At 63.3% G+C, this 55,189-nt stretch carries 54 protein-coding genes and 1 tRNA gene (2 of these 55 running past the window's edge); 21 read left to right on the top strand and 34 right to left on the bottom strand.

The features are described 5' to 3' along the window. Positions 1-255, bottom strand: partial view of a magnesium transporter gene (mgtE, locus tag IWY39_RS08140; protein ID WP_107124390.1) — the beginning only. It extends 1,179 nt beyond the left edge of the window; 255 of the gene's 1,434 nt are visible here — the first part of the coding sequence; the start codon lies at positions 253-255; its stop codon lies off the left edge, out of view. A 168-nt stretch (positions 256-423) separates the two neighbouring features. Here mgtE and IWY39_RS08145 point away from each other — a divergent pair, with 168 nt between their 5' ends. Then, positions 424-879 carry a peptidylprolyl isomerase gene (locus IWY39_RS08145; protein WP_017181962.1) on the top strand — a complete coding sequence of 152 codons (456 nt, stop codon included), beginning with the start codon at positions 424-426 and terminating at the stop codon, positions 877-879. Between the two features lie 107 nt (positions 880-986). On the opposite strand, the gene IWY39_RS08150 is transcribed toward IWY39_RS08145, so the two are convergent. Beyond that, positions 987-1,673, bottom strand: a complete 687-nt coding sequence (locus IWY39_RS08150; RefSeq protein WP_107124389.1) for a hypothetical protein — start codon at positions 1,671-1,673, stop codon at positions 987-989. Next, complete coding sequence (locus tag IWY39_RS08155; RefSeq protein ID WP_107124388.1) at positions 1,673-2,335, bottom strand: peptidase; 663 nt, start codon at positions 2,333-2,335, stop codon at positions 1,673-1,675. Before IWY39_RS08155 ends, IWY39_RS08150 begins: the two co-directional genes overlap by 1 nt. Before the next feature lie 312 nt (positions 2,336-2,647). Between IWY39_RS08155 and IWY39_RS08160 the strand changes: the two genes are divergently transcribed. After that, a complete protein-coding gene (locus tag IWY39_RS08160) occupies positions 2,648-3,199 on the top strand; it encodes an outer membrane protein (protein ID WP_107124387.1) in 552 nt (183 codons plus the stop codon). A gap of 117 nt (positions 3,200-3,316) precedes the next feature. Here the strand turns inward: IWY39_RS08160 and ppc are convergent, their stop codons facing one another. Both ppc and IWY39_RS08170 read right to left on the bottom strand, forming a co-directional pair. Continuing rightward, a complete protein-coding gene (gene ppc / locus IWY39_RS08165) occupies positions 3,317-6,019 on the bottom strand; it encodes a phosphoenolpyruvate carboxylase (protein WP_107124386.1) in 2,703 nt (900 codons plus the stop codon). A 64-nt stretch (positions 6,020-6,083) separates the two neighbouring features. After that, on the bottom strand, positions 6,084-7,952 hold the full coding sequence (locus IWY39_RS08170) for a methyl-accepting chemotaxis protein (protein WP_107124470.1): 1,869 nt from the start codon (positions 7,950-7,952) through the stop codon (positions 6,084-6,086). Positions 7,953-8,069: 117 nt separating this feature from the next. Here IWY39_RS08170 and IWY39_RS08175 point away from each other — a divergent pair, with 117 nt between their 5' ends. Further along, the gene (locus IWY39_RS08175; protein ID WP_107124469.1) at positions 8,070-9,521 is read left to right on the top strand and encodes an ATP-binding protein; all 1,452 of its coding nucleotides are present in this window, start codon (positions 8,070-8,072) and stop codon (positions 9,519-9,521) included. An 11-nt stretch (positions 9,522-9,532) separates the two neighbouring features. Beyond that, positions 9,533-9,994 (top strand): low molecular weight protein-tyrosine-phosphatase, encoded by a 462-nt coding sequence (locus IWY39_RS08180; RefSeq protein WP_107124468.1) that lies wholly within the window; start codon positions 9,533-9,535, stop codon positions 9,992-9,994. A 23-nt stretch (positions 9,995-10,017) separates the two neighbouring features. Here IWY39_RS08180 and ihfA read toward each other — a convergent pair whose 3' ends face one another. The 4 genes from ihfA to rpmF form a co-directional block, all read right to left on the bottom strand. Then, positions 10,018-10,314: an integration host factor subunit alpha gene (ihfA, locus tag IWY39_RS08185; RefSeq protein ID WP_026149922.1), complete on the bottom strand. Its 297-nt coding sequence runs from the start codon at positions 10,312-10,314 to the stop codon at positions 10,018-10,020. A gap of 102 nt (positions 10,315-10,416) precedes the next feature. Beyond that, positions 10,417-11,385 carry a beta-ketoacyl-ACP synthase III gene (locus tag IWY39_RS08190; protein ID WP_107124385.1) on the bottom strand — a complete coding sequence of 323 codons (969 nt, stop codon included), beginning with the start codon at positions 11,383-11,385 and terminating at the stop codon, positions 10,417-10,419. Next, positions 11,382-12,404, bottom strand: coding sequence for a phosphate acyltransferase PlsX (plsX, locus tag IWY39_RS08195; protein ID WP_017181972.1), 1,023 nt, complete (start codon positions 12,402-12,404; stop codon positions 11,382-11,384). Before plsX ends, IWY39_RS08190 begins: the two co-directional genes overlap by 4 nt. Positions 12,405-12,471: 67 nt before the next feature. Beyond that, entirely contained in the window at positions 12,472-12,651 is a 180-nt protein-coding gene (gene rpmF / locus IWY39_RS08200; protein WP_026002194.1) for a 50S ribosomal protein L32, read from the bottom strand. A 208-nt stretch (positions 12,652-12,859) separates the two neighbouring features. Between rpmF and IWY39_RS08205 the strand changes: the two genes are divergently transcribed. Then, positions 12,860-13,291 (top strand): MAPEG family protein, encoded by a 432-nt coding sequence (locus IWY39_RS08205; protein ID WP_026002195.1) that lies wholly within the window; start codon positions 12,860-12,862, stop codon positions 13,289-13,291. A gap of 50 nt (positions 13,292-13,341) precedes the next feature. Here IWY39_RS08205 and IWY39_RS08210 read toward each other — a convergent pair whose 3' ends face one another. From IWY39_RS08210 to IWY39_RS08230, 5 genes are read right to left on the bottom strand one after another with little or no spacing between them, the layout of a single operon-like run. Continuing rightward, a complete protein-coding gene (locus IWY39_RS08210; RefSeq protein ID WP_017181975.1) occupies positions 13,342-14,025 on the bottom strand; it encodes an MBL fold metallo-hydrolase in 684 nt (227 codons plus the stop codon). 38 nt (positions 14,026-14,063) lie between these two features. Then, complete coding sequence (locus IWY39_RS08215; protein WP_019054237.1) at positions 14,064-14,489, bottom strand: RrF2 family transcriptional regulator; 426 nt, start codon at positions 14,487-14,489, stop codon at positions 14,064-14,066. Positions 14,490-14,525: 36 nt separating this feature from the next. After that, positions 14,526-15,569: a glycerophosphodiester phosphodiesterase gene (locus tag IWY39_RS08220; RefSeq protein WP_107124384.1), complete on the bottom strand. Its 1,044-nt coding sequence runs from the start codon at positions 15,567-15,569 to the stop codon at positions 14,526-14,528. Further along, on the bottom strand, positions 15,566-15,922 hold the full coding sequence (locus IWY39_RS08225) for an ArsC family reductase (protein WP_017181978.1): 357 nt from the start codon (positions 15,920-15,922) through the stop codon (positions 15,566-15,568). Before IWY39_RS08225 ends, IWY39_RS08220 begins: the two co-directional genes overlap by 4 nt. Positions 15,923-15,928: 6 nt before the next feature. Further along, positions 15,929-16,309 carry a RidA family protein gene (locus tag IWY39_RS08230; RefSeq protein ID WP_017181979.1) on the bottom strand — a complete coding sequence of 127 codons (381 nt, stop codon included), beginning with the start codon at positions 16,307-16,309 and terminating at the stop codon, positions 15,929-15,931. Between the two features lie 147 nt (positions 16,310-16,456). Here IWY39_RS08230 and IWY39_RS08235 point away from each other — a divergent pair, with 147 nt between their 5' ends. Continuing rightward, entirely contained in the window at positions 16,457-16,744 is a 288-nt protein-coding gene (locus IWY39_RS08235) for a hypothetical protein (RefSeq protein ID WP_019054235.1), read from the top strand. Between the two features lie 9 nt (positions 16,745-16,753). On the opposite strand, the gene IWY39_RS08240 is transcribed toward IWY39_RS08235, so the two are convergent. Continuing rightward, positions 16,754-17,167: a globin domain-containing protein gene (locus IWY39_RS08240; protein WP_019054234.1), complete on the bottom strand. Its 414-nt coding sequence runs from the start codon at positions 17,165-17,167 to the stop codon at positions 16,754-16,756. A 151-nt stretch (positions 17,168-17,318) separates the two neighbouring features. On the opposite strand from IWY39_RS08240, the gene IWY39_RS24565 reads away from it, so the two are divergent. Both IWY39_RS24565 and IWY39_RS24570 read left to right on the top strand, forming a co-directional pair. Continuing rightward, complete coding sequence (locus IWY39_RS24565; RefSeq protein ID WP_409994362.1) at positions 17,319-17,564, top strand: hypothetical protein; 246 nt, start codon at positions 17,319-17,321, stop codon at positions 17,562-17,564. 30 nt (positions 17,565-17,594) lie between these two features. After that, complete coding sequence (locus IWY39_RS24570) at positions 17,595-17,840, top strand: thermonuclease family protein (protein ID WP_409994364.1); 246 nt, start codon at positions 17,595-17,597, stop codon at positions 17,838-17,840. A 37-nt stretch (positions 17,841-17,877) separates the two neighbouring features. Here the strand turns inward: IWY39_RS24570 and IWY39_RS08250 are convergent, their stop codons facing one another. From IWY39_RS08250 to IWY39_RS08280, 7 genes are all read right to left on the bottom strand, one after another. Then, positions 17,878-18,444, bottom strand: a complete 567-nt coding sequence (locus IWY39_RS08250; protein ID WP_026149921.1) for a glycine zipper 2TM domain-containing protein — start codon at positions 18,442-18,444, stop codon at positions 17,878-17,880. 180 nt (positions 18,445-18,624) lie between these two features. Further along, on the bottom strand, positions 18,625-19,986 hold the full coding sequence (locus IWY39_RS08255; protein ID WP_107124382.1) for a methyl-accepting chemotaxis protein: 1,362 nt from the start codon (positions 19,984-19,986) through the stop codon (positions 18,625-18,627). 88 nt (positions 19,987-20,074) lie between these two features. Then, a complete protein-coding gene (locus IWY39_RS08260) occupies positions 20,075-20,992 on the bottom strand; it encodes an EamA family transporter (protein ID WP_107124381.1) in 918 nt (305 codons plus the stop codon). A gap of 30 nt (positions 20,993-21,022) precedes the next feature. Then, on the bottom strand, positions 21,023-22,078 hold the full coding sequence (locus IWY39_RS08265) for a DUF3667 domain-containing protein (protein ID WP_107124380.1): 1,056 nt from the start codon (positions 22,076-22,078) through the stop codon (positions 21,023-21,025). Positions 22,079-22,129: 51 nt separating this feature from the next. Continuing rightward, positions 22,130-22,363: a hypothetical protein gene (locus tag IWY39_RS08270; RefSeq protein ID WP_107124379.1), complete on the bottom strand. Its 234-nt coding sequence runs from the start codon at positions 22,361-22,363 to the stop codon at positions 22,130-22,132. Between the two features lie 123 nt (positions 22,364-22,486). Then, positions 22,487-24,007, bottom strand: a complete 1,521-nt coding sequence (locus IWY39_RS08275) for a fumarate hydratase (RefSeq protein ID WP_107124378.1) — start codon at positions 24,005-24,007, stop codon at positions 22,487-22,489. A 101-nt stretch (positions 24,008-24,108) separates the two neighbouring features. Beyond that, entirely contained in the window at positions 24,109-24,753 is a 645-nt protein-coding gene (locus IWY39_RS08280; protein WP_107124377.1) for a glutathione S-transferase family protein, read from the bottom strand. A gap of 470 nt (positions 24,754-25,223) precedes the next feature. Between IWY39_RS08280 and IWY39_RS08285 the strand changes: the two genes are divergently transcribed. From IWY39_RS08285 to IWY39_RS08295, 3 genes are all read left to right on the top strand, one after another. Beyond that, positions 25,224-27,155 (top strand): ribonucleoside-diphosphate reductase subunit alpha, encoded by a 1,932-nt coding sequence (locus tag IWY39_RS08285; protein WP_037514163.1) that lies wholly within the window; start codon positions 25,224-25,226, stop codon positions 27,153-27,155. Between the two features lie 92 nt (positions 27,156-27,247). Further along, positions 27,248-28,297, top strand: coding sequence for a ribonucleotide-diphosphate reductase subunit beta (locus tag IWY39_RS08290; protein WP_017181992.1), 1,050 nt, complete (start codon positions 27,248-27,250; stop codon positions 28,295-28,297). A gap of 44 nt (positions 28,298-28,341) precedes the next feature. Continuing rightward, positions 28,342-29,520: an MBL fold metallo-hydrolase gene (locus IWY39_RS08295; protein ID WP_196871638.1), complete on the top strand. Its 1,179-nt coding sequence runs from the start codon at positions 28,342-28,344 to the stop codon at positions 29,518-29,520. 14 nt (positions 29,521-29,534) lie between these two features. Here IWY39_RS08295 and IWY39_RS08300 read toward each other — a convergent pair whose 3' ends face one another. Further along, on the bottom strand, positions 29,535-30,050 hold the full coding sequence (locus tag IWY39_RS08300; RefSeq protein ID WP_107124375.1) for a DUF3617 domain-containing protein: 516 nt from the start codon (positions 30,048-30,050) through the stop codon (positions 29,535-29,537). A gap of 83 nt (positions 30,051-30,133) precedes the next feature. Next, entirely contained in the window at positions 30,134-30,691 is a 558-nt protein-coding gene (locus IWY39_RS08305) for a DUF3617 domain-containing protein (protein WP_229380604.1), read from the bottom strand. Here IWY39_RS08305 and IWY39_RS08310 point away from each other — a divergent pair. The 4 genes from IWY39_RS08310 (at position 30,660) to IWY39_RS08325 (ending at position 36,520) form a co-directional block, all read left to right on the top strand. Beyond that, a complete protein-coding gene (locus tag IWY39_RS08310) occupies positions 30,660-31,880 on the top strand; it encodes a LysM peptidoglycan-binding domain-containing protein (protein ID WP_315897824.1) in 1,221 nt (406 codons plus the stop codon). The genes IWY39_RS08305 and IWY39_RS08310 overlap by 32 nt on opposite strands. Further along, positions 31,867-32,295, top strand: coding sequence for a hypothetical protein (locus tag IWY39_RS08315; RefSeq protein WP_107124373.1), 429 nt, complete (start codon positions 31,867-31,869; stop codon positions 32,293-32,295). Before IWY39_RS08310 ends, IWY39_RS08315 begins: the two co-directional genes overlap by 14 nt. A 40-nt stretch (positions 32,296-32,335) precedes the next feature. Continuing rightward, a complete protein-coding gene (gene uvrB / locus IWY39_RS08320; protein ID WP_017184280.1) occupies positions 32,336-34,519 on the top strand; it encodes an excinuclease ABC subunit UvrB in 2,184 nt (727 codons plus the stop codon). Between the two features lie 156 nt (positions 34,520-34,675). Beyond that, complete coding sequence (locus tag IWY39_RS08325) at positions 34,676-36,520, top strand: ABCB family ABC transporter ATP-binding protein/permease (RefSeq protein WP_107124372.1); 1,845 nt, start codon at positions 34,676-34,678, stop codon at positions 36,518-36,520. A gap of 96 nt (positions 36,521-36,616) precedes the next feature. On the opposite strand, the gene IWY39_RS08330 is transcribed toward IWY39_RS08325, so the two are convergent. Both IWY39_RS08330 and IWY39_RS08335 read right to left on the bottom strand, forming a co-directional pair. Beyond that, a complete protein-coding gene (locus IWY39_RS08330) occupies positions 36,617-37,012 on the bottom strand; it encodes an acyl-CoA thioesterase (RefSeq protein WP_019052298.1) in 396 nt (131 codons plus the stop codon). Between the two features lie 115 nt (positions 37,013-37,127). Then, positions 37,128-39,215 carry a S9 family peptidase gene (locus tag IWY39_RS08335; RefSeq protein WP_026002595.1) on the bottom strand — a complete coding sequence of 696 codons (2,088 nt, stop codon included), beginning with the start codon at positions 39,213-39,215 and terminating at the stop codon, positions 37,128-37,130. A gap of 109 nt (positions 39,216-39,324) precedes the next feature. On the opposite strand from IWY39_RS08335, the gene IWY39_RS08340 reads away from it, so the two are divergent. After that, positions 39,325-41,106 carry an aminopeptidase P family protein gene (locus IWY39_RS08340; protein WP_107124371.1) on the top strand — a complete coding sequence of 594 codons (1,782 nt, stop codon included), beginning with the start codon at positions 39,325-39,327 and terminating at the stop codon, positions 41,104-41,106. On the opposite strand, the gene IWY39_RS24320 is transcribed toward IWY39_RS08340, so the two are convergent. Then, positions 41,103-41,231, bottom strand: coding sequence for a hypothetical protein (locus tag IWY39_RS24320; protein WP_261375981.1), 129 nt, complete (start codon positions 41,229-41,231; stop codon positions 41,103-41,105). The genes IWY39_RS08340 and IWY39_RS24320 overlap by 4 nt on opposite strands. 113 nt (positions 41,232-41,344) lie before the next feature. On the opposite strand from IWY39_RS24320, the gene IWY39_RS08345 reads away from it, so the two are divergent. After that, positions 41,345-41,419: transfer RNA gene (locus IWY39_RS08345), tRNA-Thr, on the top strand. Between the two features lie 32 nt (positions 41,420-41,451). Here IWY39_RS08345 and IWY39_RS08350 read toward each other — a convergent pair. From IWY39_RS08350 to IWY39_RS08375, 6 genes are all read right to left on the bottom strand, one after another. After that, a complete protein-coding gene (locus IWY39_RS08350; protein WP_107124370.1) occupies positions 41,452-42,486 on the bottom strand; it encodes a LacI family DNA-binding transcriptional regulator in 1,035 nt (344 codons plus the stop codon). 65 nt (positions 42,487-42,551) lie between these two features. After that, positions 42,552-44,564, bottom strand: a complete 2,013-nt coding sequence (locus tag IWY39_RS08355) for a TonB-dependent receptor plug domain-containing protein (protein WP_107124369.1) — start codon at positions 44,562-44,564, stop codon at positions 42,552-42,554. Between the two features lie 121 nt (positions 44,565-44,685). Then, positions 44,686-46,071: a porin gene (locus IWY39_RS08360; RefSeq protein ID WP_107124368.1), complete on the bottom strand. Its 1,386-nt coding sequence runs from the start codon at positions 46,069-46,071 to the stop codon at positions 44,686-44,688. 130 nt (positions 46,072-46,201) lie between these two features. Then, the gene (locus tag IWY39_RS08365; protein ID WP_017184270.1) at positions 46,202-47,302 is read right to left on the bottom strand and encodes a helix-turn-helix transcriptional regulator; all 1,101 of its coding nucleotides are present in this window, start codon (positions 47,300-47,302) and stop codon (positions 46,202-46,204) included. Positions 47,303-47,419: 117 nt separating this feature from the next. Then, the gene (locus tag IWY39_RS08370) at positions 47,420-48,064 is read right to left on the bottom strand and encodes a class I SAM-dependent methyltransferase (protein WP_107124367.1); all 645 of its coding nucleotides are present in this window, start codon (positions 48,062-48,064) and stop codon (positions 47,420-47,422) included. A gap of 128 nt (positions 48,065-48,192) precedes the next feature. Continuing rightward, positions 48,193-50,478, bottom strand: coding sequence for a CDC48 family AAA ATPase (locus IWY39_RS08375; RefSeq protein WP_107124366.1), 2,286 nt, complete (start codon positions 50,476-50,478; stop codon positions 48,193-48,195). A gap of 150 nt (positions 50,479-50,628) precedes the next feature. Between IWY39_RS08375 and IWY39_RS08380 the strand changes: the two genes are divergently transcribed. The 3 genes from IWY39_RS08380 to IWY39_RS08390 all read left to right on the top strand — a co-directional run bounded on the left by IWY39_RS08380 (position 50,629) and on the right by IWY39_RS08390 (position 52,920). Further along, positions 50,629-50,802, top strand: a complete 174-nt coding sequence (locus IWY39_RS08380; protein WP_165418778.1) for a hypothetical protein — start codon at positions 50,629-50,631, stop codon at positions 50,800-50,802. Between the two features lie 9 nt (positions 50,803-50,811). Beyond that, a complete protein-coding gene (locus tag IWY39_RS08385) occupies positions 50,812-51,690 on the top strand; it encodes a LysR substrate-binding domain-containing protein (RefSeq protein ID WP_017184267.1) in 879 nt (292 codons plus the stop codon). 69 nt (positions 51,691-51,759) lie between these two features. Beyond that, positions 51,760-52,920: a GGDEF domain-containing protein gene (locus IWY39_RS08390; protein ID WP_107124365.1), complete on the top strand. Its 1,161-nt coding sequence runs from the start codon at positions 51,760-51,762 to the stop codon at positions 52,918-52,920. 23 nt (positions 52,921-52,943) lie between these two features. Here the strand turns inward: IWY39_RS08390 and IWY39_RS08395 are convergent, their stop codons facing one another. After that, positions 52,944-53,615, bottom strand: coding sequence for a glutathione S-transferase family protein (locus IWY39_RS08395; RefSeq protein ID WP_017184265.1), 672 nt, complete (start codon positions 53,613-53,615; stop codon positions 52,944-52,946). 185 nt (positions 53,616-53,800) lie between these two features. Here IWY39_RS08395 and acs point away from each other — a divergent pair, with 185 nt between their 5' ends. After that, positions 53,801-55,189 carry the 5' portion of an acetate--CoA ligase gene (gene acs / locus IWY39_RS08400; RefSeq protein ID WP_107124364.1) on the top strand. The gene runs 555 nt beyond the window's last position, so the window shows 1,389 of its 1,944 coding nt (coding positions 1-1,389); it begins with the start codon at positions 53,801-53,803; its stop codon lies off the right edge, out of view.

A 55,189-nucleotide genomic window follows, 5' to 3' on the forward strand; every position in this document is an offset into this window, starting at 1 on the left:
CGCCGTCGCCAGCTCACCGCGCCGGTCAGCCGGGGTGAGTTCGAGAAGGTCGGCAATGTCGGCGGGGTGGAGCGGCGAGACGAGGTCGCGCGCACGTTCGGCGTCGCCTTCCTCCACCGCGTCCAGCACGGCGGAGACGAATTCGGGCTTTAGCCGATCATCCTCATCATGGCGCGATTCCGCCGCAGCGGCGATCGCATCCTCTGCATCATCCCCGTCCAACAGGGGCTGGGCTATGTCGCCGCGCTCGCTCATGGCGCCCCCTACTGTCCGGTTCCTGTTGCATTCCGATCCTTTCGCCCATGCACAATATAATTGCAATGGCGCAGACGGGCCAGAAGCCCAAAACACGGGCTTCCATCGTGACTTACAGCCTCTATATGGGTGCCAGCACTACCCCATCCCCCAAAGAGAGGATTTTTCATGGCCGACGATACCCTGACCCTTAGCCTCGACAGTGGCGGCGACGTCGTCATCAAGCTGCGGCCCGACCTGGCGCCCGGCCATGTCGCCCGCATCGTGGAAAACGCCAAGGAAGGCTTTTACGACGGCGTCGTGTTTCACCGCGTCATCCCCGGCTTCATGGCGCAGGGCGGCGACCCGACCGGCACCGGCATGGGCGGCCACCCCGACAAGCCGGACCTGAAGGCCGAATTCAGCCGCGAAAAACATCTGCGCGGCGTCTGCTCGATGGCGCGTTCGTCCAACCCGAACAGCGCCAACAGCCAGTTCTTCATCTGCTTCGACGATGCGACCTTCCTGGACGGCCAATATACCGTCTGGGGCGAAGTGACGTCGGGCATGGAGCATGTCGACGCGCTGCCCAAGGGCGAGCCGCCGCGCACGCCCGGCAAAATCGTCAAGGCAAGCGTCGCCTGACTTTGCTGAATGAAAAGCCCGCCTCCAGACCTTGGAGGCGGGCTTTTTTATGAGCGCAATCACAGGCTTCGCCCCGTCGAGGAACGAGCTGCTCGCGCGAGCATGAATCAGCGCTTCGCCGCCATCCCGTCGGTTGGGGAGACGGACTGTGTCGCCTGCGCCGCATTATCGGCTGCGTCGACAGTTGGCGGCGTATACGGCCCGAAACTTTCGATATGCCAGCGGCGCTGTTCAGCGGTTGATCCGGGGACGTCATTCACCCGGCGCAATATGGCCTGCCGCAGCGCGTACCAGGGTTTGCCATTGGCCGCGAGCCTGCCGTAAATCTGCACTGGCACGCTGACATAGAGCGATCCTGCCGCACCCTCCGGCTCGGTCGGCGCGCCGATATTGGCGTGGATCTCGCTAAAGCCACGGAAGCGCGCGACGAAATGCGCGTCGTCCTGCTGGCCGATCGCACCGGTCGGGTTCCACAAATCCTGTGCGTCCTCGAACCGTTTCTCCTCCAGCAGCGCGAAATAGCCCTGCACCACCTGCGCCGCCCCCTGGCCACTGCCGGGGTCGATCGCCCCTTCTTCCAGCGGCGTACGGTCGTCGGGCAAGCCGCCCGGCGTGCCCGGCGCTGGCGGGTTGAGCGGTTCCATGACCGCCATCGCCTCAGCGCGGACATTATTTTCCACCTGGGTCGCATTGGCGCCATTGGCGAGATTGTCGATCGCACTCTCCTCCCGCCCGTCGCAGGCCGCGACGAACAGGAGGGGAAGCAGCATGATAGCCTTTACCGAACCCCGCATCAGTCAGGACGTTCCTGCCGCGAGGCGCCGGGCGCGCGCGAGCGCACGGCGCGTTCTGACGGCGCCGGACGGGTACCCCAATTGCGTTGCGGACGAGGCTGGTTCATTTGCGGGCGGCCCTGCGGCTGGCGCAGACCCGGCTGCGGGGTCGGGCGCACAGCATCATTGCCGCGCCAGTTACCGCGACCGCGCGGACTGTCCGTGCCCTGCGACGGGCGGGGACGATTGGTCCAGTTACCAGTGCCCGGCGTGCCCGGCTGGCCATCGCGGCCCTGCCAGCGGCCATCGCGCCCGTCACGATCCCGCCCACGCCACTGACCATAGCGTCGGTCGTCGCGCCGGTCATCGCGCCGCTCGGCACGGCGGCCTTCCCAGTAGCGGCGCTGGCGGTCGTTCCAGCGCTGGCGGCGGCCATTGCGGTCGTAGACATAATAGCCGGTGCCGGGATAATAGAAATTGTCATACCATCCATTGTAGAAGCCGGGCTGATAATAGCCAGTCGGGCCATAATAGCCATCGCCATAATAGCCGCCACCGCCATAATAGCCGGTGCCGACACTCACGCCGCCATAACCATAGCCATCATCATAGGCGCAGCCACCCAGTGCCAGCGCGCCTGCCAGTCCGATCACGGCCAGAATCCGATGTCGGAAGCCCGTCATCGTCTTTCTCCTCTTTCCCATCTGATGATGACGTAACGCCCGGCGGTTGAATTGGTTGTGAATGGATTTGGCAGGGCAACCGCGTGTTTATCGCAGGTTCAGATAAGTGGCATTTCGTTCATCGGGGTGACAGAAAGCGTGTTTTTTCCGCCACATAATCGCTTTTTGCGCGATATTTATAATCCGTTCAGGAAACCTTCGGGCAAGGCCGGCCATTTATCCCGCGTCGCCTGAGCCGCTTGTAGCGCTCATTCGTGCGACCCGGCGGGTCCACACCGTCGCACCAATCCACAACAGAAAAGGGTCATACCCATGAAGACACTGCTTTTGACGGCAGTTGCTGCCGCGTCCTTCGTTCCCGCCGCCATGGCGCAGGATCAGGCTGGTTCCCCCAGCCGCATCGAGCCCTATGTCGGCGTGATGGGCGGTGTGCATAATTTCGATAGCGAAACCGGCAAGGAAGGCATTCCTCCGGTCGGCTATAAGGGCCGGATGGTCGAAGGCGTCGCTGGCGTGAACTATAATGTCGCTGGCCCGCTGGTCGTCGGCGTCGAAGGGTCCGCGTCCAAGGGCGTTTCGGGCGACATCGACTGGGAATATGGCGCAGCTGGCCGGGTCGGCGTCAAGGCTGGCAAGGACAGCCTGATTTTCGGCAAGGTCGGTTACAAGTGGGTCAATTTCGACGCGCTTGGCCCCGATAGCCCGGATTGCCATGGCACCACCTATGGCGCGGGCGTCGAGCTGTCGGCGGCTGACATGGGCGGTTCGGCCGCCAGCAGCAACATCCGTTTCCGGGTGCAGGCAGACACGCTGGGCAATTTCCGGTCGATCCGTCCGATGGCGGGTGTCGTCGCGAAATTCTAAAGGATCGGGCGGGCTGTAACGGCCCGCCCCACCAGCCGATCCCCGCTCAGGCTTCGCCCTGATCAGGGACTGGGTCCGGAACGGCGCATTGGACTGCCGCCGTTCCGGATTTCCATTTCATCCGCTGTTGCGCAGGGCCGTCGCGATGGCGTTGATCGACAATTCGATGCCTTCCTTGATCCGCGGATCATCCTCGCCCGCGCGGTGGCGCTTCAACAATTCGACCTGAAGCAGGTTGAGCGGTTCGATATAAGGCAGGCGGAGCCGGATGGACGTTTCCAGCGTCGGATTCTTTTCCAGCAAACGGCTCTGCCCGGTCGCGGCCATCAGCCCGTCATGGGTCAATGCCCATCCTTCACGGATACGGCCAAACAGCCTTTCGGCCATCGCCTGGTCTTCGACCAGCGGCAGATAGCGCGCCGCGATGCCCAGGTCCGATTTGGCCAGCACCATTTCCAGATTGCCCATGGCCGACTTCAGGAAAGACCAGCTTTGCGCCATGTCGGCGAGCAGCGCCTTGTCCTCGAACGCTGCGATCGCATGGCCAACGCCATACCAGCCCGGCAGCATCACGCGCGCCTGCGCCCAACTGAACACCCAAGGGATGGCGCGCAAATCCTCGATACGGTCGCTTTTGGTGCGGCTGGCGGGGCGGGAGCCGATCTTGAGGCCCGCAATCTCCTGAATCGGGGTTAGCTGCCGGAAGAATTCCTTGAAGCCGTCCGTCCCGTAAACCAGATCGCGATAGGCATTGAAGGCGTTTTGCGACAATTCGTCCATGGCGCCTGCAAAACGCGCCGCGTCCTTGTCCGAAATGCCTTCGGGTTCCAGACTGGCGAGCAGGGTCGCGCTCGTCATCGCCTCCAAATTGGTCATGGCGACGTCGCGCGATCCGAATTTGGCGGCGATCATCTCCCCCTGTTCGGTGATGCGGATGCGCCCCTGCACGGTGCCGCGCGGCTGCGCCTGGATCGCGGCGAAGGCGGAACCGCCGCCGCGCCCGACCGCGCCGCCCCGCCCATGGAACAGCTGCATTGCCGCGCCGGCTTCGGCAAAGACCGGCTCCAGCGCCTTGCTTGCCTTGAACAGGCTCCAGGTCGATGTGATGTAGCCACCATCCTTGTTGCTGTCCGAATAGCCGATCATCACTTCCTGATGGCCGCGCTGCTTCACGACGCCAGCTATTTCGGGCAGGCCGAAATAGGCCGACATGATCTGCGGCGCAGCTTCCAGATCGGCGATGGTTTCAAACAGCGGGATCGACATGATCGACGCCTGGGGTGGCGAACCTTCTACGCCGGCGCGCCACAGGCCGGCTTCCTTGAGCAGGATGTTGACCTCCAACAGGTCCGACACGCTTTCCGCCTTGGAAATGATATAATGGGTGATGCAGGCGGGGCCATAGATGCGGTGCGCTTCGGCGGCGGCATGGACGATCGCGAGCTCAGACGCGGTTTCCTCCGAATAGTCGGAAAAGCGCGATCCCAGCGGGCGGTTATTGGCCAGTTCCCGGCGCAGCAGCGCGATACGGGCATATTCGTCGAGCGCGGCATAGTCCGGCTCGACCCCCGCGACCTTCAGCAGTTCAGCAACGACGCGCTGATGCACGTCGCTATTCTGGCGCATGTCGAGCGTGGCAAGATGGAAGCCGAAGGTTTCGACCGCGCGGATCAGACGGCCAAGCGCGCCCCCCGTCGCCAACGCGCCATTGCCCTCGCTCGCCAGCCCTTGGGCCACGGTGACGAGATCGCGGCGGAAATCGGCGGGGCTGGCATAGGCCTGCCCTTTCAGGCCGGAGGGACGCGGAGGCTGATCTCCGGTCAACGCCACATAGGTGGCGACCAGCCGGGCGTAGATGCCCGAAATGGCGCGGCGATAGGGTTCGTCCTGCCGACTGGGCGACGCGTCGCCGCTGGCGTCGGCAATATCCAGCACCGCCTGCGGCACATGGGCGAGTTCGGTCGATAGCGAGAGTTCCGCGCCTAGCGCATGCAGCGCATCGAGATAATAAGCGAGCGCCGCCTGCGCTCCCCGCTTGAGCGCGAATTCCAGTTGGGGTGCCTGCACGAAGGGATTGCCGTCGCGGTCGCCGCCGATCCAGCTGCCGACCCGCAGGAAGCTTTGCGGGCGCGCGCCCAGCACCCGCTCCCACCGCGTATAAAGGGCGGGCAGGACAGGCAGGAATATGTCGCGGAAATAGGTGAGCACATTGTCGATCTCGTCCGCGACGAACAGTTTTTCACGGCGCAGCGGACGGGTTTGCCACAGCAGGGCGATCTGGCGAAAAATCGCCTCATCCAGATTTTCGCCGTGAGCCGTTTCCTGGCGACCCGCATCCTTCAGCAGCATCAGATCGGCAATGCGATTCTTGTGATCGATCATGCTCTTGCGCCGCACCTCGGTCGGGTGGGCGGTGAGAACGGGGACGATCAGCGAATGCGCCAGCAGCCCCAGCACCGCGTCACGATCGATTCCATGCGAATCGAGCCGGGCGATCGCCGACGCCACATCGGCCCCTGGGTCCGCCGCGACCCCCTGCCGGTCCTCGGCCAGATTGGCGAGCATCGAAAACAGCATGAAGCCGCGGGTGAAGTTGAGCGTGTCGTCGAGGCTGAGCGCGTCCAGCCCGGTATCGACAAGGTCCGCGCCCTGTATGCCGCGCGCACGATCGACCGAGGCGGAGCGGATATATTCGGTCTGGCGATAGAGGCTATCCCCGCCATAGGCGCGGATCACATCGCCCAGCAGGCGCCCCAGATAGCGGATGTCGGGGTTCTGCGTGATCGCAGGAGCGGACGGTGATGAGGAGAGAGTCGCCATGGAAACGATGCTGCATTGCAACAGTAAAAGGGTCAAGCATTTCCCATCGTTTGCGCTGCGCGATTCAAGCCGCCTTCAGCGCCTCGATCAGCCGGCCGAATTCTGCCTGCACCTGTTCCACACCCTGTCGTACGGCCGCGCCCTGGGCACGGGTGGCAGCGGCGGCCTGCGCCGAATGCCGCAGGGCATGGGAAATCGCGTCGACCGCCTGATTGGTGGCGCCCGCATCCAGCGCGACCGAGCGGGAAACGCGCTGAATATCCTCAACCGAAGCAAGCTGTTGCTGGGCGGAGGAGGCAGCCGCACCGATCGTCTCGACCAGACTGGCCAGGACCGTATCGACCGAGCCAACAAGCGCGAACGTCTGTTCCGCCGCCTGTTCGATCCCATCCGCGCGCGCCTGAATCTCGCGCGTGGTCTGGGCCGTCTGGGCTGCCAGCGCCTTGACTTCGTTGGCGACGACCACAAAGCCGCGCCCCGCCTCTCCGGCGCGGGCCGCCTCGATCGTGGCGTTGAGCGCCAGCAGGTTGGTCTGGCCGGTAATCTCCGCGATCAGCTTCGTCGCTTCGTTGACGCTGCCGACATGGCGACGCAGATTATCATTGGCGTGGTGGGCGGCGGCCGATTGTCCGCTGGCGCTCGCCGCCGATTCGCGGATGTCATAGGCAGTGCCGGTGAAAGCCCCGATCGATGCCGTCAGATCGTCAATGGTCGCGGCGATGGCCTGGGCCGATCCGGCGGTATCACGCGCGCGCGCCGTCACGGTATCGACATGCCGCTGCTGCTCGTCAATCGTGCGCATCGTATCGTCGGCGCTATGTTCCAGCGCGGCAGCCGTTTCGAACAGCTGCGTCACCAGCAGGGCCATGGACCGTTCCAGCGCTTCGGCTATCACGCGCCCGTTGCGCCGCAATTCTTCCTGATGTCGCCGTTCCTCCGCCGCGACCTGATCGGCGCTGGCGGCCAACGCCTGCCGGGCCGCTTCAGCCTGCACCAGCGCCTTGCTGGCCTGTTCGGCGGCGGAGCGCGCTTCACTTTCCGCATCGCGCGACAGCTGGACCTGCTCGCGCAAGGCCCGATGCGCCGCCATCAGGCGCCATGCCAGCCAGCCCGACATGGCCAGGAATGTCAGGACGATGATGGCGACGGCGGGCATGATCTGGCGCAACGCCTTCGCCCCCGACGATGATCGGCGCCATTCCACCTGCCCCAGCACCCGCCCGGTGACATCCTTGACCCGAATACCGTTTTCGGTGTCCCCGGTAGTGCCGACATTCCAGCGCAGCGGCAATTGATTGGTGCGGCTCATGTCGGCCAGCAATTTGGCGTCGATCGGTTTGGTCAGCACCAGATAGCGCACATCCCCGGACGGCAAGTGAGCGACGTCTTTCCATGGCGTGATCGCGCGGACGCCCAGGATCGCCGCCTGCCCCTGCAACCGCACGAAACGGACAACGGCCTTGCGCTCGTCCAGCGCGGCGCGATGGCTCTGCGGCAGCGCCGTCATCAGTTCATGCAGTACCGGCAAGTCCAGCGCCTGGTCCAGCGGCAGGCGGCGCGCGCGCCGGGGCAGTTCACTGCCCGCCGCCGACCAGATCGTCCGTCCACGGACGTCGAGCACGTAGGAATCGGCCACTTCCGTCGCCAGATTGCTTTCGGCCCATTCGCTGTCGAAATCGCCATAGACATGGCCTACCGCATCGTCCCAGCGCGCCGACGCCATGACAGCATCGCCCACCGCGGCCCGCTCACGCAGCAACGCGCCATTGACGACGCGATGCAGATAGGCGTCGGCATTGCGTTCGATCTGGGCGCTGAGCAGGCCAAGGAGAATGGCCGTGCCGATCAAGGCCAGCATTATGACGCCGCCAAGCGGCACCATCGTATCCCCCAGATTGTTGTTGCCCGCCAGCAATGCACGTTTGCGCATCATGTCGCGGACACGAACGAGGAGGGGATTCTTAACCATCCTCCCCGGTTAATGGGCACAGGTTGAAAATTGGTGAGCAAGTTCTTGCGCCAACCCGGTCCGCTGGGCCAAAGGATGAGCGTGACCGCCAGCATCAGCATAGGAACCGACAGCCACGGCAAGGACGTGCTGGTCGACGTGGAGGAATTGCTTGCCACCCGGCTGCTCGTCCAGGGCAATTCGGGGTCGGGCAAGTCGCATCTTCTGCGCCGCCTGCTGGAAGAAAGCGCGCCGCTGGTGCAGCAGGTGGTGATCGACCCGGAAGGGGATTTCGTCACGCTGGCCGACCGCTACGGCCATGTCGTGATTGACGCGGGCGATTATAATGAGCGCGAGATCGTCAAGATGGCGACCCGGATACGCGAACATCGCGCGTCGGTGGTGCTGAGCCTGGAAGCGCTGGAAATCGACGCGCAGATGAAATGCGCCGCATCCTTCCTCAACGCCCTGTTCGATGCGCCGCGCGACCATTGGTATCCTGCGCTGGTGGTGGTCGACGAGGCGCAGATGTTCGCGCCCGCCGCCGCTGGGGACGTATCGGACGAGGCGCGCCGGGTATCGCTGGCGGCGATGACCAATTTGATGTGCCGGGGGCGCAAGCGCGGGTTGGCTGGGGTTATCGCAACCCAGCGGCTGGCGAAACTGGCCAAGAATGTCGCGGCGGAAGCCTCCAACTTTCTGATGGGGCGCACCTTTCTGGACATCGACATGGCCCGCGCAGCCGACCTGCTGGGGATGGAGCGGCGGCAGGCGGAGCAGATCCGCGATCTGGAGCGCGGACGGTTCCTGGCGCTGGGTCCGGCGATCTGCCGCCGTCCGGTCGCGGTAAAGATCGGCGCGGTCAAGACCAGCACTCGCGGCGGCACGCACAAGCTGATGGCGCCCCCCGTCACCAGCGGCGAGGATTTTCAGGAATTGCTGTTCGCCCCCGAAGCGGCGGACGCCGTGCCGGTCGCGCCGCCCCGTGCCGACCCCCCGCCCCGCGCCGCCGAGGACATCATCCGCGCGCTGGCCGATTCGCCACAGGCCCGGCCCGCCGCGCCTGAACTGGATTTCGGCCAGAATGAGCCGGTGGTGATGACGGTGCTGGAGGAAATCGTCGCCGATCTGGGCGATGCAGCGCCCAGCATAGCGACGCTGTATCAGGATTTTGGCGTCCGCTGCCGGATGAAGGGGCTGCGTACCCCGCCGCTGGACCTGCCAGCCTTCCGCAAGCGTTTTGCCATGGCGCAGGCGGGGATGATGGACGCAGCCGACGTCCGCTGGGAACCGGCGATGCGCGCGGCAGACCCATTGCCGGACGATATGCTGGCCCCCTTCCTGCTGATCGCGCGCGCCGCGATGCAGGGCCAACCCTGCCCGGACGATGCAGCGCTGGCGCGGGCCTATGGCACCAGTTCACCGGGGCGAGTGCGCCGGTTGATCGACTATATGGAGAAATTGGGCGTCATCGTCGCGCGCACCGATTTTTCGGGCAAGCGCTCCATCGGCGTGCCGGGATTGGGCCTGTCGACGGCGGTGGCGGAGGGATGACGGCCCCAACCATGTCATCCATCCTTTTCGTGTGCCTGGGCAATATCTGCCGGTCGCCCCTGGCCGAGGCTGCGTTGCGGGCGGAGGCGGAACGGGCCGGGCTGGACATCATCGTTGATTCGGCGGGAACGGGCGACTGGCATGTCGATTGTCCGCCGGACCCGCGCGCGGTGCGGCAGGCGCAGCGCCACGGCATCGACATATCGGGCTATCGCGGGCGTCAGGTGCGCGCCGCCGATTTCCGCAGCTTCGCACATATTTTCGCGCTGGATGGCGATAATCTCAAAAATCTGCGGCGTATCCGGCCATCCGACGGAAGCGCGACGCTGGCGCTGTTGATGGATATGGTACCGGGACGGGAGGGGAGCGGCGTGACCGATCCCTATTATGGCGACGAGGCAGGCTTTGCGCAGACGTGGGACGATGTAACCCGCGCGGCGCGGGCCATCGTCGCGAAACTCCGCACCCACTAGCAATCTTTTGATTCTAGTGCCCGTCAGTCGCCTGCGACGCGATCCCGCATCGTCTGGCTGGCGCGGAAGGTCAGGACGCGGCGCGGTTCGATCGGCACTTCCACCCCGGTCTTGGGATTGCGGCCCATGCGCTGGGTCTTGTCGCGCAGGACGAAAGTGCCAAAGCTCGAAATCTTCACATTTTCGCCGCGCTCCAGCGCGTCGGACATATGGCCCAGGATCGATTCGATCAGCGCTGCCGCTTCGGCCCGCGACAGGCCGACGTGGCGGTTGACGCTTTCAGCAAGGTCTGCGCGCGTTAATGTGCCTGTGCCGGTCATCGGATTCCCCATTTCCACCCCTTGGGCCACCATAGTCGGATGGCCTTTGCGGGAATGTGCGGGATTCGCAGGGCTTTGGCAAGGTTGCGTGATTTTGCGGGATCAGACCCGCAAGACGCAGGCACCCCAGGTGAAGCCGCCGCCCATCGCTTCGAGCACGATAAGGTCGCCCGGCTTGATCCGGCCGTCGCGCACCGCGCAATCGAGCGCCAGCGGCACCGACGCAGCCGAGGTATTGGCGTGGCGATCGACGGTCACGACAACCCGGTCGGGCGAGAGTTTGAGCTTGCGCGCGGTAGCGTCCAGGATGCGGGCGTTGGCCTGATGCGGCACCAGCCAGTCGATATCGCTGTTGGACAGGCCCGCCGTCGCCATGACTTCGTTCAGCACCGAGGCGAGATTGACCACGGCGTGGCGGAACACTTCCTGCCCCTTCATCCGCAGCTTGCCCACGGTCTGCGTCGTGGACGGTCCGCCATCGACATAGAGCAGGCCGTTGTGGCGGCCATCGGCGTGCAGCTTGCTGGCCAATATGCCGCGCGTACCATCCGCGCTTTCCTCCGCGCCCAGCACGACTGCGCCAGCGCCATCGCCAAAGAGGACGCAGGTGGTGCGATCTTCCCAGTCGAGAATACGGCTGAAGGTTTCCGCACCGATCACCAGCGCGCGCCGGGCCGCGCCGGAGCAGATCATGCTGTCGGCAACGGTCATGGCGTAGAGGAAGCCGGAGCAGACGGCCGCGACGTCAAAGGCGACGCAATCATCGATGCCCAGCGCGGCCTGCACCCTGGTAGCGGAGGCGGGGAAGGTCTGGTCCGGGGTCGCGGTCGCCAGAATGATGAGGTCGATGTCCTGCGCCGCAACGCCCGCGGCATCGAGAGCGGCCTGCGCCGCGTCAGCCGCCAGCGAGGCGGTGGTTTCACCATCGCCCGCGATATAGCGATTGCGGATGCCGGTGCGCTCGACAATCCATTCGTCGCTGGTATCGACGGTCTGTGCCAGTTCCGCGTTGCTGACCGCACGCGCCGGCAGCGCCGATCCGGTCCCCAGGAGAATCGCGCGACGGATCACTTGACGGGCTGCTCCAGCTTCGACGAGGCAATAAGCGCCTGAACGGCGGCCATGTCGGCCGCGATGCGGCGGGTGATGTCTTCTTCCAGCAGGCGGGCGGCGACATGAACCGCATTCGCTATGCCCTTGGCGTCCGCGCTCCCGTGGCTTTTGACGACCACGCCATTGAGGCCCAGAAATACCGCGCCATTATGATTGTTGGGATCAAGATGATGCTTGAGCAGGTGCATCGCGGGTTTCGAGATCAGGAAGCCGATCTTCGAACGGATCGAACTGGTGAAGGCGTTGCGCAGCACGTCGGTGACGAAGCGGGCCGTGCCTTCGATCGTCTTGAGCGCGACATTGCCGGAAAAACCGTCGCACACGATGACGTCGGTATCGCCCCGGCTGATCTTGTCGCCTTCGGTAAAGCCGTCAAAACTCATCGGCAGGACGTCCGCAGCGCGCAGGATGGCCGCAGCGTCGCGGATTTCGTCCGTACCCTTAAGCTCTTCGGTACCGATGTTGAGCAGGCGCACGCGCGGCCGCTCCAGATCGAATGCGATGCGGGCATAGGCTGCCCCCATCACCGCGAACTGGACGAGATTGCGGGCGTCGCATTCGGTGTTCGCGCCCAGATCGAGCATGACGACGTCATTGTCGCCACGCGTGGGCAACAGGGCCGACAGTGCGGGCCGATCAATGCCAGGCATGGTGCGCAGCGCCAGCTTGGCCATGGCCATCAGCGCACCGGTATTGCCCGCCGACACGGCTGCACCGGCATCACCCGACTTCACGGCCGCTATGGCCATGCTCATCGAGCTGCTCTTCTTGCGAATCGCAACGCTCGGCTTGTCAGCGCCATCGACGACGGTATCGGCATGGACGACGTCGGACGCCGCGCGCAAATTGGGATGGTTGTCGAGCGCCGCCTTGATGCGGGTTTCGTCACCGAACAGGGTGAAGCGCAGCCCGTCATGGCGGTGACGGGCGAGCGCCACACCCGCCATCATCACGCGCACGCCTTCATCCCCGCCCATCGCGTCAATGGCGATTCGCGGCTGGCTGGACACCCTAGATCACCCCTTTGCGGAGATCGAAAAGTCGTTACGCCCCGACGGCGACGATTTCGCGGCCGTTATAATGGCCACAGGCGCCGCACATATTGTGGGGACGCTTGAGTTCACCGCAGTTGGAGCATTCCTGGAACGCTTCGACGCGCAGCGAATCGTGGCTACGGCGCATACCGCGCTTGGAGGGGGACGTTTTCCTTTTGGGGACAGCCATATCGGCACCTTGTTCCGTAAATCTATCAGGTTGTGCGAACGGCCAGATCCAACATGAAAGCTGACGCCACAGGCGCCGCAGACCCATGCGGCCCTGGGTGATCGCGAAGCCCTGCGCCTATAGCGCCTTTTGATCGGGGCGCAAGTCCTTCCTTGCCTGCCAAGCCGCAGCGGCTAGGGTGCAGGGCATAGAAATGAAGGGAAAATCGATGCTCCTGCCGATCACGCTGACCTTCGCCGCGGCCTGCGCGCTGCTCAATCTGTGGATAGCGACGCGATGCGCGCGGATTCGTATTTCGGGCAAAATATTGCATGGCGATGCGGGCAATACGCTGCTGGCCAGGCGGATGCGGGCGCACGCCAATTTTGTCGAATATACCCCGATCGTGCTGATCCTGTTCCTGGTGGTCGAACTGGCGGTTGGCGCTTCGCTATGGCTGTGGATCGGTGCGCTGGTCTATATCGTGGCCCGCGTGGCCCATGCGTTTGGCATGGATGCCGAAGCCCCAACCCCCTGGCGGGCTGGCGGTGCGCTGCTGACATGGCTGGTGACGGCCGGCCTGGCGATCACGGCGCTGACGATCGCCTACACCGCCACGCGCGAGATGCCGGCGCCGCCCGCGCTATCCGCCCATGTATAAAGGGTGGGGCGCCTGACTGCGGGCGCCCGTCACATCCATATCCGCGAGGATCAGCCCAGCACCGAATCGGCGACGAAGGGATTCGTGCGGCGCTCATGGGCAAAATTGCTCATCTGGCCATGGCCCGGGACGAAGGCTGTATCCCCGCCCAACGGCCAAAGCTTGCCGGTGATGGCGTCGATCAATTGCTGATGGTTGCCGCGCGGGAAATCGGTGCGACCGATCGACCCCTGAAACAGCACATCGCCGACGATGGCGAGCTTGCTGGGGGCGTGGTGGAACACGACATGGCCGGGCGTATGGCCGGGGCAATGGAGGACGTCGAGGGTCAGATCGCCCACGGTCACCTGATCGCCATCTACCAGCCAGCGGTCCGGCTCGAAACTTTCGCCCGGCACGCCCCAGCGCGCGCCATCCTGCGCCAGCTTGTCGATCCAGAAGCGGTCATCCTCATGCGGCCCCTCAATAGGTACGCCAAGGTCGCGGGCCAGCACGCCCGCCTGCCCGCAATGATCGATATGGCCATGGGTCACGAGCAGCTTTTCAATCGTCACGCCATGCTGCGCCGCTGCCTGCTTCAACACCGGCAGGTCGCCACCCGGATCGACGAACGCACCGCGCATGGTGGCGGTGCACCAGAAAAGCGTGCAGTTCTGCTGGAGCGGGGTGACCGGGATCAGCGTTGCCCTGAGCGGGCGGTCCTGCTGGGACGTAGCTTGCGGGGATGTCGTCATAGGCCCGATGTGGCGAAGCGACGCGGTCGGCGCAAGGCCTATGCCTCACCCAGCGCCGCGAACGGCTCGGCCAGGCTGATCCCGTCCAGCACCCGCGCGGTTTCATCCCGCACGCGAAGCATCACCCGGTGCAGGCGACATTCCGATTCGGGCAGGCAGTTGGTGCAGCTTTCATGGGCAAAGCGGCTGGCGCAGGGGGTGAGCGCGAGCGACCCGCGGGTCAGGCGGACAATGTCGCCATAGCTGATGTCGACCGGCGCGAGCGCAAGCCAATAGCCCCCGTCCCTGCCCCGCTGCGTCGCCACCAGCCCTTCGCGCGACAATTCCGACAGGATCACCGTGAGGAATTTGCCCGGAATATTCTGGCGCGTGGCAATCTCGTTCAGCGGCACCGGTCCCTGACGATAGCGGTCGGCCAGATGCTGGAGCGCGCGGATGGCATAACGGGTCTTTTGGGACAGCATATTTCCGTTATTCGCTCAGCCGATGCGTTTGACAAGTCAGGGCGCGGCTTTCTCCAGCGCGGCGCGCGCCTGGGCGGGGAAATCGGTGAAGACCGCGTCCACCCCGGTCGCCGCCACGGCGCGAACATAGCCCGCAAAATCGCCCCGTCCTTCCGGGTCGTCGGTCCGCTGATACTGGGCGGGCAGGAAGATATTTTCCATCCGCAAGGTCCAGATATGGACCTGTAGTCCGGCATCATGCGCCTGCCCCACCAGCGCGGTGGCGCCGCTGTCGGCCAGTACGCGATTGGTGGAAGGACCGATGCCGTCCGCATAGTCGGCGATCGCGCGCAGCCCCTCGACGCTCATCATGCCGTCATAGCTCAGGTCAGGCCGGTCTGCCGGGCCAGCGGTGCTATCGATCAACTGGATCAGCCGCAGCCGGGTGGCGGCGCGCAAGGCCTGAAGATTGCCGACCTCGAACGACTGGATAAAGACCGGGTCGGCCTCCGTCAGATAGCCATATTGTTCCAGCAGCGCGAGCATCGGCGCCTGATGCGGCAGTCCGATCCCGGCGAAATAGCTGGGATGCTTGGTTTCGGGATAGAGGCCGATGCGGCGACCCGCTTCCGCCTCCTTGGCGCGGACCAGCTTCAATATCTCCTCGAATGTCGGGATGAGATAGAGATCGTTGAAGCGGGTGTTGGCCGGGCGCAGCATGGGCAGCCGTTCGCGCGCGCGCAGGGTACGCAGTTCGGCCAGGGTAAAATCTTCGGTGAACCAGCCCGTGACCGCCGCGCCATCAATGGTCTTGGTCGTCTTGCGATCGGCAAATTCGGGGTGATCGGCAATATCGGTCGTGCCGCTGATCTCATTTTCGTGGCGGGCGACCAATATGCCGTCCTTGGTCAGCACCAGATCCGGCTCGATAAAGTCCGCGCCCTCGTCAATCGCCCGCTCATAGGCGGCGAGCGTATGTTCCGGCCGCTCGCCGCTGGCCCCGCGATGGGCGATCAACAAGGGTTCGGCCATGGCCATCTCCACCGGCAACAGGAGCAACAGGAGCGTCAGGCAGGCGCGGATCAGGCGCCGCCCGGTCATGCTATGGCACCTGCCAGGGCGTTCTCATAGGTCGTAGCCTTGAAACCGACGATGGTTTGCTTGCCCGTGTCCAGAATCGGGCGCTTGATCATCGACGGGTTGGTCATCATCAGCAGGATGGCCTTGTCCGCGTCGATATGCGCCTTGTCCCCGGCATCCAGCGCCTTGAAGGTGGTGCCGGAACGGTTGAGGATGGTTTCCCAGCCATGTTCCATCACCCATTCCTCCAGCTTGGCCTTGTCCACGCCCGACACCTTATAGTCGTGGAAGCTGTAGGAGACGCGCTCATTGTCGAGAAAATTGCGGGCCTTCTTGATCGTGTCGCAATTTTTGATGCCGTACATCGTGATCATGGCGGCTTACCCTTTGAATGCGGTGACTTCGATTTCGATTTTCATGTTCGGCTTGATCAGTCCGGCGACGACGCAACTGGCGGCGGGGCGGATGGTGCCGAATATAGGAGCGGTCGCCTGCCCCAGTTCGTCCCAATAGGCAGGGTCGGTGATGTAATAAGTGACGCGCACCACGTCCGAAAAGGCAAAGCCCGCCTCCTCCAGCGCCGCGCCGATGACCTTGAGCGCGTTGGCGGCCTGTTCGGCCACGCTGTCGGGCATGGTCTTGGTTTCCGGATCGGTGCCGGTGGTGCCGGCGACGAAGCACCAGTCACCCTGGACGACGGCACGGGAATAGCCGACCTGCGCCTCAAAGGGCGAGCCGGACGAAATAAGCTGGCGGGACATGATGGATTCCTGCTGCAGTGCGAAAGGATCGCGCCCGCCCTTGCCCCCTTGGCCTGATGCTGTCCAGTGGATTCAGCGAGGGCGACGCGGAACGGCGTGCCGTGCGGACCGTTGGGACGGGATTGAACCAGCTACAGGAGAGCGTCCATGGCCGATCCGATCCCCGATAATGACATTGATGAGAATAGCGAACAGAATGAGGCCGGCACGCAGGCGCAGGATGTAGCGGAGTCCGCGCGGACGCGGACGACTGACCTGAGCGAGGAGAGCGAGCATGGCGGACATGGCAATCCGGCCCAGATCATCCCCGACGACGTACCGGACCTTGTCGACACGATGAACGCCATGAACCGATCCGGCCAGATCGACATGGACGCCTATGCCGGCGAACCGGCAATGGATGATGAGGACGGGGCGGAAAGCAGCGAGGACTGATCGGGTCGATCAGGCCGCCTCACTGCTCCCGTCGAGCGCAAAATTGATCATGCCGCGCGCCATGTGACCCAGTGCCTGCGCCATTGCGTCGCCGATCGCGGGATCCATATCCTGCTGACCTGCAATCGCGCATGTCATCGCCAGCGCCCAGTCGTCGGCAAGCGCGGGCGTGATGGGGAAAGCGCGATGCAGCGACATGACGCACTGACCGCGCGCGAACCAGTCGCGCGGCCCGCCCAGCCAGCCCGACAGGAAGCGCGTCAGGCCCAAACGCACCGGCCCCAGATCGGCGGCGTGAACCGCGCGCAGGTCAGCGTAGAGGCTGTCCTGTTCGATCAGGTCATAGAAGCGGTTGACGATCGCCGCGACGACCGGTTCGCCGCCGATGCGGACATAGGGGCTGGGCGGCGCGGCGGCGTTCATCGACTGGCTCCGTTTCGGATGATGGAATGGCCAGCATGACGCATTGGAACCGCGCGTCATTGATCCGCGTCAAACTCGATCCTCACCGAATTGGCGAGAGGTTGGACTGGCTTTAACGCCCCCTTTGTCAATGGCCGCCTATCGTCGCAGCATGGCGAGACAGAGATATGGACGCGCGCAACGGCGCAACGCGGGCTTCAGCGGCCCTGCGCTGATCTACACATTATGTCTGGGCCTGTTGCTTGGCTGGTACGGGCCGATCTGGATGGATCGCGGTGTCTGGCCGCCATTGGAGAGCCCCCGGCAAAGCATGGCCGCCGATGCGCTGTCCGCGCAATTCGGCTTTTGCCATAGCGGGGGCGGTGTGAATTGCGTCGTCGATGGCGACACATTCTAGTTTGGCGGCGAGAAATATCGGATCGCCGATATCGACACGCCCGAAACCCACGGGCCGCGCTGCGCCGCCGAGGGCGCTTTGGGCGCGCGGGCGACGGAGCGGTTGCAGGCCCTGATGAATGCGGGGGCGTTCTCGCTGGAGAGCGGGGACCGGGATACGGACCGCTATGGTCGATCGCTGAGGGTCGTGACACGCGGCGGCGAATCGATCGGCGGGATGCTCGTCGCCGAAGGGCTGGCACGCGAATGGGACGGTGCGCGACACGGATGGTGCTGAACGGGGCGAACGCGCAGCGCCCGCCCCTTCGTCCCGCTTAGCGGCAGTTCAGGCTACCCCGGTCGATTTCACGGCCGAGCAGCGCACCTGCGCCGCCGCCGATCAATATGCCCGCGACATTGGATTGGCCGCGATCGATCTGGCTGCCGAGCAGGCCGCCCAACGCCGCGCCGACGATCAGGCCAGTGGTGCCGTCCGACCGGCGGCAATAATAGCGGTCATCATAGCCACGATAGATGCGGGTGCGGCGATCGACGCGGATCGGCGCATAGCCGGCGCGATAATAGCGGTCGGGCCGGTAGCTGCGGCCATAACGCGGATCGGGACGGTTCCAGTCATAGCGGTACACGACGCGACCGGGCCGACGATAGGCAACACGGCGGTCGTCCCGACGGTCCCGGCGCCAGTCACGGCGATCATCGCGCCGGTCAGCGCGTCGGTCCTGGCGATCATCCCGACGGTCGGCCCTGCGGTCCTGGCGATCCTCGCGCCGTTCGCGATTATCGCGGCCCGGCTGGGCGAAAGCGGGCGTTGCGGCCAGGCCGGTCAGCGTCATCGCGCCGAGTGACAGGGCAGCAATAGCCTGTCTGAAAGTGAACGTCATGGCAGAGTCCTTTGCATGGGCATATTCGTGAATGTCAGAACCCATGACGATAGAGCTTGTTGCATGAACGACACAAAACCACCCGTTCATCGTGAAGCAGGATGAGGCGGGGAGCAGGGCACCGATGGTGCAATCGGAAGAATGACGGGATCGTGCAGCGGCGATCCGATAATCGCTGCCTCAGCCCTGATCCTGATAGGCCATCTGGAGTATGCCCCAGTGTCGGCCCTTTACATGGATCGACGCGATCACCTGTTTGAGCAGGATGACATCGCCCGCCGCGGTCAGGCGGCGATACGCCTTGATGCAGAAGGGCTGCGTCGTGCGGCATTGTTCGCGCGTATCGGCGAAATCGAAGATCAGGCCCTGCCGCGAATATTCCGCATTCCATACATCCTCGCCCGGCCGCTGCGGATGGGCGCGTTCGGGCATGGCAATCGCGCCAAAGGCATTGCGGTCGGTGAAGGTCATGCCGAACAGGCCAGTGAAGGCGCGCGCCTTTTCCTGCTGCGCGCGCGCGGCGGGCAACATCACATCCTGTACGGGATGGCTATATTGTTGCGGATTGGTGCCGGGAATAGGGGTTGGCAGATCGCCGAACAACGCGGCTTCGCTGATCCGCCCGCTGTCGATCGCCTGCTCCATCGCGCGACTGACGATCTCGGCCGATTCCAGGCTGAAACTGATATAGGGCGAATCGGGAATCGCGACCCCGCTTTCGGCCAGATATTGCAGCAGCATGTTGGTATCGTCGCTGGCGGTCGATACGCGGCCCGACAGGCGTTGCAACCCGCCCGCATTGTCCGCCGATGTGCTGGCCAGCGCGGCCAGACCAGTGCGGATTTCCCCCGCCGATCCCACGATCGACGCGATCCGTTCGGCCACGCCCTCGGTATTGCTCGACAGGTCAACCATGAGCGAGCCAAGCCGCTCCACCAGCGCCTCTATGTTGCGCGTGTCCGATTGCGCGGTGCGCGCGGTCTGCGCGCCGCGGTTGATGCTGTCGAGCATCCCGCCCGCCTCGCTGGTCAACGCCGCGATCGATTGTTCGATCGTGTGCGTGGCCGCGCCGGTTTCCTGCGCCAGTTTCTTCACTTCGGCGGCGACGACGGCAAAGCCGCGCCCGGCATCGCCCGCGCGTGCCGCCTCTATCGTGGCGTTGAGCGCCAGCAAATTGGTCTGCCGGGCGATGCCGCTGATCACATTGGTGACATGGGCGACGGTCTTGAGCGCTTCGCCAAAGCCGTCCAGCCGCTCATGAATACAGCTGACCTGATCGATCAGATCGACAAAGACATGGTTGGCGGCGGAGAGTTGCCGCCCGGAATCGTCGATGATGGAACGGGCCGCCACCGCCTTGGCACGGGCGTCCTGCCCGGCATTGGCCACGCTTTCGCCATCGTGCGACAATTGCGTCGCTGCGCCGCTGATCGCCTCGATCGTGCGCGCCTGCTGCGTTACGCGGTCGGCCAGTTCGCTGATGTCGGCCTGTAGATCGAGCGTGCGTATGCCCAGGTCGCCCGACAATTTGGCCACCTTCATAACCGCTCTTGCAACGGTTTCGGATTTCGCTTCGCTACCCACGGATCGAGGGCTAGCTCAACATGGTAAAGGAAAGATTAGCGATGCGTCAGAGCGATCCGGCCAGCGCCAGCACCACGCCGGACACCACCAGCAGCAGCCCGATGGCCTCGCTCCGCTGCATCTGTTCCCTCAGGTAAAAATGCGCAAAACCCATGGTGAAGGCGACCTCGATCTGCCCGACGATCCGCACCAACGCGACCGGCGCCGTTGCAAAGGCGGTGAACCAGCAGGCCGATCCAAGGGCCGAGAGCATCCCGACCTGTCCCGATACCCGCCAGGTGGCGAACACGCGCCGCATTTCGCCTGATTCGCGCGCCAACAGCCAGCCGCCCTGCATCAGGGTCTGAAGCGCGACCGTCACGGCCAGCACGATCAGCGCCGCCAGGATCGCGTCGCCCGTGTCCACCTGCTGCGTTGCGCGGCGGATGCCGATCGCGGTCAGGGCGAAGAAAAATCCCGACGCTATGCCGCACAGGGCGGCGGGCTGGCCCAGCGCGCGGACGAAATCCATCGCCCCCATGCGCCTGCCCCCGGTCGACAGCAGCATCACGCCCACCACGCCGCAGCCGATCCCGCCCCAGGCCAGCGGCGAGAGACGCTCGCCCATCAGCAGGAAGGACAGTAGCGCGCCCTGGACCGCCTCGGTCTTGGAATAAGCGGTGCCGACGACGAAATTGCGGTATCCAAATGCCAGGATCAGCAGGTTGGTCGCAACGATCTGCGCCAGCCCGCCGCCGATGCAGAAAAGCAGGAACAACGGCCCGAGTGCAGGCAGAGGCGCTGGATTGGCCAGCCAATATCCGCCCAGCAACAGCATCGCGAACGGCAGTCCGTAAAGGTAGCGCACCAGCCCCGCCGCATTGAGCGACAGGCTATGACTGACGCGCCGCTGGACGGCGGTGCGCCATGCCTGCATCCCGCCCGCCATCAGCGTCGCGGGCAACCAGATCGGGGACGTGATCATCGCGCTGCTATGGCCGCCGGACGCCCGGCGTCATCCCATCATCACCAGCATGGTGAAGAACAGCGCCAGCGCTACGCAGGCGAACATATAGAGCAGGGGCAGCCGCCACATCGCACCAAAGCGCGACAGGCTGTAGGCGTCCTTCATCTGCCGATACATATGCCAGGCGGCGTAGAGCAGCAGCGCCGTCGTCACCAAACCGGCGGTGACATGCAGCGCCGACAACAGCATCGACAATGAAAAGAGGAGGGACATGAAGGCGATCGAATAGGTGACGTAGATCGCATGGTCATACATTTTGAAGCGGCGGTTGAACGGGAAGAGCAGCCACACGAACGGCATGGAAAACAGGATCAGCGCCCAGGAGAATTTATAGGCATTGGCCTTGAGCTTGTAATAGGCCAGTTCCGGGTCTTTCGCCGCCGCGCTGACGACCTCTCCCACCGTGGCCGCGACTCCGCCATTCATGCCCTCGCCACGCAGGGTTTGCGTCATGTTGGCGGCGAGCGTCATGCCCTGTCGCTCCTCGCGCGCCTCGCGCAAATCCTCGTTCAGCTTCTCGCGCCGCTTCGGCGTCAGGCCCGGCTCTTTCAACCGTGTTTCGATCTTCGCAATCCGCGCGTCGGCCCTGGCCTCTTCGGCGCGCAGTTCCGCGATGGCACCATCGTCCATCTGCACCATCTTGCCCGCGCTGGCGCCATGGCCGCTGGTGAGCGAGAAGATGGCGTACATCAGGAAGGCGCTGAACAGGAACAGGGCGAAGGGCGACACGAACTTCGCGCGCTCGCCATGGATATAGCGCCGCGTCAGCTTACCCGGACGCAGCGCCAGTTCGGGCAATGTCCGGAATATCTTGCCTTCAAAATGCAGCACGCCATGGGCCAGATCATGACCGATCGCGCCGAAGCTGCGATGGAGATGCGCCGCCTGCCCGCATTGCGCGCAATAGGCGCCGGTCAGTTCCGCACCACAATTGAGGCATTTGCCATGGCCATCATGATCGGATTCGCCATGCCCCGGCTCGACCGCGCGCGCGATCATGCCTCCGGTGATGGCGTCCCCCGCCGCGTCGATTTCCCCCGTCATGGGGGACAGGATAACAGCGGTGTATGGCGCTTGCCAGACAGTTGTTTGCGTTTAGCTGGGCTGGACGCCTGGCGGTACATGGTGTGCCAGGTTCCGCCCCATCGTCCAGTTCCCCTCCAGCCGCACCAGCGGATTGGGCGCGCACCAGATTTCGCCGCTGTCGGACAGGCCGGTGACCCAGATCAGATTATGTTCCTGCCCATAATCGATGACGGCAAAGGCATAGCCCTTCCCCTTGCCCTCCACATGGACGGGCAAGGGTGGGTCGAGTTGCTTGAAGGACATGGGACTGGCTCCGGCATGAAGGTGCGGAGACAATGCCGTGTAGCGGCCGGGGTTCCGGCCCCTTGATCCAGGTTGGTGCGATTAGCTGATCCCCCCACGCACGGCATGGGGGGGCGGCTTGCATCAGGCGTTTTCGAGCAACCCTTCGCGCTTGATCTTTTCCTGCCAGACCAGCGGGGCGAGATGGTGGACATTCTGGCCTTCGCTATCGACCGCAACGGTCACGGGCATGTCCTGCACATCGAATTCGTAGATCGCTTCCATGCCCAGATCCTCAAAGCCCACGACCTTGGCCCCCTTGATCGCGCGAGCGACCAGATAGGCGGCACCACCGACCGCCATCAGATAGGCGCTCTTATGCTTGGCGATGGCTTTGGTCGCCGCCACGCCGCGCTCGGCCTTGCCGACGCAGCCCAGCAGGCCTTGCTCCAGCATCATGTCCATGAAGCTGTCCATGCGGGTGGCGGTGGTGGGACCGGCAGGGCCGACCACTTCGTCGCCGACCGGATCGACCGGGCCGACATAATAGATGACGCGGCCCTTGAAATCGACCGGCAGGCTCTCGCCGCGGCTCAGCATGTCCTTGATCCGCTTGTGCGCAGCGTCGCGCCCGGTCAGCATCTTGCCGTTCAGCAGCAGCCGGTCGCCATGCTTCCAGCCCTGGACGATGTCCGGCGTCAGCGTGTTGAGATCGACGCGGATCGCCTCCTTGCTCGGCGTCCAGTTGACGTCGGGCCATTCGGACAGCTTGGGCGCTTCCAGATAGGCCGGGCCGGAGCCGTCCAGCGTGAAATGGGCGTGGCGGGTGGCGGCGCAATTGGGGATCATCGCCACGGGCTTGCCCGCCGCATGGCAGGGATAGTCGTAAATCTTGACGTCCAGTATGGTGGACAGGCCACCCAGACCCTGCGCGCCGATGCCCAGCGCATTGACCTTGTCGAAAATCTCGACCCGCATCTTCTCGATCTCGGTCTGCGGTCCGCGCGCCTTGAGCTCGCCCATGTCGATCGCGTCCATCAGGCTTTCCTTGGCCAGCGCGACCGCCTTTTCCGCGGTGCCGCCAATGCCGATGCCCAGCATGCCGGGCGGGCACCAGCCAGCACCCATTTGCGGCACCATCTCCAGCACCCAGTCGACGATCGAATCGCTGGGGTTCATCATCTTGAACTTGGTCTTGTTTTCGCTGCCGCCGCCCTTGGCCGCGACGTCGATCACCACCTTGTTGCCGGGCACCATTTCGACCGACAGGACGCAGGGCGTATTATCCTTGGTATTCTGGCGGCTGAACGCGGGATCGCGCAGGATTGAGGCGCGCAGGCGGTTTTCGGGGTTGAGATAGGCGCGGCGCACCCCTTCGTCGATCACCTCCTGCATTGACCGGCTATTTTCGTCCAGGCGGCATTCCATGCCCCATTTGACGAACACGTTGACGATGCCGGTGTCCTGGCAGATCGGGCGATGCCCCTCCGCACACATGCGGCTGTTGGTCAGGATCTGGGCGATGGCGTCCTTGGCCGCCGGGCTTTGTTCGGCCTCATAGGCTTTGCCCAGCGCACGGATATAATCCATCGGGTGATAATAGCTGATGAACTGAAGCGCGTCGGCGACGCTCTCGATCAGGTCGGCGGTCTTGATGAGCGTCATCTTACCCAAATCCCTTATGTCTGCGGCCCGGCCCTGCACGGCGGGTTCCTGCTCGGGCAGCGGCTAATCAGGAATCGCCCGCCTGTCCAGAGAGGGGAGGCCTAGCCGTTCGCAAAGGGGAACATCGGCCACCATGGTTCCTTCTCCATCAGCACCCGCGCGAAGCTGGGCCGGGCGACAAGCCGGGCGAGATAGGCCGCAAGGCGAGGATGATCGCGGCCGATCGGCGCGATCCTGTCGGCATAGAAAAGCGCGGGGGCCGCCGCGCAATCGGCCAGGGTGAAATTGTCCCCCACCGCCCATCCCTGCGCGCCGATGCGCGTTTCCAGCAAGACATAGGCTTTTGCGATCAGGGCGCGCGCTTGCTCCACGCCATAAGGGTCGCGCGAGTCGGCCGGGCGCAGCCGGTCGGCGACGATCGCCTGCATCGGCGTCATCACATAATTGTCAAACAGCCGGTCCATCATCCGCACCTGTAGCGCAGCGTCGGGGTTGAGCGGTATCGGCCGGAAGGTGCCCGGCTCATGCGTCGCCAGATATTCGATGATGATGCTGGCTTCGGCGACGGTCATGTCCCGGGTCGAATCGCGCAATAGGGGAAATTTGCCGATCGGCCACAGCGCCAGCCATTCCTGCGCCACACCCTCGCCTTCCAGCATGCGCGGCGTGAAGGGCGTGCCATTTTCGTAAAAGGCGATCAGCACTTTCCAGCAATAGGAAGAGAGTGGGTGATAATAGAGAATCATCGGTCGGCCTCTGCGTAGGGGGAACGGGGCAGTCAGTCGGAGGCGACACCATAGCCCCTTTTGCGTGCGCCCACGCATTTGCGTGGCAAGCCAAAATTATTTTTTATTCCGCTTTTCTCTCTTGTCTTTCGGGGGAACGAGGAAAGTCCACGCGTCGCTGCGTCGCAACGGGTAGAAACAGCGATGAACGGAATCGGAACAGCGACGAATTGAGTCCCTAAACCGTCATTTACCCTCTTGCGCGCAAAACAGGCTATGGCACTATCTGTGGTATCGGGTAAACGGGGGTCACCCAACAGATAGTGATTGCGTCGCTGGACCGGTTTTCAGCGCAAGGGGGATTTTGTCCCTGCAATCCCGTCAGTTGGTCCCATTTCGACCCCGTTGCGATACGGTATCTGCTAGGGTGTTGGCACCTGCCGAACACCGCTTGACCGAATCGAACGGAACGGGAACATTCGGGGGCGTACATGGATTTTCGTGATAGTGGACAGGGTGGTACAAACGACGTGGCGACTGTGATGGATGATGTGATGGACCGGGTGAGCGAACAGCCTGTCGCGCCGACCAAGGCCGAACCTTTGTCCTCTTCCTCGGTGCAGGAACGACGCTTCGACGTCGTGACCGATCCGTCGCGCGACGCGCTGCTGACCGAGTTTGGCAAGGACACGCTGAACGACCGCTATCTGCTGCCCGGCGAAAGCTATCAGGATCTGTTCGCCCGCGTGGCGGCGGCCTATGCCGATGATCAGGCGCACGCCCAGCGCGTCTATGACTATATCTCCCGTCTCTGGTTCATGCCCGCCACCCCGGTCCTGTCCAACGGCGGCACCGGACGCGGCCTGCCGATCAGCTGCTATCTCAACAGCGTGGACGACAGCCTGGAAGGCATCGTCAACACCTGGAACGAGAATGTCTGGCTGGCATCGCGCGGGGGCGGCATCGGCACCTATTGGGGCAGCGTGCGCGGCATTGGCGAGCCGGTTGGCCTCAACGGCAAGACCAGCGGCATCATCCCCTTTGTCCGCGTCATGGATTCGCTGACGCTGGCGATCAGCCAGGGCAGCCTGCGTCGCGGTTCCGCCGCCTGCTATCTTGACGTGTCGCACCCGGAAATCGAGGAGTTCCTTGAAATTCGCAAGCCCAGCGGCGACTTCAACCGCAAGGCGCTGAACCTGCATCATGGCGTGCTGCTGACCGACGAATTCATGGAAGCGGTGCGCGACGGCAGCGATTTCAACCTGCGCAGCCCCAAGGACCAGTCGATCCGTGGCACCGTCAACGCCCGCGCCCTGTTCCAGAAGCTGGTCGAAACCCGCTTGGCCACCGGCGAGCCCTATATCGTGTTCAACGACACGGTGAACCGCATGATGCCCAAACATCATCGCGATCTGGGCCTTAAAGTCTCGACATCGAACCTCTGTTCCGAAATCACTCTGCCGACGGGTCGCGACCATCTCGGCAATGACCGCACCGCCGTGTGCTGCCTTTCCTCGATGAACCTGGAAACCTGGGACGAGTGGAAGGATGAGAAGCTGTTTGCCGAGGATATCATGCGTTTCCTCGACAATGTGCTGCAGGACTATATCGACCGCGCGCCGCCGGAAATGGCGCGCGCCAAATATAGCGCGATGCGCGAACGATCGGTCGGGCTTGGCGTCATGGGCTTTCACAGCTTCCTGCAGGCGCGCGGTATCCCGTTCGAAGGGGCCATGGCCAAGTCGTGGAACCTGCGCATGTTCAAGCATATCAAGAGCCAGGTGGACGAAGCCTCGATGCAGTTGGCGATCGAGCGCGGCCCCTGCCCCGATGCTGCCGATCAGGGCGTGATGGAGCGTTTCTCCTGCAAGATGGCGATCGCGCCGACCGCGTCCATCTCCATCATCTGCGGCGGCACGTCGGCCTGCATCGAACCGATCCCGGCGAACATTTATACCCACAAGACGCTGTCGGGCAGCTTCTCGATCAAGAATCCGTACCTCGAAAAGCTGCTGGTCGAAAAGGCCAAGGATTCGACCAATGTCTGGAACTCGATCCTGGAGCATGGCGGCTCGGTCCAGCATCTCGACTTCCTGAGTCAGGAAGAAAAGGACACGTTCAAAACCAGCTTCGAAATCGACCAGCGCTGGCTGCTCGAACTGGCCGCCGACCGCACGCCCTATATCGACCAGGCGCAATCGCTCAATCTGTTCATCCCCGCTGACGTGGAGAAATGGGATCTGCTGATGCTCCACTTCCGCGCGTGGGAACTGGGCATCAAGTCGCTTTACTATCTGCGGTCCAAGAGCGTGCAGCGCGCGGGTTTCGCGGGCGGCGTGGAAGCCGACAACACGATCGACGCACCCAAGTTCGAACTGGCCGGCGGCAGCACCGATTATGACGAGTGCTTGGCCTGCCAGTGACATATTGTGATCGGCCGGTTGATGCGCCCAGGCGCGTTCCGGTCGATCATGCTGTTTTTTAGTTTGCGGTCATTGCCGCAGGAGTAACCCCCATGTCCCTTCTCCAAGCCTCCAAAGTCTACAAGCCGTTCGAATATCCATGGGCCTATGAGTTCTGGAAGCGGCAGCAGCAGCTGCACTGGCTGCCCGAAGAAGTGCCTTTGGGCGAGGATTGCCGTGATTGGGCGCAGAAGCTGTCCGATCATGAGCGCAACCTTTTGACGCAGATTTTCCGCTTCTTCACCCAGGCGGACGTGGAAGTGCAGGATTGCTACCACGAAAAATATGGCCGCGTGTTCAAGCCGACCGAGATCAAGATGATGCTGACCGCGTTCAGCAACATGGAAACCGTCCATATCGCCGCCTACTCGCATCTGCTCGACACGATCGGGATGCCCGAAAGCGAATATTCGGCCTTCCTCCAATATAAGGAGATGAAGGACAAGCACGACTATCTGCAACAGTTCGGCGTCGACACGGACGAGGATATTGCCCGCACGCTGGCCATGTTCGGCGGCTTTACCGAAGGGTTGCAGCTCTTCGCCAGCTTCGCGATGCTGATGAACTTCCCGCGTTTCAACAAGATGAAGGGCATGGGGCAGATCGTCACCTGGTCGATCCGCGACGAAACGCTGCATTGCGAGGGCATCATCAAGCTGTTCCACGCCTTCTGCGCCGAACGCCAGTGCCTGACCCCTTCGGTCAAGGACGACATCATGGACATGTGCCAGAAAACCGTCCGTATCGAGGATGCGTTTGTCGATCTGGTGTTCGAAATGGGTCCGGTGCCGGGCATGACGCCCAAGGACATCAAGAAATATGTCCGCTATATCGCCGACTGGCGGCTGGGCCAGCTGGGCCTGAAACCCATCTACATGATCGACGAGCATCCGCTCCCCTGGCTGACCCCGATGCTCAATGGCGTCGAACATGCCAACTTCTTTGAAACCCGCGCGACCGAATATTCAAAGGGCGCGACGCGCGGCCAGTGGAACGAGGTCTGGGACGCGTTCGACCGCCGCAAGACCCGCGCAACGCCCGCCAATGCGGACGAAGCAACCGATCCCGACATGTTCAAGGCGGCGGGCATCGCGGCGGAGTGATTGCCAAATTCGTAAAGGGCATCGGGGTGACATTGCTGTTTGCAATGGTCGCCCTGTGCCTGGCCGTTACGATCGTGCCGCCCTTCCTTGACCGCATCTATTATGAAGGGCCGGTGAGCCGTCACTATGACGGCGCGCATTTCTTCAATCCCGATGGGGTGATCGACGTGCCCGCCCCGCCGGGGACGAGCCGACGGGGCTTTATCGCCAGCTGGCTTCTGGGCCATGACGACCGGCCACAATGGCCCGACGCGATCGCCGTCAAGCCTGTCCGCCCCGCGCCCTTCGCCGCGCCGCGCGGGATGGTGGCGACATGGGTGGGCCATGCCACGGTGCTGGTGCAGGCGGCGGGCATCAACATATTGACCGATCCGATCTGGTCGGACCATGCCAGCCCCCTGCCCCCCTTCGGCCCCAAGAGGATCGCCCCGCCGGGCGTCCGCTTCGATGATCTGCCCCGGATCGACCTGATCGTCCTGAGCCACAATCATTATGATCATATGGACCTGCCGACGCTGAAGAGATTGTGGGAGCGCGACCGGCCCAGGATCGTCACCAGCCTGGGCAATGACACGATATTGAAGGCGCACGGCATCCCGTCGACCGCGCTCGACTGGGGCCAGTCGGTCAGCGGTGCGGCGCTCAACGGGCTTGCCCCGCAGGCAGTGATCCAGTGCGGCAATTACGAACATTGCCCCGACTATCGCGTCCATGTGACCCGCAACCATCATTGGGGCAGCCGCTGGGGCACGGATCGCAACCGCGCGCTCTGGTCCAGCTTTCTGATCGAGACCCGCGCGGGCAACATCTTCTTTGCAGGCGACACCGGCGCGGGCGACATGGGCTGGCCCTATGAAGCCGCACGCTTCGGCCCGATCCGGCTGGCCCTGATCCCCATCGGCGCGTTCCGCTTCTGGAAAGGGCAGATGGCGTCGGACGCGCATATCGGCCCGCAACAGGCGGTGGAGGTGTTCAAACGGCTGGGCGCTTCGACCGCGATCCCGATCCATTGGGGGACGTTCCACCTGTCCTACGAACAATGGAATACGCCGCCCCGTATGCTGGACCTGTTCCTGGCGTGCGAAGGCATAGAGCGCCAGCGCTTCGCCCCGCTGCGGATCGGCCAGTCGCTGCTGGTGCCGCCCTACGCCGCCGTGGCGCAGGACAAGGGATCAAAGCGCAAGCGACAGTGCGACTGGCGCGCGATCAGGGCGCTGGAATAGCGCCCTGCCCGGCGTCAGCCCTTGGGGCAGTCGCCTACCCGCTTGCCCGACAGGTCATAGGTCGCGCGCAGCACCGCGCCGCCGCCTTCCGACTGCGTCATGGTTTCGCCCAGCGTCAGCGTGTCAGCGGTATAATTGCCTTCCAGCGCAATTTCCGACGTGCCCTTGCCCGCCGTACAGGCCAGGGTCGCGATCATGCGGCCCTTGCGCACCATCTTGTCCTTATAGGTGCAGTCCGTGCCATCCTTGCCCGCCATCGCCGCAACGTCCGGCAACCCTTCGGCATCGACCGAAAGGCAGACCTTATCCTCGCTCGTCTGCTTGAGCGCCGCCTGATATTGCTCCGGCGTGACGGTCGGCGTGTTGTAGCCGGTGGTCTTGCGGGTCAGCGCCCACTCGCCCGCCTGCATCAGGATCGGCGTTTCCTCGACTTCCGGCGCCGGGGCCGGTTCGCTACAGCCACCAAGGGCCAACATCGTTACGAGCGGCATGATCGCAAGCGGCATCACCGCCAGCACGGTCTTTCGCATAACCTCTCCCCTGTTCTCTTGGTCGGAACAGGCAAGAGGCTCTACCCGTCGCGCACAAAGCGCAAGCGGAAATGCGTGGAGACTTATTCCGCCTTGGTGCAGTCAGGGCCGATCCACTTGCCTTCGGAACGCGCCTTCATCGCCATGGCCGCGCCATTGGGGCCACCCGCCATCTTCATGTCCATGTCCATCGAATAGGCTTCTTGCCCATAGGTGCCCAACATGCTGGCCTGCATCGTGCCGCCATCCGCCTTGCACGACACCTGCCCCTTCACGCTGCCACCGCTGACGGCAAAGCCCTGATAGGTACAATCCTTGTTTTCCTGACCGGAAAACATCTCGCCACTGGGATTGGCCGCTTCTTCAGGCGTGACGCAATATTTGAGCGACGTCTGGTTCATCATGCTCTTCATCTGGTCCTTCATGCCAGCGGGCGCGCCGGGCATGTTCGACAGGTCGATATCCTGCACGGTGAAGCGCCCTTCCCACTGGCCCGCCTTCAACTGCACCTTGTCGACCGCAGCCTTGACCTCTTCCTTAGTCATGGACGCGCCGCCATTGGCTGGCGCGTCGCCGGGCTTGTCGCCGCAGGCAGCGAGCAACAGGGTCATGGTGGTGGCGGCAAATACAGCTCTGATCATCGCTTATCCCCTCATCGCGTCGGCATGGGCTGGGCCGTGGATAGCCGAGCATATCAAGCCGGTGCGACATTGCAAAATTTTCCCCGAAATGGATTGGATTAAGCTATTTGTTCTTGCTTTGTTCTGGTTATATTGCTACGTCATTTTTCGCAAATCGGGGGATGCGCAAATGCCGGGGAATGAGTCGAGCCGACAGCCAGAACGGACAGCCTTCAATCTCTATCTCCGTACGGGTCGGCGACCCGACCTGCCCCCGCCCGTGCAGGTCGAAGTGAAATTCAACCCGTGGCACGACGAAGAGGATGGGCGGTTCACCTTTGCCGGGCAAGGCCGTTACTTTCCTCGCGGCGATAATACTCGCCCACAGGCCATGGGAACCGCAGTGGGCGGACAGGTGCGGCGGCCGGGTCGGTCCAATAGCGATGGCGTGCCGGATCGCCGCCACCTGCGCGCCGATCATCCCGGCAACCATTCGACCCATATCGTGCAGCCGGGCGATACGCTCACGCGCATTGCGGCGCGGCGCAAAGGGCTGACAGCGCGCGATCTGGCATGGCTGAACCAGCATCCGCTCGACCGACCGCTCAGCATCGGCCAGCGGATCAAACTGCCCCATCAGGCCTATCTGGACGCCGGACGGGCCGCCAAGAACAAGTTTCTGGCCTTGGCGCATTATATGGATACGCATGGCGGAAAATCACCGCCAGACCCCGCTGATCCACCGTCGCTGGAAAGCCAGATCCTCGACAACAACTGGCGCAAGGAGACGAAGAATGGCTATGATTTCCATATTGATGTCATTGCGCGACCGAGGGAAGTCGTCGCTGAGCTTACAGACGGCCCGATTGCCGCGCGCTCACGGCGTGCTCAGGCTCAGGCGGGTCAGCCAGATCGCCGTCCGGGCGATGATGGCGGTCATTTTATCGCTGCCCGCTTCAACGGTCCCGGCGACAGCGTCAACCATTTCGCCCAGGACCGGAATTTCAACCTTGGCGCCTATCGCGCCATGGAAGATGGTTGGGCCAAAGATTTACGGGCGGGAAAGAAAGTCACCGTCAATATCGTTCCGCTATATGACGGAACATCCAAACGACCCTATAGCCTTACCGTCAAATGGTATGTGGACGGAGAGCCAAATATTCAACACTTCGACAACGAAGCGAAAGGCAAAGCACATGCCGGAAGATAAATTGGATTTGCTCGGGCCAATTATGAACGACATTGGGCACGAGCTTGCTCATATCGTTGGTGGTGATCCTGACGGCATATTCCTCTATGCGGAAATTGGTGACGGATGGGTCAGACCCAGTATCTTCAAGGATGAAGGCGATCTGGTGCGCTGGTATGATCCCAAAGATGCCTATTTGTCTGACCTTCTCTTTAAGGCCTGGTATCTCGAACCGGAAGCGCCAAATATGCGCTGGTCGGTTCTGGAATATGCCATCGTCGACAAAAAATTTCACGTCAGCATGAAATATCCAGAAGAAGTGAATGTTGACAAGATTGATCCAGAGCGCCGCCGCAAAGCCCTGCGCGCGCGTTTCGGTCACAAGCCTGTCATCTATCCACCCCCGCCCAAAGACGCGTTCGAGTTGAAGCCCTGACGTCAATTGCGTCCTGACGCAAACACCCCATATTGCCCCCATGGCCATCCAGATCCGCACCACGCTCGACGAGCCCGACACCGAAACCAGCTTCGTGCCGCATCGCCCCGCGCGACCGGACAAGAGCGAGGGCGGGCGCCCGTTCAAACTGGTGAGCGATTATGAGCCATCGGGCGACCAATGCACCGCAATCCCCGAACTGGTGGAACAGGCACTGGCAGGCGAGCGCGATCAGGTGCTGCTGGGCGTTACGGGCTCCGGCAAGACCTTCACCATGGCCAAGGTGATCGAGGCGTTGCAGCGCCCGGCGCTGATCCTGGCTCCCAACAAGATCCTCGCCGCGCAGCTTTATGGCGAGTTCAAAAGCTTCTTTCCCGACAATGCGGTCGAATATTTCGTCAGCTATTATGATTATTACCAGCCTGAAGCCTATGTGGCGCGGTCGGACACTTATATCGAGAAGGAAAGCAGCGTAAACGAGAGCATCGACCGGATGCGCCATTCGGCCACGCGGTCGCTGCTGGAACGGGACGACTGCATCATCGTCGCGTCCGTTTCCTGCCTCTATGGTATCGGCTCGGTCGAAACCTATTCGGCCATGACCTTTTCCATGAAGAAAGGCGGGATAGAGGATCAGCGCGAGATCATCCGCAAGCTGGTCGCGCTCCAATATAAGCGCAACGACGCAGGTTTTGCGCGCGGCAATTTCCGGGTGAAGGGCGACAATCTGGAAATCTTCCCGTCCCATTATGAGGATACAGCCTGGCGCATATCCTTTTTCGGTAACGAGATTGAGGCCATCGTCGAGTTCGACCCGCTGACCGGCAAGAAGGTCGCCAGCCTCGATTATGTGAAAGTCTTTCCCAACAGTCACCATGTCACCCCCGGCCCGACGCTGAAGCAGGCGATGGAGGCGATCCGCTTCGAACTGGCCGAACGGCTCAAGGAGCTGGAGAGCGAGGGCAAGTTGCTGGAGGCGCAGCGGCTGGAGCAGCGAACCAATTTCGACCTGGAGATGATCGCAGCGACGGGATCATGCGCAGGAATCGAAAATTACAGCCGCTTCCTGACTGGCCGTCTGCCCGGCGAACCCCCGCCGACCCTGTTTGAATATCTCCCCGAAAACGCGCTGCTGTTCGTGGATGAAAGCCACCAGACCGTGCCGCAGATCGGCGCGATGGCGCGCGGCGACCATCGGCGCAAGATCACGCTGGCCGAATATGGCTTCCGCCTGCCGTCCTGCATCGACAACCGTCCGCTGCGTTTCAACGAATGGGACGCCATGCGGCCCCAGACAGTCAGCGTCTCCGCCACGCCCGGCAAATGGGAAATGGAGCAGACCGGCGGCGTGTTCAGCGAACAGGTGATCCGCCCCACCGGCCTCATTGACCCCCCAGTCGAGATCAAGCCGGTCGAGGATCAGGTGGACGACCTGATCAACGAATGCCGCAAGGTCACCGCCAATGGCTATCGCACCCTGGTCACCACGCTGACCAAGCGGATGGCGGAGGATCTGACCGAATTCATGCATGAGGCGGGAATCAAGGTCCGGTACATGCATAGCGATGTCGAGACGCTGGAGCGGATCGAACTGATCCGTGACCTGCGGCTTGGCGTCTATGACGTGCTGATCGGCATCAACCTGCTGCGTGAAGGGCTGGACATTCCCGAATGTGGTCTGGTCGCCATTCTGGACGCGGACAAGGAAGGCTTTTTGCGTTCCGAAACCTCGCTGATCCAGACCATCGGGCGCGCGGCGCGGAACGTGGACGGGCGGGTGATCCTCTATGCCGACCGGATCACCGGCAGCATGGAACGCGCGCTGAACGAAACCGGGCGGCGGCGTGAGAAGCAGGAAGCCTATAACCGCGAACATGGCATCACGCCGACGACGATCAAGCGCAACATCGGCGACATCATCGCTCATGTGGCCAACAAGGACAGCGTGCTGGTGGAAACCGGCGATGCCGACCGGCCCCACATGGTTGGCCACAATCTGCGCGCCTATATCGAGGATCTGGAAAAGAAGATGCGCGCCGCCGCCGCTGACCTGGAATTTGAGGAAGCGGGACGGATCAGGGACGAAATCCGCAAGCTGGAGGCGGAGGAATTGGGCCTGCCGCACGATCAACAGGTGGCAGCGCCCAAGGGACGCGCGACCGAAGGCAAGCCGGGCACGCGGAAGTTGCGCTATGGCAAGACCCAAAAGAAATTCGGGCGGTAGGAGTATGCCGTTTCCAAACTAGCCGTTCGTTTCGAGCAAAGTCGAGAAACGCTGTGCATTGGTTTCTCGACTTCGCTCGAAACGAACGGAGGAGTGTGTTATCGCACCCTCTAAACCACCGCTGGATAATCTGGCGCCGCGCTCTACATAGCGCCTATGCCGCCTGACATGCCCACATCCGCGCCATTGCCTCCCGTCTGGGCGACGCTCCGGCGGTTCCTGCCCTATTTGTGGCCGGCGGATGCGCCCGCGTTGCGGCGGCGGGTGGTCGTCGCCATGCTGTGCGTGCTGGCGGCCAAGGTCATCAGCCTGGCCATGCCCTTTGCCTACAAGGCCGCGATCGACCGGATGGTGCCGGGGATGGAACCGGCCGCCAGCCTGGCGATCGCGCTGGTCGCGGTCTATGCGGGCGCGCGTTTTGGCAGCGTGTTGTTCGATAATCTGCGCAATGCGGTGTTCGAAAAGGTCGGGCAGGAAGCCGGGCGGCGGCTGGCCGACGATGTGTTCGTCCACCTGCACCGCCTGTCGCTGCGCTTCCATCTCGACCGGCGCACGGGCGCGGTCACGAAGATTGTCGAGCGCGGGACCAAGAGCATCGATACGATGCTCTATTTCCTGCTGTTCAACATCGCGCCCACCGTGCTGGAGCTGATCGCGGTCTGCGTCATTTTCTTCGTGAAGTTCGGTGCATGGCTGGTCGTCGTGACGCTGGCCATGGTCGCGCTTTACATCTGGTTCACCCGCACCGTGACCGAATGGCGCAACCAGTTGCGCCGCGACATGGTCGACATGGACACCAGCGCTGTCGCCCATGCCGTCGACAGCCTGCTGAATTTCGAAACGGTCAAATATTTCGGCGCGGAAGAACGCGAAGCCAGCCGTTACGGCACGGCGATGCGCCGTTATGCGCAGGCGGCGGTCAAGAGCGAGAATAGCCTGGCCTGGCTCAATATTGGCCAGTCGCTGATCACCAACCTGATGATGGCGGGCGCGATGGCCTATACCGTGTGGGGGTGGAGCCGGGGGCAGTTCACGACCGGCGATGTCGTGCTGGTCAATACGCTGCTGGCGCAACTGTTCCGGCCATTGGACCTGCTCGGCATGGTCTATCGCACGATCCGGCAGGGCCTGATCGACATGGAAGCGATGTACAGGCTGATGGACACGCAGCAGGAGATTGCCGACGTGGACGGCGCGCCTGCCCTGATCGCGTCGGGCGGCGAAGTGCGGTTCGATCATGTGCGCTTTGGCTATGATCCCGAACGCGAGATATTGCACGATGTCAGCTTCACCGTGCCTGCCGGGCGGACGCTGGCGATCGTGGGGCCGTCGGGCGCGGGCAAATCCACCATCGCGCGCATCCTGTTCCGTTTCTACGATATTCAATCGGGCCAGGTCAGCATAGACGGGCAGGACATCGCCAGCGTGACGCAGGCTTCGCTGCGCGCGGCGATCGGCATCGTGCCGCAGGACATGGTGCTGTTCAACGACACGGTAGGATATAATATCGGCTATGGCCGCGAGGGCGCGAGCCAGGCGGAGATCGAGGCCGCAGCCAAGGCCGCGTCGATCCACGACTTCATCCTCGGCCTGCCGATGGGCTATGATACGCGCGTGGGCGAACGGGGTCTCAAACTGTCGGGCGGGGAAAAGCAGCGGGTGGCGATCGCCCGCACGCTGCTGAAAGACCCGCCAGTGCTGGTACTGGACGAAGCGACCAGCGCGCTAGACAGCCGGACGGAGAATGAAATTCAGGATGTGCTGCGCAACATCGCCCGCAAACGCACGACCCTGATCGTCGCGCACCGCCTGTCCACGGTGGTCGACGCCGACGAAATCATTGTGCTGGACCAGGGCCGCATCGTCGAACGCGGCCGCCACGCTGATCTGGTGCGGGCGGACGGCCTCTATGCCGTGATGTGGAACCGGCAGGCGGCCGAGCGGGAGGATATGCCGGTCGAACCGGGGGTTGGGGATGTGTTTGAGGTGGTGCGGGAATAAACCTTTTATACGTTCGTTTCGAGCGAAGTCGAGAAACGGAGCACACAGGTTTCTCGACTTCGCTCGAAACGAACGGAGGCAGTGGTCCCCCGCCCATCAATCCACAAAATTCGCCGCCACCTCCGGCGGCACGCGCAATATGCGGCCCGTGCTTTTGTCCACGATCGCCCAGGTGGATCTGGCCGTGACCTTCACCTTGCCATCGGGGCCGCTGAATTCGATCAGCCGGTCGAAACGTGCGCCGCGGGGGGCATCGGGAATCCAGGTGCGGGCCGTCACCGTCTCGCCCTCCGCCACATTGCCGCGATAGTCGATTTCGTGACGGGTCACGACCCAGACATAGGCTTCGACATGCGCCGGGTCGGCATCATGGGTCCAATGTTCGGTAGCGACCTGCTCCATCCACTGGACCCAGACCGCATTGTTGACATGGCCGAGTATGTCGATGTCGGCCGGCTGGGCGGTGATCTGGGTGGTGTAGGAAGAAGCCATCTCTATCCTCCGTTCGGTTCGAGCCTGTCGAGAGCAATTCTCGACACCTTTGTTCTTGTCGGGCGCTTCTCGACTTCGTTCGAAGCTGCCCGAACCGAACGGATTTGGAAAAATATCACGCCCCAGCCATCCCCATCTGCCAGAGGATGAAGGCAAACTCCTCCGCGCTTTCGTGCAGGCTCTCGAACCGCCCGGATTTGCCGCCATGGCCCGCGCCCATATTGGTCTTGAGCAGCAGGACATTGTCGTCCGTCTTGGTCGCGCGCAGCTTGGCCACCCATTTGGCCGGCTCCCAATAGGTGACGCGCGGGTCGTTCAACCCTGCGGTCACCATTAGCGGCGGATAATCCTGCGCCTTCACATTGGCGTAGGGGTCATAAGCCAGGATCGTCTCGAACGCTGCCTTGTCCTCAATCGGATTGCCCCATTCAGGCCATTCGCCCGGCGTCAGCGGCAGCGTTTCGTCCAGCATGGTGTTGAGCACGTCGACGAACGGCACATGCGCCACCACCGCGCCCCACAGATCGGGATCGCTGTTGATGACTGCGCCCATCAGTTCGCCGCCCGCCGAGCCGCCCGAAATGCTGATCCGCCCCTTGCTGCTATAGCCAAGGTCGATCAGCCCCCTGGCCACATCGACGAAGTCGGTGAAGGTGTTGTTGCGTTTGTCGAGCTTACCGTCGAGATACCATTGCTGGCCGAGATCATCGCCGCCGCGAATATGGGCGATGGCGAAGGCAAAGCCGCGATCCAGCAGCGACAGCCGCCCGGTCGAAAAACCCGGCTCCATCGCCATGCCATAGGCGCCATAGCCATAGAGGTGCAGCGGCGCGCTGCCATCTCGCGGCAGACCGGCGGGATAGACGATCGACACCGGAATCTGCGTGCCGTCGCGCGCCGGGATCATCAGTCGCTCGGTCGCGTAGCGGCTGGCGTCATAGCCTGACGGAATTTCCTGTACCTTGAGCAGCTCGAACCGTTCTTGCGCGATATGATAGTCGAAGATCGTGTCGGGCGTGACCATCGATTCATAGCCGATGCGCAGGACCGTCACGTCATATTCGGGATTGTCATCCAGCGACGCGGAATAGCTTGCCTCCGGGAATGGCAGTCGCTTTGGCGTGTGCGTCGCATAATCGCGCAGCTCGATCTGATCGAGGCCGTCCAGCCGCCCTTCCGTGACGTAGAAGCGTTTGAACAGGGTGAAGTCGGTCAGATAGAAATGCGCATCGGGCGCGATCACCTCCGTCCATTGACCGGGCGCTGCCAGCGTGGCTGTCACCAGTCGGAAATTGGGATGGGTGTCGTTGGTCCTGATGTAGAGCGTACCTTCATGTTCATCGACATCATATTCCCGGCCCGCCTGCCGCGCGGACACGAGCAGGGGCGGCGCAGTGGGATTGTCGGCGGGAATCAGCCAGGCTTCGGTCGTCACATGATCGCCCGTCGCGATGACGATCCATTTTTCCGACGAGGTAAGGCCGATCGAGACGCGGAACCCCTCATCGGCCTCGTGGAACAGTTCGACGTCGGACTCGACGCTCTGCCCCAGCCAGTGCAGCCGGGCATTGTCGGTCCGCCAGTTTTCATTGGCGAGGCCGTAGAGCAGCCCCTTACTGTCGGACGTCCACACCAGCGATGACAAGGTGTCGGGGATCGACTCCGGCAAAATCTCGCCGGTAAAAAGATCCTTGATCCGCGCCTCGAACCGTTCCGACCCGTCATTGTCGATCGCATAGGCCAGATAGCGGCCATCCGGGCTGACCGACATCGCGCCCAGCCGGAAATAGTCATGGCCCTGCGCCAGCGCCGGTTCGTCCAGTATCAGTTGGTCAGCGCTTCCATCGTCTTTTGCGGCCACGGGCCTGCGATACCATTTGCGATATTGCGCGCCGGTTTCGAATGCGCGCCAGTAGATATAGTCGCCATCCTTTTGCGGAACGGAACTGTCATCTTCCTTGATGCGCCCCTTCATCTCGGCAAACAGCGCGTCGGTCAGCCCCTTGTGCGGGGCCATCGCCGCCTCGAACCAGGCATTTTCCCGCGCCAGATAGTCCAGCACATCCGCGTCCTTGACATCGGGATAGCCCGGATCACGCAGCCAGGCATAATCATCGCTGACGGTGATGCCATGATGGGTGATGCTGTGCGGCCGCGCTAGCGCGACGGGAGCGGCAACGGGCGACATGGTGTTTACGGTCATTCACTATCCATCTGCGAGAACAAGGCGGGCGCTGGCATATAGGCCACAGCCTGCTTATGTTGTTGTCATTATGGCCTGCGCAAGAGGGCCGATACGCAAGGAAGCATGAATGTCCACCTATCAAGACCGTCTCAACGCCCTGCGCGACCAGCTTGCGCGCGACCGGCTGGACGGCTTCGTCGTGCCTTTGACCGACGAGCATATGAGCGAATATGTCGGCGCCTACGCCCAGCGCCTCGCTTGGCTGACCGGGTTCCAGGGGTCGGCGGGCAGCGCCGTGGTGCTGCCGGAACAGGCCGCAATCTTCGTCGACGGCCGCTATACGTTGCAGGTGCGCGAGCAGGTTGACGGTGCGCTGTGGCAATATGAGAGCGTCCCGCAAACCTCCATCGCGGACTGGCTGAAGGCCCATGCCCCGGCGGGCGGGCGGATCGGTTATGATCCCTGGCTCCATACCCGTGCCTGGGTGGAGCAGGCGAGCGCGGCACTGGCGGACAAGGGCGCGACGCTGGTGGCGGTGGACACCAACCCGATCGACCTGGTGTGGCCCGACCGCCCTGCCCCCAGCGACGCACGGCTGGTCGTCCATGACGATCGCTATGCCGGGCAGAGCGCGGCGGAAAAGCGGCAGGCGATGGCTGACTGGCTGGTCGGGAAAAAGGCGGATGCCGCAGTGCTCTCCGCTCTGGATTCCATCGCCTGGACCTTCAACATCCGGGGCAAGGATGTGGACCGGACGCCAGTGGCGCTCGCCTACGCCATCGTCCATGCCGACGCGACCGCGGACCTGTATGTCGCGCCCGAAAAGATGGACGAAGCCGTCGCCAAGCATCTGGGCAATGCGGTGCGGGTGCATGATCGCGCCGCTTTTGCCGATGCGCTGGTGGGCTTTGCGGGCAAAAGCGTGGTGGCCGACCCCGAACGGGCGGTGGCGGCGATCTTCGAGGCGCTCGACAGCGGCGGCGCGACCATATTGCCGCTGCGCGATCCTGCTATCCTGCCCAAGGCGATCAAGAACCCGATCGAGATTGCCGGGCATAAATCGGCGCAGGCCCGTGACGGCGCAGCGTTGAGCCGCTTCCTCCACTGGGTGTCCGTGGAAGCGCCCAAGGGCGGCCAGACCGAAATGACCGCTGCCGACCGGCTGGAAGCGTTCCGCAAGGAAACCGGCCTGCTGGAGGATCTGTCCTTCGACACGATCAGCGGGGCCGGCCCGAATGGCGCGGTGGTGCATTACCGGGTCGAGGAAAAGACCAACCGCCCGATCGAGACGGGCACGCTCTATCTGGTCGATTCGGGCGGCCAATATCGCGACGGCACGACCGACGTGACCCGTACGCTGGCGATCGGCGCGCCTAGCCGCGAGATGCAGGAGCGTTTCACGCTGGTGCTGAAAGGCCATGTCGCCCTGGCGCGCGCGGTGTTCCCGGTGGGGACGCGTGGCGGGCAGCTCGACATATTGGCGCGGCAGTTCCTCTGGGCGCAGGGTCTGGATTATGCCCATGGCACCGGCCATGGTGTCGGCAGCTTCCTGTCGGTGCATGAAGGACCGCAGCGGATCGCGACGTTCGGCGGCGGCGACGAGCCGTTGCAGGCAGGCATGATCCTGTCCAACGAGCCTGGCTATTACAAGACGGGCGAATATGGCATCCGCATCGAAAATCTGGTGCTGGTGGAGGACCGCGCCATTGCGGGCGCGGAAAAGCCGATGCTGGGCTTTGAAACGCTGACCTTCGCCCCGATCGACCGTCATCTGATCGCTCTCGATCTGCTCAGCCCCGACGAGCGGGCATGGGTCGATGCCTATCATGCCAAGGTGCTGTCGGTCGTCGGGCCGCAGCTGGATGGCGATGCGAAGGCGTGGCTGGAGAGCGCCTGCGCGCCGCTTTAATCCTTGAGGCTATCGGGCGCGGGCGGCGAAGGCAGGACTTCCCGCGCCTGCGCCTTGCGCCGACGCAGATTGGTGCGCAACGCCTGCGCCAGCCGCGCCTTGCGGTCATCCTGTTCGCTCGTCATGGCATGGCCTTAAGCAAAATGTGGCATCCGCCGCAACCCGCCTTGACAAGGGCGGCGCGCACAGCCATAGGCCCGGCTCCGCAGGCCGAACAGGCCCGCGGACATGAAATAGTGCTGCCGTAGCTCAGTGGTAGAGCGCATCCTTGGTAAGGCTGAGGTCGTGAGTTCAATCCTCACCGGCAGCACCATTTCTCCCCCGGACATCACCGTGAACTTGCCGTCAGGCGGGCGGCGGCGCGCTCGATTCCGCGATCAGCAGTGGCAGGTCGACCTCGATCAGCGTGTCGACAGGCCGTTTGGCGATGATATCGAACAGGCAGCGGGCGGCCATCTGCGCCATCTCCCCCATAGGCCGCTGCACCGTCGTCAGCGCCGGGACGATCATCCTGGCCAACAGGCTGCCATCAAATCCTATGACGGTCAGGTCGCGCGGCACCACCAGACGGCGCGAGGCGGCCACCTTGATCACGCCAGCGGCCATGATGTCATTGGCGGCAAAGATCGCGGTCGGCGTCGGGTCGATCGACAGCAACCGCTCCGCCGCCGCCACGCCTGACTCAAAGCTGTAATCGCCTGCCTCCTCGCCCACCAACGCCACGCCCGCAGCCGCCAAGGCGGACAGGAAACCCGCGCGACGCTCTTGCGCCGAAAGCATTGCGGGTGGTCCCGACACATGCGCCACGCGCCTATGGCCCAGCGCCACGATATGTTCGGCCACGCGCACGGCGGCATGGCGTTCGCCCGATACCAGCATGGCGTCGAAGCCGGGAAGGCGGACCGATGAAAGCGCCACCGCCGGGATGCCCAGGGTCCGAAGGGCGTCAGCCAGGCCCGGCACACCGGAGACCGGCGCCAGAATGACAACGCCATCGACGCGGGACCGCCGCACGAAATCGAGCACATCCTCGACCGAACCGTCCTGACCCGTCAGGGTTGCGTGGGCAATGACTTCACAGCCTTGTGCGGTCGCTTCGTTCGCGACGCAGCGATGCACGTCGCCCAGTACCAGCACATTCCCGTCATTATGGATCATGCCGATCAGATAGGAGCGTCCGGTCGCCAGTCCCCGCGCACGCGCGCTGGGGCGGAAACCCAGCGCCGCGATCGCGTCCACTATCTTCGCGCGGGTTTCGGCATTGACCTTGGGCGATCCGTTGATCACGCGGGAGACCGTGCGAATGGATACCTGCGCCCGGTCGGCCACGTCCGCGATCGTGACGTCGGCCCCGATCGCCCAATTGCCCTGCTCTGTCATGACACAGCCATAGCCGGTCTGCCGACGCAGGCAAGATCAGGCATGATTGCCGCAAGACTGGCTTGTCAGTTGGCGAAACTGATGCCGATCCACAGCGTGCGCGGCGTGCCCAGGTCCATGGACCCGCCCGCATTGCGGGTCACGACCTTCTCGTCGAACAGATTTTCGCCCCGTGCCACCAGCGTCACGCCATGGCCGACCGGCAGCCGCGCGATGGCATCGAGCGTCAGCGCGTCAGGCAGCACGTCGCTTTGCAGGTCATCCTCATATTGTTTGGCGACATAGCGCAGCGTGGTCGACAGGGTCGGCCCCTGCGCCGGACTATAGGCAATGGTCGCACTGGCGGCATGGCGGGGGCTTTGCGCCGGGGTCAGGCCGTCAAATGGCTCACCGGGCGCATGCACGCTGCTATGGCTATAGGCGTAGGAGGCGGAAAGGCGCATGTCCCCCAGCGCCGCTGCCGCCGTCAGTTCGATCCCCTTCGCCACGATGCGATCGACATTGCGACGCTGGCGGGTGGTCGCATTGATGGTGACATTGGCGATGGCGTCGTCCAGCCGGTTATAGAAAGCGGTGGCCGACAGGGTGACGCCCGGTGCGGGCGTAAGGTCGATGCCTGCTTCCGCCCCTTTCAGCTTTTCCGGGGTCAGCGCGGCATTGGCTTGCGTCGTGATCGGAAAGACCACGAACGGACGGTAGAGTTCATTCAGCGTCGGCAGGCGGAAGCCGCTATAGGCCGCGCCGCGCAACGCGATCACATCGGTCACCCGGTAGAGCGCGCCGACCCTGCCCGACACTTCCCAGTCGGACCGGTCGGCAAAGGCGCTGTTGGTGACTGCCCCGGTCGTCGCACTGACCTGCCGGTAAAAACCGTTGCGGATCGACCAGCGATCGGCCCGTACCCCGCCGGTCAGGACCAGTTTGCCAATCGTCCAGTCATCCTCGACAAAAATACCGCTGGTCAGTTCCTTACCTCCGGCATGGCGGCGGAAGGTCGCGGGGTTGCTGGCGATATTCGCGTTGAAGGCGTCCTCGAACATGTCGCCGGTGGCGAAGCGGGTGTCGACACCGACGCGCAGCAGATGGTTGCCACCGACGGGCGGGCGCAGTTCGATCTTCCCGCCAAGGCCGGTCGAGGGCGTGTTGCGCTGGTCTAGCGACTTGCGGAAGGTCGAGGACGACATGACGATGTTGGAAAAATTGCGCGCCTGTATGTAGGCCAGCGCATCGACCTGCCACGGCCCGCGATTGATATAGCGGATGCTGGCGTCCTGCCCCTGGCTCATACTGTCCGCGCCGGCGAAACGCAGCGTGCGCTTATCTTCAAACAGGGTTGCGCGAAATTGCAGTTCGGCGTTCGCGGAGACAGGCGCAACCGCGCGGATGTTGGTGGACCATCCGTCATAGGCGGCGGGCACGGTCGCGGCGACGCGCTGTCCCTTGGGTGTCGTCTGGAACCCGTCTCCCCAGTCCCACCGCCCGGATAGCGACACATAGCCGCTGCCAAGATCCGGCGTCAGGCTGGCGGACAATTCGGTCGAATCGCGGCTGCCATAAAAGGCGCTCGCGGCGAAGGTCGGCAGTTGATCGCGCGTGGCGCTGGCCAGTTCGATCGTGCCCGCGACCGCCCCTGCACCAAATGCGCCGATACCCCCGCCGCGCGTCACCCGCACGACCGACAGCCGATCAGGCACCAGCGCGTTGAACGGAATATAGCCGAAGAAGGGATCGGCCATCGGCACGCCGTCCAGCAGCAGCAACGTCCGGCTGGACGCATTGCCGCCCAGCGCACGCAGGGTAGCGCCTTGCGCCGAAGGGTTAGCGGACCGGCTGTCGGACCGACGGAACTGCTGGAAACCAGCGACATCGCCCAGCACGCTTTCGATCCGGCCCGACGCGCTGTCCTGCAACCGGGCGCGGTCGATCACCACCGACCCATAGGCCGGGGTGCCGGGCGGCAGCGACAGGCCCGTGCCAGTGACGATGATCGACGGCGTATCCCCCGCATCGTCCGGCGCCTGCGCCAGCGCGGCTGTAGGAATGGACAAGAGCAAGGCGGGCAGAATGGTGGTTTTCATGACAATCCCCTCGACGCCCCCTGTCCTGATTTTTCAGCATTTTTGCAAACGGAAAGGGACCGCACCCTTTCTAGGATGCAGTCCCCGCCCCGTGACATTGTTCCTTGGGTCGATCAGCCGGTCAGAAGAACAGGATCGCCCCGGCCGCCAGTGCGTCGGAACTGGCCTCATTGCCATTATGCGCTTTCGACGTCGTGTGAACATATTCGCCCAGCAGCGTCACCCAGCTGTTGAGGCCGTAACGCACTTGCCCGACCCAGCTGCCATTCTTGTCCACGAGCAGCGGATTGGCCAGTGCATCGGCGGCATTGGCATAGTCGAGATGGCTTTCACCATAGCTGCCGCCAACCGAGATTTTGCCGAACGTCGCCAACCCCTGCAGATAGAAGCCATGGCTGTCGCGCCGGTTGCCAAAACCATCGGTGTCGAACAGGTTGAGCGCGGTCGTGCCCAGGCCCGACGCATCATAATAGGTGCCGACCAGCGTGACCGGCCCGAACGTGACCTTGGCACCCGCGTCCCAGCCCCAGCCGGTATAGTCCGGTCCAGCGATCACATTATGCTTTTGGCTGATCCCCGACAGCCACAGCCGCGTCGCAACATCGCCCAGCTTGCCGTCATAGACGAACTTCGCCTGGAAGCCCGGCTGCTTGTTCGATTCCGCCGGGCCGGTGAGCGAGGACAAGGGCTCGAAAATGCCGACGCTGGCGGTGAAGCCGTTGAAATTGGGCGTGGTATAGGTGATCTGCGGCTGGAAATCGGTGTAGATATAGCCAGTGCCGATCCGTCCCAGCGTCGTGTTGGACGGGGCGACATTGCCTGCCGGCGTGCCCGACGACAGCAGGGTGATGTCGTTCAGGATCGCTTCGGACCCGAACAGGCCGATGTCGCGGCCGATCTTCACTTCACCAAAACCGGCCCGGCCAAAGGTCAGATAGGTCTGGCGAAAGTCGATCCCGGCGGTCTGGAGCGCGCGGGGATTGCCGGGGCTGTTGGCCCCGCCGCCCGCGGCATAATTGACCGAATTGATGCCGGGATACATGCCGAAATGCGCGCCGACGTCCCAGCCGCCCTGCGTCGTCATCGCCTCGACCTTCAGGAAGCCGGGCAGCAGGCCATTGCGGATCGCCGAGCTGTTGCCGCCCACCGTCGCCACGCCGCCGACGACCGTGTTGGTCGCATTGGGTGCCTCGCCATTGTCATGGACGTAAAAGCCATTGACCGAACCGGAGAATTTGAGCGTGACATCGCCCATTTGCAGCCCCACACCGCTGTCGGCCATGCGGACCAGCGGCTTGCCGCCCGACGCATCCGGAGTGACTGGTGGTGCTTGCGCGGCCTCTGCGCTCTGGCCCTTCAGCAGCTCCTGATATTCCTCATCGGTCAGGATGCCCTTTTCATGCAGGCGCTTGAGCAGATCGGCCGTGGTGCCGGCCATGGCCGGTGCAGCGGTGGCGGCGAGCAGCAGCGCTCCCGCCGCGCTCATCAGGCGCAACGTCCCTTTCATATCATCCTCCCGTTCGTGACGCCGGTTTCCCCCCGGCCGAAGCAGGAGAGTGGCGGGTCCGAACCGACAGGAAAATTAGACTTAGGTTCTCATCCCTTCGGACAGTGCAGGCGCGCCGAAAGGGATGCCATCAATGGCTGATCAGGCCGACGATCCGCACAAGTTGCGACTCCCGGCGGCATCCGGTCTTGTCGTAGATGCTGCGCAGTTGCACCTTCAACGTCTCGGCCGATACGCCGCGCGCCGCCGCGATGTCGGCGCGGGACTGGCCCGCCGCCAGCCGGATGGCGATGTCGGCTTCGGCCGGGGTCAGGCCGAATGTCCGCATCAGCAGCTGGACGTGCCGGTCCGTCGGCGCGCCAACCCGCGCGATCATGATGGCGCGCGGCGCGAACGGCAGTGCCCAGGGTCGACTGGGCAAGGGGTAGCATTCCAGCATGATGCCCACGCCCCCGCTATCATCGCGCAGCGCGACCGGATCGGCAGCGCGGCCAGGCGGGTCTATCACGGCGCGAACCGCGCGGGCGATGGCGCGGCTTTCATCGGGCCGTTCGCTCGCCAGCCAGCCATCACGGACGCGAATGCGGCTGGTCGCCAGCAGCGCGTCGGCGCGCGGGGTCATGCCCCCAACCCGCCCGGTCGCATCGAGCAGCCAGCAGGCGCGGTCCATCGCCTCGAACGTGCCGGACAACAGCGCAAATCCCTGCTGCTCGATCGCGCGCTGAAGCAACACGGCCGTACGGACGTGCGGGGCAATCGCGCCGAACAGGTCGCGCTGCTCCTGGGTTGTGCGCCCATCCTTGCTGTCGCGCAGCAACGCCAGCCCGATCATCCCTTCCCGTCCCGCCAGAAGGCGGGTCTGGCAGCCATTGAAAATGTCGAAATCGGCGCAAAGGTCGAGATAGTCGTCCGCGCGCAGCGACTGGCGCGCTACATCATATTGCGCTTCGTGAACGATGGTCGGACTGTCGCGCAAAGCGTCAGCCGCGACGCGATAATTCAGGTCAGGTCGGGACTGGTCGATCGTCGCGGTCTTGGCGACGATGCTGTCATCAATGTCGCTGATCCAGTTGAAACTGCTGGCACCGGGACCAAAGCCGATCAGTTGGCCATGACGCGACCCGGTCGCGGCGGCCATCGCCCTGATCGCCCTGTCCCAGTTTTCCGGGTCCAGCGCGGCGGACAGAAACAGGTCTGCCCATTCATCCCCATTCGTGGCGCGTGACGCCATCCCCCATAACCCCCACAGTCAAGCAGGCATCCGATACGCAATATTTGGTTTAAGTCAAATAAACGTAAGGAAAAGGGGCAAGTGATTCTGGGCGTTACTGTTCCGGATTAACCCAGATCAAGCTGCTTGCGCCAATGCTTCTTCCCGCATGGCGCAAAACATCCAGCAAGGCGGAATATTGCGCCACTCCCGTCCTTCGCGGACATGCGCGAATAACGGGTCGAGCAGACGGCGGACATAGCGTGAATATTGATAGACCAGGAAAGCGCCGCCCGGCCGCAATGCGGTGCGTGTTTCAGCGCAGATGGACGCGCCCACCGTGTCGGGCAATGTCGAAAAGGGGATGCCGGACAATATATAGTCCGCCTGGACATGCCCCGCTTGCCGGATAAAGCGCCGCACGTCGGCAGCCGACCCATGCACGACCTTCAGCCTCGGATCGTCGAACTGCGCCTCCAGATAGGCGACAAAATCCAGATTGAGGTCAATCGCCAACAGGGTCGCGTCGGGGTGCAACCGATCAAGTATCGCCTGCGTGAAGGTGCCTACCCCCGGCCCATATTCGACGAACAGCCGCGTATTGTGCCAATCGACCTGATCCAGTATCCGGTCCACCAGCGTCGCAGAGGAAGGAATGATCGATCCGATCATGCCGGGATGCCTGACGAACTGGCGGAAAAACATGCCCCATTGCTGGAGAAACCGGCCAGCACCTGGTTTGCCGCCCGGAATATTTTTCTTTTTCAAGGGAATGGAGGCCATCACTATCCGTCTGTCTATGATCGTGGTCGGGCGTCGCAAATATCAGTGCGACTGGCAAGCCGCTTTGCATTTACATGACAAGGAACGCGCAGGCGGCATATGGTTTCCCTCGCCGCCTGCTTGTCCCTTCAACTCGCCCCTCGCAACATGCCGGGAGAAACGAAGCCGATCGGGTCGACCTGCAACGCCTTCTGCTTCAGCGTCGCCTGGATCTTTTCATATTCATGCTCCATTTCCGGCGTCACCGATGCGCGTGTCTCCTCCAGCGCCGCTTCGAAATGGGCCATCGTCACCTTGTCGACCGACAGGGACTGGCGCAGCGCGAACAGGCCGGCCCGTCGCGCCAGATCCTCCAGATCAGCGCCAGTGAAACGTTCCGTTCGTGCCGCCAGTGAAGCCAGATCGACATCATCGCCCAGCGGCATCTTGCCGGTATGGATCGACAGGATGCGCTGACGGCCCGCCCGATCGGGGACCGGCACATAGATGAGTTCGTCAAACCGCCCCGGCCGCAGCAGCGCCGGATCGACCAGCGTGGGCCGGTTGGTCGCGCCGATGACCACCACCGACTGCAATTCTTCCAGCCCGTCCATTTCGGCCAGGATGGTATTGACCACCCGCTCGGTCACTTGCGGTTCGCCCATGCCATTGCCGCGCGCGGGGACCAGGCTATCCAGCTCGTCAATGAAGATGACGGTCGGCGCCACCTGTCGAGCGCGGGCAAACAGCCGGGCAATCTGCTGCTCGCTCTCGCCATACCATTTGGACAGAAGGTCGCTCGATTTGGTGGCGATGAAATTGGCCTGCGCTTCCCGCGCCACAGCCTTGGCCAGCAGGGTCTTGCCCGTGCCGGGCGGGCCGTAGAGAAGGAAGCCCTTGGCCGGACGAATGCCGATGCGGCGGAAGGCATCGGGGTCTTTCAGCGGCAGCTCCACCCCTTCCTTCAGCCGCATCTGCGCGTCATCCAGCCCACCAATGTCGGACCAGCCGATATTGGGCGCCTGCACCATCACTTCGCGCATGGCCGATGGCTGGACGCGCTTGATCGCAGCCATGAAATCGTCGCGGGTGACCGACAATTCCTCCAGCACGTCAGGCGGGATCGTGCCGTCCTCCAGATTGAGGCGCGGCATGAACCGTCGCACCGTCTCGATCGCCGCCTCGCGAGTCAGCGCGGCCAGATCCGCACCGACGAAGCCGTAGGTCATGCGCGCCAGTTCCGACAGGTCGACCGTGTCGCCCAGCGGCATCCCGCGCGTATGAATGCCCAATATCTCGCGCCGCCCACGCTCGTCGGGCACGCCGACGACGATTTCCCGGTCGAACCGGCCGGGACGCCGCAACGCCTCGTCAATCGCTTCGGGACGATTGGTCGCCGCGATCACGACCAGATTGGTGCGTGCCTCCAGCCCGTCCATCAGCGTCAGGAGTTGTGCGACCAGCCGCTTTTCGGTCTCGCCGGTTACTTGCCCCCGTTTCGGCGCGATCGAATCAATCTCGTCGATGAACAGGATCGACGGCGCAGCCTTGGACGCCGCCTCGAAAACCTCGCGCAGCTGCTTTTCCGATTCGCCATAGGCAGACCCGACGATTTCCGGCCCGTTGATCAGGAAGAATTCGGCTTCCGATTCATTGGCGACCGCGCGCGCCAGCCGGGTCTTGCCCGTACCCGGCGGGCCATGGAGCATCACCCCGCGCGGCGGATCGACGCCCAGACGCTGGAACAGTTCGGGATAGCGCAACGGCAATTCGACCATTTCGCGCAACTGGTCGATCGTATCGGCCATGCCGCCCACATCGTCATAGGTGACGTCAGCACGGCGCGCTTCCTTGGGTTCCTCATATTCCGGGCGCAGCTCAACCTCGGTCTCGGCGTCGATATGAACGATGCCCTTGGGTATGGTCGATACGACGACGAGCCGGATTTCCTGCAGAGCGTAAGCCGGCGCGGCCAGCATCTGCCGCAACTGGGGCGGCATGTCGCCGGGTGGCACCTGCTGCTGCCCCGCCGTCGCGACGACATCGCCTGCGGTCAGGGGACGCTGAAAGAAAACCCGCTTCAACGCTTCGGGATGCCCCTGAAGCCGCAGATTATTTTGTGCAGGCGCGAACACGACACGCTGGGCCACGCGGGACTCCAACTTGTCGATATGGACGAAATCGCCGGAGCCGACACCGGCATTGGCCCGTTGCAGCCCGTCCAGGCGCAACACGTCCAGCCCTTCATCTTCCTTATAGGGGCGCACTACCCGCGCAGCGGTCGATCGCTTGCCAATGATCTCGATCACATCGCCTTCAGCCAGGCTCAGTTGCGCCATGACCGCCAGTGGCAGCCGCGCCAGCCCGCGTCCGGCATCTTCGGGCCGCGCATTGGCAACCTGAATCCGCCGACCCGTTACGTCATCTTCCGCCATTGCGGGCCCCTCCTTGTCGCTCAATTACGAAATAGGAAACGACGCGGCCAAGAAAAAGGGGCAGGCGGCGAAGCCCTGCGCACAAAAAAAGGGCCGGCCCAAAGGCCAGCCCGGAAAGTTTTAGGAGAGGATGCCTGAAAGGCACCCCCTATGTGCACCGCGGCAGAATTTATTGCAAGTGCGAAAAGAAAAGGGGAGTTGCAGAAAATGCATCTTGCCATTTTGGAGATTTTCCTGCTGAGTGTGGACAGGATGCTTGAAACCGGCTGTCGCTGCGATCGACAAAAAGACATGATGCGACGCAGCGCACCGGCTTCGGATTAGTGAAGACAGATGCGCAGATTGCCGCCCCTTACGGCCCTGGAGGCCTTTGTTCAGGTTGCGCGCCTTGGCTCGGTCAAGGCTGCGGCGGAAGAACTCGCGCTCTCGACTCCAGCGCTCAGCCGCCGCGTTCAGGCGCTGGAGCGCTTCATCGGCCGCCCCCTGTTCGACCGCAAGCATCAGGCACTGGAAATCAATGCCGAGGGGCAGAGGCTGCTGGACGATATCGCGCCAGCCCTAGATTCCCTCGCGCAGGCGCTGGAAAATATCCAGAGCGGCGGCAACCAGTTGCGGCTGCGACTGGCGGTCATGCCCCTGTTCGCAACCCAAAGGCTGTTTCCCCATCTGGGCGCGCTGCGCGCGCTGCACCCGCAATTGCACATCGACATCGAAACCACGCCCCATGCCGTCGCCCGGCTGGGTGAAGGGCTGGACGCGGCGATCGTGCTGGCCAAGGATATCGACGCAGCGCTCTATGCGCATGAACTGGACCATGACGAAGTCTATGTCATCGGCGCGCGATCTCTGCTCGAATCGCCCCATGCGCTGACGTCGCCGGGGGAACTGGCGCAGCATACCGTGCTGCTCCACCGCGACATGCCGTTGGCGTTCGATGCCTGGAAGGAAGCGGTCGGCCTGCCCGACCTGCAACCGCTGGCGACGGACAATTATGATTCGGGACAGTTGATGCTGGAAGCGGCAGCACAGGGGCTTGGCGTCGCCTTCATGCACGCCAGCCATTTCAAGGAAGCCGCCGACAACCGGCTGGTCCGCCTGTTTCCGATCCGCGTCGAAAGCCCCTATCGCTATTATTTCGTCTGTCGCCCCCGCGCCCTCCAGACCCGCGCCGTGCGAATCTTCCGCGACTGGTTGATCGCCGCCGATATCTGACGGGAAGCCGGGCAAATTTTTATCTGTCCTGGCTCTTAACCTTAATCCGCGACCGCCGTTATAGCCCTCATGAACGGGGCAACTTCACCTTCCGCTAGCCCGCAACATGGGCTGACCGACCGCTTGGCGCGATGGGCGAAAGGCCTGTCGGGCAAGGCCGATGACGACGAGGGTGGCGCGGAAGATCAGCGCCCCCGCGCGGGGTCTGCCGCGAACCGCGAAGTGACGCGCCGCCGCCGCCTTTATGAAGAGATTGGCGACTTCCTGTTCGCCCATGACCTGGACCTGACGCCCATCAATTTCAGTGTGGCGCTCGATTATCTGACCGGCGCGAATATCGGCGTGGAAAAGGCGATCAAGGCAGTGCTGATGGAGCGCGGCAAGATCACCAATGGCTGGATCGAATCGGTCGCGGCCAGTCAGAACCCGGATGAAGTCACACCCGATTCGCTCGCCACGATGCTGGACAAGGTCGAGGAAAATCTGACCCAGTTTACCGGCCTGATGCACGAATCGCGCAATTCGGCCAAGGATTATGGCGCCGCATTGCAGGAGCAGGCCAAGGGTCTGGCCGAGGGCGGTGATGCCGAACCCGTGCTTGCGCGCCTTGTCGGGCTGACCCGATCGATGGTGGAAAAGACGCGACTGGTCGAAACCCAGCTGCGCGAAAATCAGAAGCAGACGCAGGCGCTCAAATCCAGCCTGGAAAATGCCCGCCGTGCCGCCGAACATGATCATCTGACCGGCCTGCCCAACCGCCGCGCCTTTGAAGGCGTGCTGCGGGAGGAAGTGAAGCTGGCGCAGGACAATGGCGAGACGCTCTCCGTCGCCTTTTGCGACATCGATCATTTCAAGCATGTCAACGACACGCATGGCCATGAAACGGGCGATCGGGTGCTGAAATTCGTCGCTGGTCTGCTGGCCAAAGTATCCAACGACCATTGTCATGTCGCCCGCCATGGTGGCGAGGAGTTCGTCATGCTGTTCCGCGGCAAGACCGCTGCCGAAGCATGCGAGGCCGTCGATGCCGTGCGGGAGGATCTGTCCACCCGCAGCCTGGTCAACCGCACCAATGGCGAACGGATGGAACGTGTCAGCTTTTCCGCCGGCGTTGCCAACGTGCTGGCCTATGAAGACCCGCGCAGCGCCCTGAAGGCCGCCGACCGCGCGCTCTATCTGGCCAAGGAACATGGCCGCAACCGGGTCTATCTGGCGGCGGAGACGGACTGAAAGGGGCGCGCGTCGGGCGTTCCTTAGAAATCCGGCTTTTCATAATGGGGCGGAGGCGTAATCACCTCCATCCTTTCGGACAGAAGCGGCCGGAAGGACGGGCGCGATTTGAACCCTGCATACCAGCGCCGCACCGGCTCATGGCCCTGCCAGTCGATGCCGCCCAGATAATCCGCGACCGACAGGTGCGCCGCCGCCGCAATGTCCGCCAGGCTCAGCGTACCGCCCCCCATCCAGCTGCGATGGTCGAGCAGATAGTCCATATAATCCAGATGGACATTCGCCCGCTTCATGGCCTCCCGCAGGATGCGCGCGTCGGGCGGGGCGCGCTCGATCAGCCTTTTCTTCATCCGCTCGTGCAGCAGCGGGCCGACCACGTCGCCATAGAAATTCTGGTCGAAAAAGGCGGTCAGCCGCCGCACTTCCGCCCGGCCCGCAGCAGAGCCGGAGATGAGCGGGAACTTCTCCACCGTTTCCTCGAAATATTCGCAGATCGCCTGGCTGTCGATCAGAGTGATGCCCTTGGCCTCGTCAATCAGCACCGGCGTCGTCCCGGCCGGGTTCCGATCGAGAAATTCGTCGCGCATCTCCCAGGGCGATTCGCGTACCAGATCATAGCCGACACCCTTCTCCCCCAGCAGCAGGCGGACCTTGCGAGAGAAAGGGCAGAGCGGAAATTGATAGAGAAGCCACATAGGCGATTCCTGTTAGGCGTGCCGGAGCGCCAGGGAAAGCGGCAAAATGAAAGACGGTCGATCTGGCGCTCCGGTCATATCGACCAAAAGGATGATGATAAACGGCATGAACAGCGCTTCCGATCCTCGTGTCAGGACGATAGAAGGCCATCCAAACAACGGTTTCGCTACGGAAGGGGTGCCCGATGTCTGATGATTTTTTCCCGGTGCCGGAAGATTGGGCCAAGAATGCGCTGATGGACAAGGCTGCGCGCGCTGCCGATTATGCCCGCTCGATTGACGATGCCGACGCCTATTGGCTGGAACGGGCGCAGCGGCTCGACTGGATCACGCCGCCGACCCGCGCCAATGAAAGCAGCTTTGCCGAGGCCGACTTTGGCGTCAAATGGTTCGCCGACGGCGTGCTGAACGTCAGCGCCAACTGCATCGACCGCCATCTGGCGACGCGCGGCGATCAGACCGCGATCGTCTGGGAGCCCGATTCGCCCGATGCGGAGCCGCGCCGCTACAGCTATGCACAGGTGCATGAACAGGTGTGCCGCCTGGCCAATGTGCTCAAAGCCGCTGGCGCCAGGAAGGGCGACCGCATCACCCTCTATCTGCCGATGATCCCCGAAGCCGCCTTCGCCCTGCTCGCCTGCGCCCGGATCGGCGCGGTTCACAGCGTCGTGTTCGGCGGCTTTTCCCCCGAAGCGCTGGCCGGGCGCATCATCGATTGCGATTCCACCCTGGTCGTGACCGCTGACGAGGGTCGTCGCGCGGGCAAGACGGTGCCGCTCAAGGCCAATGTCGATGCCGCGCTGAAAGATTGCCCCAGTGTGAAGAAAGTCGTGGTCGTGCAGGCCACCGGCGGCGCTGTGACAATGACGCCCGGTCGCGACCTTTGGCTGCATGAGGAAGCCGCGAACGTCTCGCCCGATTGCCCGCCCGAACCGATGAATGCCGAAGACCCGCTGTTCATCCTCTATACGTCGGGATCGACCGGCAAGCCCAAGGGCGTGCTGCACACGACCGGCGGCTATCTGCTCTGGGCGAGCCTGACGCACGAACTCTGTTTCGACTATCGGCCCGGCGACATTTACTGGTGCGCGGCCGACATCGGCTGGGTCACCGGCCACAGCTATATCGTCTATGGCCCGCTGGCTAACGGCGCCACCACGCTCATATATGAAGGCGTACCCAACTATCCGACGCCAGCGCGCATCTGGGAAGTGGTCGACCGGCATCAGGTCCAGACCATCTTCACCGCCCCCACGGCGCTGCGCGCGCTGATGAAGGAAGGCGACGAATTCGTCCATTCGACCAGCCGCAAATCACTCCGGCTGCTGGGCACCGTGGGCGAGCCGATCAACCCGGAAGCCTGGCGCTGGTATCACAGCATTGTCGGCGAAGGGCGCTGCCCGATCATCGACACATGGTGGCAGACGGAAACGGGCGCGGCGATGATCGCGCCGACGCCCGGCGCCACCGACCTGAAGCCCGGCTCCGCCACCTTGCCGATGCCCGGCGTGGTGCCGCAGATTGTCGATGCGGAAGGCCATGTGCTGGAGGGCGCGACCGAAGGCAATCTCGTC

It is taken from the genome of Sphingobium sp. JAI105 (genome assembly GCF_015752145.1).
Lineage (GTDB): Bacteria > Pseudomonadota > Alphaproteobacteria > Sphingomonadales > Sphingomonadaceae > Sphingobium > Sphingobium xenophagum.

What these genes read in the sequence shown, in the direction of transcription:
- IWY39_RS08235 (WP_019054235.1), top strand. Translation starts at nt 16,457, where the DNA reads ATGGCCGATCCGATCCCCGATAATGACATTGATGAGAATAGCGAACAG.
- IWY39_RS08285 (WP_037514163.1), top strand. Translation starts at nt 25,224, where the DNA reads ATGGATTTTCGTGATAGTGGACAGGGTGGTACAAACGACGTGGCGACT.
- IWY39_RS08380 (WP_165418778.1), top strand. Translation starts at nt 50,629, where the DNA reads ATGTGCACCGCGGCAGAATTTATTGCAAGTGCGAAAAGAAAAGGGGAG.
- IWY39_RS08220 (WP_107124384.1), bottom strand. Translation starts at nt 15,569, where the DNA reads ATGACCGGGCGGCGCCTGATCCGCGCCTGCCTGACGCTCCTGTTGCTC.
- IWY39_RS08330 (WP_019052298.1), bottom strand. Translation starts at nt 37,012, where the DNA reads ATGGCTTCTTCCTACACCACCCAGATCACCGCCCAGCCGGCCGACATC.
- IWY39_RS08355 (WP_107124369.1), bottom strand. Translation starts at nt 44,564, where the DNA reads ATGAAAACCACCATTCTGCCCGCCTTGCTCTTGTCCATTCCTACAGCC.
- IWY39_RS08270 (WP_107124379.1), bottom strand. Translation starts at nt 22,363, where the DNA reads ATGTCCTTCAAGCAACTCGACCCACCCTTGCCCGTCCATGTGGAGGGC.
- IWY39_RS08155 (WP_107124388.1), bottom strand. Translation starts at nt 2,335, where the DNA reads ATGACGGGCTTCCGACATCGGATTCTGGCCGTGATCGGACTGGCAGGC.
- IWY39_RS08395 (WP_017184265.1), bottom strand. Translation starts at nt 53,615, where the DNA reads ATGTGGCTTCTCTATCAATTTCCGCTCTGCCCTTTCTCTCGCAAGGTC.
- IWY39_RS08280 (WP_107124377.1), bottom strand. Translation starts at nt 24,753, where the DNA reads ATGATTCTCTATTATCACCCACTCTCTTCCTATTGCTGGAAAGTGCTG.
- IWY39_RS08305 (WP_229380604.1), bottom strand. Translation starts at nt 30,691, where the DNA reads ATGATCAGAGCTGTATTTGCCGCCACCACCATGACCCTGTTGCTCGCT.
- IWY39_RS08300 (WP_107124375.1), bottom strand. Translation starts at nt 30,050, where the DNA reads ATGCGAAAGACCGTGCTGGCGGTGATGCCGCTTGCGATCATGCCGCTC.
- IWY39_RS08265 (WP_107124380.1), bottom strand. Translation starts at nt 22,078, where the DNA reads ATGACGGGGGAAATCGACGCGGCGGGGGACGCCATCACCGGAGGCATG.
- uvrB (WP_017184280.1), top strand. Translation starts at nt 32,336, where the DNA reads ATGGCCATCCAGATCCGCACCACGCTCGACGAGCCCGACACCGAAACC.
- ppc (WP_107124386.1), bottom strand. Translation starts at nt 6,019, where the DNA reads ATGGCGACTCTCTCCTCATCACCGTCCGCTCCTGCGATCACGCAGAAC.
- IWY39_RS08350 (WP_107124370.1), bottom strand. Translation starts at nt 42,486, where the DNA reads ATGACAGAGCAGGGCAATTGGGCGATCGGGGCCGACGTCACGATCGCG.
- IWY39_RS08170 (WP_107124470.1), bottom strand. Translation starts at nt 7,952, where the DNA reads ATGATGCGCAAACGTGCATTGCTGGCGGGCAACAACAATCTGGGGGAT.
- IWY39_RS24320 (WP_261375981.1), bottom strand. Translation starts at nt 41,231, where the DNA reads ATGACGAGCGAACAGGATGACCGCAAGGCGCGGCTGGCGCAGGCGTTG.
- IWY39_RS08365 (WP_017184270.1), bottom strand. Translation starts at nt 47,302, where the DNA reads ATGGCGTCACGCGCCACGAATGGGGATGAATGGGCAGACCTGTTTCTG.
- IWY39_RS08370 (WP_107124367.1), bottom strand. Translation starts at nt 48,064, where the DNA reads ATGGCCTCCATTCCCTTGAAAAAGAAAAATATTCCGGGCGGCAAACCA.
- IWY39_RS08225 (WP_017181978.1), bottom strand. Translation starts at nt 15,922, where the DNA reads ATGATCACGATGTACGGCATCAAAAATTGCGACACGATCAAGAAGGCC.
- IWY39_RS24565 (WP_409994362.1), top strand. Translation starts at nt 17,319, where the DNA reads ATGGCGAGACAGAGATATGGACGCGCGCAACGGCGCAACGCGGGCTTC.
- IWY39_RS08230 (WP_017181979.1), bottom strand. Translation starts at nt 16,309, where the DNA reads ATGTCCCGCCAGCTTATTTCGTCCGGCTCGCCCTTTGAGGCGCAGGTC.
- plsX (WP_017181972.1), bottom strand. Translation starts at nt 12,404, where the DNA reads ATGGGCGGGGATGAAGGCGTGCGCGTGATGATGGCGGGTGTGGCGCTC.
- IWY39_RS08145 (WP_017181962.1), top strand. Translation starts at nt 424, where the DNA reads ATGGCCGACGATACCCTGACCCTTAGCCTCGACAGTGGCGGCGACGTC.
- IWY39_RS08385 (WP_017184267.1), top strand. Translation starts at nt 50,812, where the DNA reads ATGCGCAGATTGCCGCCCCTTACGGCCCTGGAGGCCTTTGTTCAGGTT.
- IWY39_RS08250 (WP_026149921.1), bottom strand. Translation starts at nt 18,444, where the DNA reads ATGACGTTCACTTTCAGACAGGCTATTGCTGCCCTGTCACTCGGCGCG.
- IWY39_RS08180 (WP_107124468.1), top strand. Translation starts at nt 9,533, where the DNA reads ATGTCATCCATCCTTTTCGTGTGCCTGGGCAATATCTGCCGGTCGCCC.
- IWY39_RS08390 (WP_107124365.1), top strand. Translation starts at nt 51,760, where the DNA reads ATGAACGGGGCAACTTCACCTTCCGCTAGCCCGCAACATGGGCTGACC.
- IWY39_RS08240 (WP_019054234.1), bottom strand. Translation starts at nt 17,167, where the DNA reads ATGAACGCCGCCGCGCCGCCCAGCCCCTATGTCCGCATCGGCGGCGAA.
- IWY39_RS08210 (WP_017181975.1), bottom strand. Translation starts at nt 14,025, where the DNA reads ATGACGACATCCCCGCAAGCTACGTCCCAGCAGGACCGCCCGCTCAGG.
- IWY39_RS08360 (WP_107124368.1), bottom strand. Translation starts at nt 46,071, where the DNA reads ATGAAAGGGACGTTGCGCCTGATGAGCGCGGCGGGAGCGCTGCTGCTC.
- IWY39_RS08255 (WP_107124382.1), bottom strand. Translation starts at nt 19,986, where the DNA reads ATGAAGGTGGCCAAATTGTCGGGCGACCTGGGCATACGCACGCTCGAT.
- IWY39_RS08290 (WP_017181992.1), top strand. Translation starts at nt 27,248, where the DNA reads ATGTCCCTTCTCCAAGCCTCCAAAGTCTACAAGCCGTTCGAATATCCA.
- IWY39_RS08310 (WP_315897824.1), top strand. Translation starts at nt 30,660, where the DNA reads ATGGTGGTGGCGGCAAATACAGCTCTGATCATCGCTTATCCCCTCATC.
- IWY39_RS08260 (WP_107124381.1), bottom strand. Translation starts at nt 20,992, where the DNA reads ATGATCACGTCCCCGATCTGGTTGCCCGCGACGCTGATGGCGGGCGGG.
- ihfA (WP_026149922.1), bottom strand. Translation starts at nt 10,314, where the DNA reads ATGACCGGCACAGGCACATTAACGCGCGCAGACCTTGCTGAAAGCGTC.
- IWY39_RS08325 (WP_107124372.1), top strand. Translation starts at nt 34,676, where the DNA reads ATGCCGCCTGACATGCCCACATCCGCGCCATTGCCTCCCGTCTGGGCG.
- IWY39_RS08215 (WP_019054237.1), bottom strand. Translation starts at nt 14,489, where the DNA reads ATGCTGTCCCAAAAGACCCGTTATGCCATCCGCGCGCTCCAGCATCTG.
- IWY39_RS08315 (WP_107124373.1), top strand. Translation starts at nt 31,867, where the DNA reads ATGCCGGAAGATAAATTGGATTTGCTCGGGCCAATTATGAACGACATT.
- IWY39_RS08335 (WP_026002595.1), bottom strand. Translation starts at nt 39,215, where the DNA reads ATGACCGTAAACACCATGTCGCCCGTTGCCGCTCCCGTCGCGCTAGCG.
- rpmF (WP_026002194.1), bottom strand. Translation starts at nt 12,651, where the DNA reads ATGGCTGTCCCCAAAAGGAAAACGTCCCCCTCCAAGCGCGGTATGCGC.
- IWY39_RS08375 (WP_107124366.1), bottom strand. Translation starts at nt 50,478, where the DNA reads ATGGCGGAAGATGACGTAACGGGTCGGCGGATTCAGGTTGCCAATGCG.
- IWY39_RS08340 (WP_107124371.1), top strand. Translation starts at nt 39,325, where the DNA reads ATGTCCACCTATCAAGACCGTCTCAACGCCCTGCGCGACCAGCTTGCG.
- IWY39_RS08275 (WP_107124378.1), bottom strand. Translation starts at nt 24,007, where the DNA reads ATGACGCTCATCAAGACCGCCGACCTGATCGAGAGCGTCGCCGACGCG.
- IWY39_RS08150 (WP_107124389.1), bottom strand. Translation starts at nt 1,673, where the DNA reads ATGCGGGGTTCGGTAAAGGCTATCATGCTGCTTCCCCTCCTGTTCGTC.
- IWY39_RS08295 (WP_196871638.1), top strand. Translation starts at nt 28,342, where the DNA reads ATGGTCGCCCTGTGCCTGGCCGTTACGATCGTGCCGCCCTTCCTTGAC.
- IWY39_RS08205 (WP_026002195.1), top strand. Translation starts at nt 12,860, where the DNA reads ATGCTCCTGCCGATCACGCTGACCTTCGCCGCGGCCTGCGCGCTGCTC.
- IWY39_RS08160 (WP_107124387.1), top strand. Translation starts at nt 2,648, where the DNA reads ATGAAGACACTGCTTTTGACGGCAGTTGCTGCCGCGTCCTTCGTTCCC.